Here is a 57,671-nt window from a genome sequence, read left to right on the forward strand (position 1 = left end):
TAAGGTAGCGAGCGTAGCTTTTTCCAGTCAGCTCCTCACTGCTGTAGCCCAGTATGCCTTGGCACGCATCACTTAAATAAGAAAAGCAGCCTTGCCTATCGAGGGTGCAGATGATATCAAGCGAGTACTTGTTGATCTTCTCAAAGATTCTGAGTTTCTGCTCAGGAGCCATTTATAGTAAACAAATTTAAGTCTTGGCAGACGGAGACGAATGTTGTAAATCTTAAACAACGGAGCACTTATATATAGCGTTATTAAGTGTTTACTTAATCACTAAAGATATCGCAAAAACGTACATTTTTTCGGGAAGTAAAAATTGCATTAACCTTGGATATTCACTAAATATAGTTATAAAAGGGCTAAACAAAAACAAATGAGCTATCAGTCTGCTTCTAATTCCTTTAGACTCCAATTATTAAACTTAAAACATTGGCTACAAAATAATTGGCAAGCCACAGCTATAATCGAAGGTCCTTATTAGGGCATTTATGAGGAACGACTAAAGTACTAAAAATATCAAATGCTAAAGTTTTCTTTTTAGGCCTCCATGCCGTGTGAGTATAAAATCAATTTGGTCACAAAACATAATATTTTACCATAATAGTAGAAGAAGCACCTTTTAGCAACAACACCTAAAAGGTCATGCCCAGGTTAAACCCTAAGCTCCTGATTCCTGCAAAAGGCCCTTTGCCCGTTACGTTTAATCCCTGATCAGTCACTGAAGCATCAACGGCTGCAACACCCTTAAAAGAATCATTAATACCCTCAAAAATACCTTCCAAGTCCTTCCTTTCAGTTGTTGATAAAGAACTTAGATCTGCCGCGGCAGACATAGCAATATCCGTTTTTCCGTAGTGCCCCCCTAACATGTACCAATCAAAGGTCATTCTTTTTGAAATCAGCCATTGAGCACCTATCATGACTCCACCGCCTAGCCCTTTAAAAGCTCCCTGTAAGGGCAACAGATATGTATTGTCGTTTGTACCATAATTGTAAGGATAAGCAGCCTTCATGCTTGCGTAACGCCCATACACCGACACATAAAGCCCTCTAGCTCCCGAATGCCTTCCAGCATAAAACCTCGCTTCACCATTAAAGGAGTTGTTCGCTATACTAGCCAAGTTTAACTCGTTTATAAGGAACCCGTAATCTTGCAAATACAGATCTATTGCTCGTTCTACAAGGAATATCGAAGACAAAGTAGTTTCAGGCATAACATTAAAACCTAGTGCACAAGTCATTTTTCGTGTAAGGGAGCGCTCATACCCTAAGCTGTAATTTTCTAAAGCCAATGATGAGAGATTTACCTTTACTATGTTCTTTCTAAAATTTTCTTTTGAAGCAACTACTGGCAAAGCATGGTGCGTTACAGTTGTCTCTGACCAAAGCTTTGCCGCGCCTTTACCTGATACCGTGGAACTTGCTGCTTCTGTTGTCTGTGCTGAAGCAAGCTTATAAGAAACTAAGAAAACAAAGAAAAAAATAATTCGCGCAGATAGCATTATATAAACAGGATAGGGTGTCAAAAAGAAGTTGTACTTCCTAACGACCGTGTTGCTTGGAAAAAATTGTATGAAGGGGAGCAGAGCAGAACCTGCTACAACAACTGCTGAATTGAAATAGTGATATCATGAGGAGCTACTTCGTCGCCTCCAAAATAAGGATACAACCGGTATCCCTGCCCCACTCCATCACATTCCCTGGGTAATGTAACTGACCTGCCATCCATAGTTAGGATGTAGGCCTGGTCCTCCAATCTAATTTCACAAGTGGAAGGTTGACCCAAAGTAGCATACCCTACAAAGGCGTAGTTCCTCGCCCTGTTCTTATACGTATAGGCAAGTACTTCCAATCGGTTTCCATACCAGCGCCAGCCAAACCGAACACTGTTGACTTGGTGAAGGCTGTTACAATCAGCAAGGCCGTATAATTTGTTAATGTCTCCCTGATTAGCTGGATTCTTTGTGGTATAGATAGCTGTACTATCAAAAGTTACAGAAAAGCGAATTTGGTCTGTGCTTAAGGTTTTGAAGGAATTACGTATGGAATAATGCCCCCCCTTTTTAATAGTATAGGCAATCGCATTTGGGCCTATTTCTTGTTCCGGACCCAACGGGAACTCAGGCATTAGCTCGCACGACTGAAAAGTACAACAAACAGCCAAGGATGCAACGAGGCAACCCTTCTTTATTAAAGGCAACAATGGTAATTTAATTAAGTTTGTATTGATATAAAGTACAGTAGATAACAAACAGCTTAATTGACTACAACCCCCTGTTTATAAATCCGGAAGCAATATTACATGTTGAACTTTATAAACAAACAGCTCCTATATACTTTTTTTAAATTTATTTTTTTAATACAATTTCAACAGTGTTAGCAAATATAACAAACACGTTTTTTTTCTATTATACAAAGCCATTTAAGAGAAACAGAATAGACAAAAGCTCATGTTCTGAGGACAGATTGAATAACAGTATTATTACCTCCACTAAAAAGAGGAATGATTAGTGTTCAAAAGCGGCTCATGCTAACGCAGGATGCGGCAAGGCTGGACACTGCTTGAACCGATTAAAAGACTGTTATAAGTAATCTCGCAAGGATCTTTTATAAAGCTTTCAGTTAGTAGAATGAGCCTTTGTCATAGGCTCGCATAGAAGACACCTTACACGTTTATCCTCGAAACACATCCACTAACCTTACGGCTACCTCACTGCTTATCAACATATTTAGATCTGCACACTAAGGAATTGCCTGGACACTTTTACCGCGGCTTTTCTTTTGCACCTGAACCACCAGGTCGTATCCGCCTTTTGCCGGTAGTTTTATGCTGCCGTTCCTGTTCTTTCTCTTCTTCCACCTTTTTCCGTTTAGCAGCACCTCTTTTACGTCATAGTCCCTTGCTTCGAGTAATAGCGGAAAGAAGTCTTCTGTAACAGGAGAGTTGATGTGATAGTACAGTGTGAGCGGCTGTCTGTTGACCCAGTAGTCCAGGTACATCATGTTCAAAAGACCGTTTTCCACGGCGTGGTAGGATGTCTTGTACTTTCCTGCTTTGCTGCTGTCAAGCAAACTTCCGTCTCTCCCTACACTGGTAAATTCACCACCCCTTTCAGCATCCAGAAAATGCTTGTTCCAAAAGGCAGCTCCCTTCTGGTAATTTTCCCAAAAGCACTCCTCCCCTAAATGGGCATACAAATACAGCTGCAACATGTTGCCATATGCCTGCACCCACCAGGGACTGTCCTGGCTGTGCTCTTCCGGGCTGTCTACTTTTAACCGATGGTACCACATGCCGGTCTCAGGGTCGAAAGCATAGCGGATTAAGTTTTCGTTCAAAGCCAGGGCCTTTTCCCTATACCCCTCCTTCCCGGTTAGCGCATAGAGGCGCATCAGCATCCAGGCTACTTCCACGTTATGCCCTGTATTCATCATCCGGTTCTTCTCCACCAGAGGAGCCCAGTTTCTGTCATAAGCTTCCATTACCCAGCCTGTCCTTTTGTCCTCCATGTGCTTTAGCGTTGTGTCCAGAATCCGTTCACTTATCTTTAGGTACTTATCCTGCCCGGTGGCAGCATGCAGGTAAAGCAGGTAGCCCGACACAGGTGCCAGTTGCGGTGAGAACACTTTGTTTGCGTCTTTCACGCTTAGGTCCCGGTGAAGGCCCTGAAAGTAGCCTCCTCCATTGGCCTTGTCCCAGGCATGTTCCTCAAGTACACGAATCGACCGGTCGAGATAACTTTTAACCCTTGCATCCCTTGTTACTATGTAATACATGGCTAAACCAGTAATGGCATAGGCATGCGTAAACATGTCCTTGTCCCTGGACAAGACTTTACCGGCACGATCCAGTTCGTAGTACCAGCCTCCGTACTGCTCATCCCAGGCGTTTTTGACCAGGAACTCAAAAGCATCTCGGGCTAAGTTCAGGTGCTGCGACTCTCCGCTTAGCAGGTAACCTACCGAAAAGCTGAACATGTGCCGGGCAATCATACCCGGGTATTTCTTATCCGGGCCAACCACTTCCCAGTCTTTGTTCAAGTATGTATGGTAAGCCCCATACTCCTGGTCTTTCGCATGTTTTTGCCAGGGAGCTAATACATCGTCCAGTACCTGCTGCTTCCAGTAATCCCCGTGCATCGCCTCCTGTGCAATAGCAGCAGAAAGATGACAACTGACGATAAAAAGCAGTATGACAAACGTTCTAAGAAAACTTACCAGCCTTTCCATCTTATGTTCTTAATTAGGGTTTAACTTCTGTTACAGCAGGCTTACGCTCTGGTGTGCTTCTCCCCCATTAGCTTTCACCTTCTCAAATCCAAAGAGTACAAAAAAGCCTGACGAATGACCGTAAGGGACCTGCGTTCTTATTGCAGTCACCTCAACCGCCTTGAAAGCAGCCGGTAATACACTGATAAAAAGACCACTATACAGGCACAGCAGCTAACCAAGACCACTGTTTTTAGTACTTAATTAAGTTACTACGTGCTTTTTATAAGAAGGGACGTTTCTAACTTTCCCCATAACTACGGATTTTGGCGGAAAAACACTTAGATCCATAACATCTGCTTTTGAAGGCCTCGTAGTTTAAGAGTAGATATAATCCGTGTACAACTAAAATGAATTGTTATGGCAGAAATTAATGTAGAGAAGAAGAACAAAAACCCTATCTGGCCCTGGATTTTGGGCATACTGATTATAGGGGGTGTTGTGTGGTGGGTCCTGGCAGAGGATGAAAAGCCATTAACAGCCTATGATGCACCTGAGGCAGGCCAGTTTGAGGAGGGCGTCGCCTCCGGAGGCTATGCAGCAGCAGAGACGGAGGAAGTGAACACCGCAGCAGTAGTAAGAGACTATGTGGAATTTGTGGAAGAACGGTTTGAAGGAGCAGACTTTAACCTGAACCACTCTTACACCAGCGAAGGCATTCTAAAGCTACAGAATGCACTGGCCGTACTGGCTAGAGAGAAAACAGACCTGGGCACAGAGATCCGTGATGAAATGGAGGCACTGGAAGCCTACGCGCAGGAAATACAGACGAACCCGGACGAACTGCGACACGCCGAACTGATGCAGCTTGCCTTTGTCCGTGCTGTGAATATCATGCAGCGGATTCAGGAGGAAGGCGATGCGGTATATGTGAACAAAGTGATGGAAGAAGCTGACGATATCAACGGAGAGGTTCCTGCTTTGGAGCAGAAACCAGCCATCAAAGAGTTCTTTGTAGCCGCCAGCGAAGCAGTGGAGCGCATGAGCGAAGATGTAGGCTCCTAACTAAAAAAGAGTAGAGACAGAAGCCACAGATAAAGTGCCTGTGGCTTCGCCCCTTCCCGACCGAAAAGGGGCTATACCCCTAAAGCGGGAGCACAGCAAGCAGCTTGGTTTTGTTTCGCCTACGTGCTGCCGGCCTGCTTCACGGATCAGCGCAGCGCAAGAAAACAAAGCCACCAAGCAAACTTGTTTTTAAGAATTAAATAGAAATCCATATGGCAGATAACAGAGACATGCAGCATGACAACAGGCACTTATATCGTTTAAGCGAACTGGACGATTATAAAGTAGCCAGCGATGACCCTGATGTACGTGGTTGGGAAATCGTGGACGTGAACAAGGAGAAGTTCGGTACCGTTCGGGAGCTACTCGTAGACCCCGACATAGAGAAGGTGCGCTACCTGGACGTGGAGCCGACCCGTGACCTGGTAGCGGGTGGCGAAGGCAAGCGGATGCTTGTGCCGATTGGCGTTGCCAAGCTCGACGAGGACCATGACCAGGTAATTGTAGATAAGGTGGACAAGGTATCTGTATCGTCTTTCCCCCTCTATACCGGGGAAGTGGTGGACAGAGACTACGAGGTAGCCGTAACGGAGGTATTCAACCACCCGGCCGGCCCAGCGCCTGAAACACGGGCAAGAGGAGCGTTTTACGACGCGCCTCTTTACGACGAGGAACGCTTCTATACAAACCGAAACCGCCGGTTATAAAAACGTCCTCTCACAGCTTGTCAAGCGAGAGGAGTTAAAGGGCAGGCCGCTTCAACCCTATTGGAGCGGCCTGCCTGTGTAAAAGAGTTCGGACTAACAGGATCAGCAGGTCCTCCTGGCGCTCTTGGTAAGGCCTGCCCTTATATCCTACCTGTGCTTTAAAAGGCCCCGATGCTTTTTTAGGTGGGAGCCTACAGGTTGTGTCGCATTTCAGTGGAACGATTTCACGTGTTCCCGTATATCTACCTACAGCTAACCAGCTGCTCTCTGGCAGCGCCTTGAGAACAAGGGAAGGTACAGCCGGAAACACCACAAAGCGCTAAAGGCAGCAGGTGAAAGAGCAAACAGCAGTATCTAAGGAAGGGTAAAGAGACGTATTGTCAACTAATTTATGTGTCAGCACTGTATACAAAAGCATATCTACAAATTTAAATCGCACCAGGACTTTGAGTCCTTCGGGAATGCACTGCAGGAGAAGTGTATTTCCAACCAGTACACCATCATAGACAGGCAAAATAAAGGGAGTATTTCGCTCTTGGGCTCCTGCCTTTTTTATAAGTGCAATGCCTGCAAAGAACAATGGGTTCTGTCGGTACCTGGCAAGGGCTGGCGTGGCTTTTACCTGCCAGAAAAGGCGGCCGAGGAGTACACCCAACGACTCAGAAGAATCGAAAAAGCACGAAGCGCCGGGTACCTGGTCATGCTGGTTATTGTTACCCTCGTCTTGCTATGGAAACTCTTGCTTTACTTTCTTTAAAAAAGTCCGGGTTGTTCCGGGCAAACCGACTGGACTGAGCTGCTTGCTCCCCAGTAAATCAGATATAGCGATCCTTTATCTGGCTTCTGTCTAAGCTCATGTAGCAGGCACCCGACACGTAACAAGCTAACCTCCTGCACTATAAACCGTTAGCCAAACATACTATTCCCTCACAAACGCTGCTGTACTGTTACCGGATGAAGCATTTAAATTCCTTTTTAAAGAAGACCTGGGAGGTAATACAGCACACCAAAAAAGGCTTTCTGAAAGGGGAGCCTATTGTGCACAGTGCCGCGATTGCCTTCTTCACCATCTTTTCGCTCCCTGCCCTCCTCATCGTTATCAGCTTTATAGGTACCCTGTTTTTTTCTGGGAAAACGGTAAGAACAGAAATCGTGAAAGAGGTGGAAGACCTGATCAACGCGAATGCGGCGGAGCAGGTAAAATCTGTGCTGGAAAACCTCTCTCAGTTACAACTCGGCTTTTGGGAGGTACTGCTGGGTGTCGTCGTTGTGCTTCAGGGAGCCTCTGTCGTGTTCTTTATGATACAAAAAGCGCTTAATACGGTTTGGCAGGTAAAGGTGAAGCCGGACGTAAAGCTCTGGCGGGTTATAAAGCACCGGCTTATTGCCCTGGTATTGGTTGTAGGCTTAGGGTTGCTGCTTACCTTAAGTCTAATGCTCGACACCGTCGTGTCTGTCTTCAGCCAACAACTGCAGGCCCTGTTTGAAGAGCACCTTTCCCCAGCTATCCGAATCATGAACACGGCTTTTTACCTGGTCGTGGTCTTAGGCTTTTTTACCGCCGTCCATAAAGTATTGCCGGACGCCAGGGTAAGCTGGAAAGACGCGCTGGCAGGTGGCCTTATCTCTTCTATTCTTTTTCTGCTGGGCAAGGAGCTCATCAATACCTTTTTAGGCAGTGTTAAAATAGTGGGCATTTACGCTGCGGCAGGCTCCCTGGTGGTGGTCTTGCTGTGGGTCTTTTACTCCTCCCTCGTTTTTGTGCTAGGGGCTGAGATCACCAAGGCGTATGCTAACATGCGCGGGCGCGAAATAGAACCAACATCCATTGCGATGAAATATGAGCGGGAAAAGATTGATCTGTGAGCTAAGCACCTCCTACCGCCCTACACCAGCAACCAGCCCATGCCCAACAAGCCTAACAACAGTGCTGCCAGCAAGGTTGGAACAAGGTTGTTAGCCAGGACGGCTTTGTAGTTCCTGATGTTTGCCACCGAAGCCGCCGCTATGATATTGAACAGGCAAACGGCATTCCCGATCGAGGCCCCCGCCAGTTGCAGCGCCAGCACCGTGTTCACGCTGATGCCCAGTGATGCGGCTGTTTGCTGTTGCGAGGCACCGAATACCAGGTTAGAGATCGTAGTGCTGCCTGTAATAAAAGCGCCCATCACCCCGATAAAAGGGGCAAACACGGGGTAAGTGTCCCCCAGCTTACTCAGTAGTTCGGCAATGTAGCGCACCATGGAGGGCTGCTCCACACCCGAAAAAATCATGAGTTGGGCAATCGCCACAGAAGGGAACAGCACCACAAACACATTCCCCATCTTGCCCAAGGGCTCTTTCAGGTACAGGGATTTGCTCTTCCTGTAGTAAGCGACCCCCAGCCCCACCACAACAAAGGGCAGAAAAGGGGACTGCAGGGGCTTTATGCCTCCCCGGATGCCCGAGCGGAACATGTCCTCAAATACCAGCTCCCAACCAATCCAATGCCGCAGCGGGGCGAAGAGCTTGGGCAAGAGCAGCAGGAGCGCCAGCACAGCATAGGGCAGCCAGGGCCGCAGGTCGATCTGCGTTCCTTTCTGGCGCAGGTATACGACCGAAAGTCCCAACATGAGAAGGGCCGCAAAAACAGTGGCTAGTTCAGGGGCCAGCCAGGCCAGGGCACAGAAAGGGAGCATAAAGAACACATACAGCACCAGTACCTGCTTTTGGTTCTCGAGCGCCCCATGCTGCTGACGAACCAGGCGGAGCACAAACCACAGCACCAGCAGGCCGGCCAGGCTCATCAGCAATGCCGCAGTAATGCCAATCACTTTCAGGGTGTCGTTGCCTAAATTGAGTGGCAGTTGCAGCCCGATCAGTAGCGGTGTGCCCACGGCCCCGAACAAGGCAAACAAACCGTCGAACAGCAGCACCACCGACACCGAAAGCACTGCCTCAAAGCCCAGCGCCATCAGGATCAGGGGTACAATAGCACCCGGCGTACCAAAGCCGGCCACTCCCTCAAAGAAAGCCGTTAAGCCGATGGCCAGCAGGAAAAAGCGCAGCTCTCTGGAGGGGTGCAACTTGTCGAGCGAGTGGGTGATCTGCTCCACCAGCCCCGTATGGTCCATGATCGTATAGAGGAAAACAGCGCCCAGCACAATCAGCAGAATGTTAAGCGTGGTCAGCAGCGACACACCCAGCGCTCCCAGGTAGTGGGGCAGCCCCGCTCCCCAGTAAAAGAACAGCAGCGTGGTGACGGCCCAGCCTATCAACACCGCCGGCTTCACCCCTTTGGTCAAAGAGATAGCCACCAGTAGCAGGATAGGCAGCAGTGCGAGCAGGTAAGGCATCTAAATCTATCTTTTTTGTCTGTATAACCTGTGCTTTGCTAGCATTTTGATCAAATAAACCAGAAACACCGGCAAACCTTTTTCACGCAATATACCCCGTCCGGGTAAGCAGAACCAGGCCTGCTTCATAATTATTCAGGAAATAAATCAACAAAATAAGTTGCGCCTAGTAAACAATAGTACTAGTACTAAGAAAAGCATGCGGATTGCCTTCTAGGAAATAAACATCCATACCCCCTATTGCGCAGGCCACAGAACACCACAAGCCAGCGCCCCTGACTCCACAGCTGTTTATCGGAAGGCAAGGCATACTTGTCTTTACCTCCCCTGCTCCACCTCCTGAACGGTGGAGAGCACAACTGCAGCCGATGCATTTTTAACCTTCAATCTCAGACCCATGAACGAAACAACCACTATCCAGAAACTGTCCCTCTACGAACGCCTGGGGAAGCGGGAGGGAATTACCTCGCTGGTAGATGACATTGTAGAGGCGCACATGAACAACCCGGTCGTAAAGCCTCGTTTCGAGCCCTACCGCAACCAAGCCGATAACCTGAAGCTGATCAAGGCACACACCGTTGACTTCTTCTGCGCTGGCACCGGTGGACTGGAGCAGTACACGGGCCGGGACATGCTGGCGGCGCACAAAGGAATGAACATCAGCGAAGAAGAGTTTATAGCGGTGCTGGACGATATCCTGCAGGTGCTGGACCAGCACGGCATCGACGCGGATTCACGCAAAGATGTGCTGGCAATTGCCTATTCTCTTAAAGATAACATCATACGAGTATAAGGCTCGCACTGTCCCTGGAAACGCGCTAGATGTTTATAGCGGCGATACAGCCGCTATAGCAAAAGATTACCTGTACCGCCAGAAGCTTTTACCACCTACCGGCTTTCACCACCTAAAGGGGTTATTACCTGGATAGCTTTTATCAGCCGGGTGCTTTTCTCAGCACACAGGCAGCGCATTTTGCCAAATGGCCTTATAACTCCTGCTGGTGCTTTTTTTATGATCATCTCGCCCCATGGGAGAGATCATAGGGACTCTGTTTAGCTCTCTCCGAGTTCAAGATGCCAGCTTACAGAGGCTATTACACCCAGATATCTTTCTACCGATCATGGTTTCATGAAATGTCAGCAGGATGTCCACTCCACTCATATCCTCTTGTCGTTTCGACGAAAGGGGCAATCCATATCCGGATAGTCAAGGCCTAAACACTTGCTTAAAACCGCCTTGTTAACACAGCCCAGGGAGCCTCTGCTCGAAGGAACCCTGGGCTGTGTTAGCACGCGTGCTAACAAAACTTTTACCCACTAGCCTCAGGCAACTTCTGCGGGCTTAATGTTTTGATTAAACCGGAAGAGGTTGTGCGGGTCGTACTTTGTCTTCACCTCTACCAACCGATCATAGTTCGGGCCGTAGGCGTTGCGGATGCGGTCTGTCTCCTCCTGTGTGAGAAAGTTAATGTATACTCCACCGGTAGCGTAGGGGGCGGAGGCGTGGAAGAAAGCCCGTGCCCATTGGATGCACTCCTCATCCTCGGAAGAATTCTCCCACCGGGCATGCACATTCATCACAAATTCAGCGTCCCGGTGCGGATAAGCTGTCTCCGTCTCTCCCACTCGCCCCATCTGCCCTCCTACCTGTCCGATAAAGATCTCGGTATGCGGTGAAGGAAGGCGGCCCGCGTAGTCTACCAGAGTGTCCAGTGCCTCGTCGCTCAAAGCTTCGAAGTTATGCGACTTCCAGTAATTACGGGCACCCGGGGTGAGCAGCGGGTCAAAGGCCTGCTGCCATTGCACGTACTGGTGTGGTCCGATCACGTCGGCGATGGGCTTACCCCAACTGCGTAGCGGCTCCAGCAGGCGCTCGCCTTCGGCCATGTCCCCGGCGTGGAAGGCGGCCAGCACCACCACCTCTTTGCCGTGCCATTCCTCCGGAAGGAAAGGTAGTGGAGGTGCTTTTCGAACGACTGCCCACACAGCCGTTTCGTCAGGCAAACCAGCCACAAATTCGCGGTAAAACTGCAACACTTTCTTCGCCTCCGAAAAGGGGTGCACAATCAGTCCGGAAAGCACTTCAGGGCCCACCTTGTGCAGCCTAAACTTAAAGGAAGTAACCACCCCAAAGTTGCCGCCGCCACCGCGTACCGCCCAGAACAGGTCCTGGTGCCTATCCTCGCTCGCCTGCACCAACTCTCCTTCCGCTGTAACGATGTCGACAGCAAGCAGATTATCTACCGTCATACCGTACAGCCGGCTGAGCCAGCCAAAGCCGCCACCAAGGGTAAGCCCGGCAACGCCGGTGGTAGAGTTGATGCCGACAGGTGTCGCCAAGCCAAAGGCTTGCGCTTCGCGGTCAAAGTCGGCCAGGGTGCATCCCGGCTCCACCAGGGCAATCCGCGCTTCGGGGTCTATTTGCACAGAGCGCATCTGCGACAAGTCCAGCATCAGGCCATGGTCGCACACCGCGCTTCCGGCAATGTTGTGCCCGCCGCCGCGGATAGACAGGAGCAGATCGTGGTTCCGTGCAAAGATAACCGCCTGCAGCACGTCTGCAGAGCCGGAGCAGCGCACAATCAGGCCAGGACGGCGGTCCACCATACTGTTCCATATAGCGCGGGCCTCATCATACTGGGGGGATTCAGGCGTAAGAAGTTCACCATGCAGCTTTGCGGAAAGCTCCCTTATCTCCTCTTCGGAGATTTCGGTCATCTCCTGATCAAGCGTACAAACCGCATACGTTTTCATAGGCACCTCCTTGTTTCACTTGTTTTAACTCTTCAGCATCATCAGCATAGGGATAACCCTAGCTCCTTCTGTTAGGAAAGCGCTTTGTTTTGCACCTTTTATTGTACGTAAGCAACTTTAAAATGCACAATTATAACCAACAAATTAACAACTGTCCTCTTCCCCCTCCGGTAAACATCCTAGCCTATGGCAGTACTTCATTAGTTAAATCGTTCCCCTGCTCAAAGTCTGTGATGTTTTGCAGCGTAACGTGGGCGATGCTCTGCAGGGCGTCGGTGGTGAAGAAGGCCTGGTGGCCTGTGATCAGCACGTTGTTGAAGGAGAGCAGGCGCATGAACACATCGTCCTGGATCACCTTGTTCGACAGGTCCTCAAAAAACAGGTCTCCCTCCTCTTCGTACACGTCCAGCCCCAGGTACTTTATCTTCTCACTCTTCAGCCCTTTGATCACGGCCTGTGTGTCGATGATGGCCCCGCGGCTGGTGTTGATCAGCATGACGCCGGCCTTCATTTTACCGATGGCCTCCTCGTTGATCAGGTGATAGGTTTGGGGCGTAAGCGGGCAGTGCAGCGAAATAATATCGGAATGGGCATACACGCTGTCCAGGTCTGTAAACTCAATCCCGATCTGGATCGCCTCCTCGTTGTTGCGTATATCGTAGCCCAGTACCCGGCACCCGAAGCCCTTCAGAATACGGGCCGTCACCAGGCCTATCTTGCCCAGGCCAATGATTCCGACCGTGCGGCCATGCAGGTCAAAGCCCATCAAGCCGTTCAGGGCAAAGTTCCCTTCCCGCACCCGGTTGTAGGCCCGGTGGGTTTTGCGGTTCAAAGCCAGGATAAGGGCCAGGGTATGCTCCGCCACGGCGTATGGCGAGTAAGCCGGCACCCGCACGACTTTCAATCCCAACTCGGCTGCAGCTTTCAGGTCCACGTTGTTGTAGCCGGCACAGCGCAGGGCGATGAGCTTAATCCCTGCCTCTTTTAGCAGGTGCAGCACCGGGGCGTTGGCCAGGTCGTTTACAAAGATGCACACGGCCTCACTGCCTTTGGCCAGCACCGCAGTGTGCTCGTTCAAGGGCACTTCCAGAAACTTCAGCTGGTGCTCATAGTCTCTGTTTGCTTCAGTGAAGAATTGTTGGTCATAGGCTTTGGAGTTGAAAAAGGTGATGTTCATGCGTGGGGTGGGTTTGAGGTGGTAGCCTGTTGTTATTTTTAGTTAATTTATTTGGGCTTATGGGCTTCTTCTTTTGTGCTTGTTTAAGCTGGCTTAATGGCTGACTATAAGATTCTTGTCTAAGCTAACGTAGGGACGGCTGATCCTATAGAATTACTTAAGTCCTTTTTCATTGTTTAAGTCTTTGCGCTCCACGTCTGGGGTAGGGGCCCTTCTGAAGCGAGGGTGCGTTTTCCCGCTCGGCGCTGTGTGTCTGAAGCTGCTCCTCGCTCCGCTGTGGGCTGCCCTTACGGGCACCGCAACATCCACAAACAGAGGGCCCCTACCCCCGGCACCTCCCGGAAAAACTGGGTAAGTTTTTTTCGTCGATCTCCTTTTAGAAATGCTCTGTTCTCCACGCTGACTGTAGTTGTTTAATTTTGAAAACACTATCTGTTAAAGAGGTCAGCGTCATTAGTGACTAAAGAGAAACTTATGAAGCACGTAAAAAGTGTGGCAGCCGGAGGCGTGGGGGCTCCGGCTGCTGGAAATGGTGCTTTTTGTCTTTGGTCTTTAGCTTTTGTTTTTTATTCAATGTTGATGGAGCGCTTTTGCTTTTCAGGCACTTGTGCTTTGGGCACGGTGATGTGCAGGATGCCTTCCTCGTAGCGGGCCTTGATGTCTTCCTGGTTTACGGTTTCCGGCAAACGGAAAGAACGGCTGAAGGAACTGTAGTTATACTCGCGGCGGGTATAGTTCTCCTGCTCGTCGGTGTTGCTGGTCTCTTTCTGACTGCTGATGGTCAGTACGCCTTCGTTCACGTTGATATCGAAGTCCTGCTTGGTCATACCCGGCGCGGCCACCTCAATGGCATAATCCTTCTCGTTATCGCGAATGTTCACAGCGGGCATACTTCCCATCATCTGGCGGCCCCATTGCATGGGCATGCGCATGATGTCGTTTTCAAAAAAGCGGTCAACATCCCGAAAAAAATCAGACATAAAAGATCGGGGTGCTAGGTTTTCGCCGTTGTTTCGTTTTGCTAACTGTACCATAGCTTGTTTTCCTGTTGTTAAGGTTAATGATCACAGGTCCTTCGGCAGGGCAGCGTTTTGCCTGCGTTAGTCCTACTAATTCATCTCTACGTCCTAGTTTACAGACTGTTACTTATATACCGAAGTTTATAGAAGCTACAAAGCAAGCTGCATAAGACCTCGCGATGCCCCCTTGCCCTGTACCTCCCACCGCTCCTTGATGCCGCCAGTTTACCTGCCTTGTCTTCTCTCCATTCTTATCTTTGCCCTGGATATCCAACTAACATGAAGAAGCCCTTTCGGATTACCCTGTACCTTATTGCCTTCCTTGTCCTGTTAACTGCCGTAGCGGGATGCTCCTTGATGAAGCTTTCCCCACAGTTCGGCGCTGAAGCGGAAGGAGCACGGCTGGAAAGGATACAGCAATCGCCCAACTATGCCAACGGAGAATTCCGGAACCTGGTGGAGACCAACATGGACCTGGGCTTTAAGGGCTATATAAAGCTGCTCTCGTCCCGGATCTTCGGCGACAATGAGAACCAGACGCCAGACAGGAAGATACCCGTCCGGAAAATAGAAGCAGACAGACTGCAGCGCGTGCCCGATAGCGCCACGGTGGTGACCTGGCTGGGCCATTCCGCTTTTCTGATTGAAATAGACGGCAAGCGCCTGTTGCTAGACCCCATGCTGGGCAACAGGGCCTCCCCGCTCAGCTTCATGGGGCCCAGGCGTTTTTCAGAATTGCCTGTTACCGCCGGCGAAATGCCTCAGGTGGATGCCGTCCTGATCTCACACGACCACTACGACCACCTGGACCTTGGCTCCATTCAGGAGCTGGCCGAAAAGACGGAGCACTTTTATGTGCCACTAGGCTTGGGAATGTGCCACTAGGCTTGGGAGCCCACCTGGAACGCTGGGGCGTCCCGGCCCGCAAGATTACCGAGCTGGACTGGTGGCAGGAGGCCTCTTTCAAGGGGCTTACCTTTGCGGCGACTCCCTCACGGCATTTCTCGGGCCGTGGCCTCTCAGACCGCATGCAGACCCTGTGGACTTCCTGGGTGATCCAGGGCGAGGAAGACAAGATCTTCTTTAGCGGCGACAGCGGTTATTTCGAGGGCTTCAAGGCGATCGGCGACAAATACGGTCCCTTTGATCTTACCCTGCTGGAGTCCGGGCAGTACAACGAGCTATGGCCCAACATACACATGATGCCCGAGCAAACGGTGCAGGCACACCTCGACCTGCAGGGCAAGCTGCTGATGCCCATCCACTGGAGAACCTTTGCCCTGGCCATGCACGGCTGGAAAGAACCCATCGAACGGGTAACCGCCGAAGCAAAGAAACGGTGTGTGCCGTTCACCACACCCCTTATCGGGGAGCCTGTCATCCTGGATCAAAAAGCGCCGAAGCGGGACTGGTGGCGCTAGCTGCTATTTGTTAGGCAAGCCCTGCATTAATCCTTACCTTTGGCCATGGATTTTGTGACGATAGACTTTGAAACGGCGACGCCGCAGCGGGACAGCCCCTGTGAGGTCGGTGTGACCGTGGTGCGGGGGAAGCAACTGGTAGAGACCCGCTCCTGGCTAATCAAGCCTTTGTATTACCCGCACTTCAGTTCTTTTAATGTGGCCGTGCACGGTATTCGGCCCTCCGACGTAAAAGACCAGCCGGATTTCCGGGAGCTGTGGCCGGTGCTGCTGCCCTACCTGGAAGGACAGTTCCTGATTGCCCATAATGCCAGCTTCGACATGAACGTGCTGCGTAAAACGCTGGCTACGTACAACATCCCCCTACCGGAGGCGCGCTATGCCGGCAGCCTGAAGTTCTCCAAGAGCGTCTGGAAAGGCATGAGCCGCTACGACCTGAAAACGCTCTGCAACCTGCACCGGATCGATTTCCTGCACCACCGCGCCGCCTCGGATGCCCATGCCTGCGCCGCCTTGTCCGTCAAGGCCCTCGACTTAACGGGTACTACCTCCGAAGAAGAGTTCACCTTTAAAATGGGCAGCAAGATTTAAGCTACCGTGCAGCAACAATAAAAAAAGCCGCCATACTTTACGTACAGCGGCTGCTAATTAGTCTCCAAAGGCAAAGGGGTTCAAACCCAGAGAAGAAATTAATAGGTATACCTGTCGATGAAGGACTGTACCCACGGATATAACTCCAGCTTGGTAGCACGTTCTAACGGCATGCCAGACGCATGGTACACGTAGCTGTAGAACTCCTTGCCTGAACCGGGGTCTTTATAACCAGGGTTGTTTACAAACAGCTTGATACCTGGCAGGTAATAGGAGCTGTTTGTTAAAGGCAACGGGTTCTGCTTCTCGTCGAAGCTGCCCCACTTGATAACAGATGGCTGCCCCATGTCTTCCATTCGGTTGCTCGTAGACCAGGTCTGCACCAACTCCACCATGTTGCCGTTGGCATCATACTTATATTCTATGATGCCCAGTTTACCCGCATCGGTAGTGGCATAACTCATCACAGTTTCCTTTACCAGCTTGTCTTCCTGGTATTCAAATTTGTAGCGGTAGTTTACCAGGTTTTCGCCGTAATAGCGTACCGCCTCTACCACTTTGTCTCCTTCGTAAGTATAGAGCATGTAGTTGTTGCCCAGTTTATAATCCAAACGCACGGGTTTGTTGCTCTCATATTGAATAGTATAGCCGTGCGTGGGCTGATCGGAGTAGCTCACTTCAATCAGGCGGTTCTGGGCGTCATACGTAAACACCTGCGTGCCGAACTGCTTCACCAGGCTGTTAGCCGTAACAGGCGGCGTGGCAGGTGGTGTTGGCGTACTTGGGGTAGATGGTGTACTAGGAGGTGTGCTGGGGGTAGAGGGCGTTGTAGGTGTAGTTGGTGTTGTTGGCAGTACGTCTTCCTTGTCGCAAGCGGAGAAGGTAAGGGTGGCCAGGCTAAGCCCGACCAGGAGCAGAAGTTGATTAGGTTTCATGGCAATGCTTTTCATAGGTTTATTTTGACTGTAAGACCAGCCCATTTCCGAAACCGTTGCCTGGGGCAGAATTAATATTAAAAAATATTCTGTGATATGTTATGCCATAAGATAGTAGCGGTGGAGTAGCTACTGCTACTCCACCGCTACTATTATCTGTTTTTGTACCTTGCTTAGTGGTTAAACCTCCTTTTGAGCTGCAGGTTGAGACCCAGGGAGTATGGTTTTAGCCCCAGCGGTTCCCGCTCTTTATAGGTGGATCCCAGGAAGTAGTTTATAGTAGGCATTAGTGTTACTTCATAGTTTTCCAGCACCGATACATTATACCCCATACCAAACTGCAGATTATAATTCGACTGCTCCAGGATGTTCTCCACAGAAGGAAATTCCACCGTTTCCGTCCAAACTCCATTGCTGTACTGCTTCGTTCTGCCCTTGATAAGTAAGTTAGCGCCTCCGGCAACTGTAATATTCAACCTGCTGTTGCCTCTTTCCATAAAGTAATATGTGGCCCCCAGGCGGAGTCCTCCATAAGCATAGGAGCTAACCAGTTGGCGCTCCTCTGTTCTAAGTTTGGACTCTATAACTATCTGCCTGCCGCCTGTCTGTGAAACGTTGAAGGTATCTATCTCACCTGTGGTAAGCGTATAGGTAACGTTCTCCTTCAGCTGCATCCAGCTCAGGCCTCCTTCTGCAAATAGTCCTGGAGACAAAACCCGGCTGTAATTCGCGCCAAACTCAAAGCCCATACGTTCGGGATCCAGCTGATTGGCACTGCTTACTTTTGTTATAAGAATATCATCAGAGGCGTTCGGCACAAATTTTCTGAAAGCATAGCGAGGGGCAAAATATACTCCTGCTGTCCATTCATTCCTGCTATGTTCCTGCTTTTTCTGCGGAGTTGCCTTGGACTGCTGCTTTTCTTCAACAACAGCTTTTTCAGGTATAGCGGCTGCTTTTGTCTTTTTCTCTTTTGCAGGAGCTACCGCAGCTACTTCAGCGCCAGTTTTCTCTACTGCAGGAGTTTCTGTATCTCTTGTTTTAGTAGTCTTGTGTTTGCGCGCTTTCTTCTTATCAGGATACGGAAGAATAGGTGCTTCAGGAAGTAATCTCTTACTGATTTGGCCGCGCGGTATCATGTCTGCGCTATCAGCCACACTAGTGATGCTCACCGATATTACAGGAAGTTCAAGTATGAATTCTGCCTGAGGCCAGCGCCCTCCGTAAGTATGTTCAGGTGTCGATAAATAAGGTGTGGATGCCCCAGCAGTTAGAGCCGGATTTTCCTGGAGATCCTGCTGCATTACCTGTTGCTTCTTATCTACCGAGGTCTGAGCAAGCTGCTCTCCGATGTTGCTCTCAGGTACAGGCGGTACCGGAGCGACAGGCTGTTCTCCATTCACCTTCTCGTTTTTTAGCTTCCTCTTAGCTGACGGAATCTGTGTACTGGCAACCTGGCTTTTGTCAACCTGCCCGATCTCCGGCCCAGTTTTCATTAATTGATATGTACCTACCAGCAGCAAAAGAAGCAGTGGCAGGAACCACCACGAGCGCCATTTCTGCTTAGGCCTCACTTCAGCCTGTATACTCTGCCAGCTTCCCACAGGAGGCTCCTCTTCGAGCTCCAGCATTTTGCGCCTTATCTCTTCAAGTTCTTTTTCTGTTAGCATGCCTCAGAGATTTGTTGTTTCAAAAGGATCTTTTTCAAAAAGCTTTTCGCTTTCGCCAGTTGCGATTTTGAGGTACCCTCCGCAATGTTCAGTGCCTCACCAATCTCACGATGGTTGTAGCCTTCCACGACATAAAGGTTAAAAACCAGCTTATACCCTTCTGGCATAAGATTAATAAGCGCTTGCAGCTCCTGCCCCGAAATCTGGCTGATGATGTCTTCGGTAGAGGGAGTGCTTTCTTCAATGGTGCTGTAATCCAGCTGTTCCTGGTACTTGCGGTTCTTGTGGTAATGGTTGATAGCTGTATTCACAAATATCCGCCTAACCCATCCTTCAAAAGAGCCACCACTATACGAGTCGATGTGCTTAAACACCTTCACAAAAGCCTCGTGAAAAATGTCTTCCGCTTCGAATCTGGAACTAGTATAACGCACGCACACCGCCATCATCCGCCGGGAGTACAGCTGGTACAGCTTCTCCTGCGATGACGCTTTGCCCTCCTTGCATCCAGCTATAATTTCCTCTTCAGATAGCACGTAAATCTGTTTCGATATAATGTGGCACTAGTTAATCCTATCAATACTCCCAGAACGAATCAAATGCGCTTAGCTCTACTTAACTACTATCTTCACCTTTACTTCCTGATAGTAATTGGCATTTTCACCATCCCAGCCATTAGGATAAACCCGATAGGTAAAAGAATCTTCTCCTCTGAAATTTTTATTGGGGTAATAGACATAGAGAATATTCTTTTCACCTTCAAAATAATCCACAGTTTTTATTACACCATTTTCTGGGTGCCAGTACTTAGTGCCAAAATTGTAAGTACCCTTACAGATACTATCATTTAAGAACAGCCTCACTCCTTTAGAAGGCTTATTTACTGTGGTGATGATAGAGTCGGCTCCGAGTTGAAAAGTGCAGTTAGTGAAATCTGGACGATTGTCCACAACAAGCTTTATCTTCGCAGTTTTACAAGTCCCCCCGTTGCATACTTCGTAAGTAAGACTATCTAAGCCTACATAACCTGGTTTAGGTTTATAGCCCATGATCTTTTCACTGTCGTTTGCATAATTAGGGTAAATTTCCCCGTGCACCGGTTGGCTATAGGTTATCTTCTCATATACCTCTACTGTATCGTTCACAGCGCTCCAAACTCTGCTGTCTTGGTCATTATATACATAGAGCAGGTCATCGTTCAGCTTGAAGTTTGTGAAGGAAACCGGCGCTACATCCTCCTCTACCTGCTCACAGCCCCAGAGCGCCAGAGCGGCACTCGCCAGAGCCAGGAAAAACGCTTGGCGAACAGTTATATGTTTTCTCATCAGGTTATCTTTTTGTTTCTGGGGGTAAGACAGGGGGAGGTGTGAAAGCGTTGCCCGGAATACCGGAATAAAGATAGATTTTTTTGTTTCAGGTTGTTTCTGCACCTGTAGTATGCCATCATAATGTTTTTGGAACACTAAGGCGTCTTATTTTATCCTTACCTTTGGCCATGGATTTTGTGACGATAGACTTTGAGACGGCGACGCCGCAGCGGGACAGCCCCTGTGAGGTCGGTGTGACCGTGGTGCGGGGGAAGCAACTGGTAGAGACCCGCTCCTGGCTAATCAAGCCTTTGTATTACCCGCACTTCAGTTCTTTTAATGTGGCGGTGCACGGCATTCGGCCCTCCGACGTAAAAGACCAGCCGGATTTCCGGGAGCTGTGGCCGGTGCTGCTGCCCTACCTGGAAGGACAGTTCCTGATTGCCCATAATGCCAGCTTCGACATGAACGTGCTGCGTAAAACGCTGGCTACGTACAACATCCCCCTACCGGAGGCGCGCTATGCCGGCAGCCTGAAGTTCTCCAAGAGCGTCTGGAAAGGCATGAGCCGCTACGACCTGAAAACGCTCTGCAACCTGCACCGGATCGATTTCCTGCACCACCGCGCCGCCTCGGATGCCCATGCCTGCGCCGCCTTGTCCGTCAAGGCCCTCGACTTAACGGGTACTACCTCCGAAGAAGAGTTCTCCGTTAAAATGGGCAGCAAGATCAGTCGCCTCTGCTAATCCCTTTTGCAGCTATTTGCTGGCAACACCTTATATGCGAACAGCCGCTTTCCCTCGGGAGTGTGGCTGTTTTTTTTTGGCTGGTATAAGTTCGGAAACCATGCAGCGGAACAGATTAACGGCTACAACAAAGGCCCAGGTGTACGCACTTATCTTCCTACGCACAGTACGATTCTTTGTCAAAAGAGCCTCTTTTGCCTCTTGTCCCGCTGCCGTTTTGGCGTGTTCTACGTATAACTTTCTACCTTCTGCTACATCTTCCTCCCTCATTTATCAAGTGATGGTATTGTTTATTCGTTTTTATTAAAGCTGGGGATAAGTCGGTACCCGGAACATCCATGAAAATCCTTGAACTTAAAATAATGCGCGGGCCAAACTACTGGTCCATCAAGCATCCGAAGATCATCGTACTGAAACTGGACCTCCAGGACCTGCAGGATACCCAGACGAACGAAATACCAAACCTGGAGCAGAAGCTATTGAAGCTGCTCCCCGGCCTTTACAGGCACCGCTCCTCCGAGGGCACCGAAGGGGGCTTTATCCGGCTGGTGAACGAAGGGACCACGCTGAGCAAGGTCGTGCAGCACGTTGCCCTGGAACTGCAAACCATCGCAGGCATGGACAGCGGCTACGGCAGGCGCTATGCCTCCAGCCAGCCGGGGGTGGACTTCGTCGTGTTCTCCTACCAGCAGGAACGGGCGGGCGAATACGCTGCCGAGGCGGCCGTACGCATTACCGGGGCCCTGGCCCGTGGGGAGCGGGTGAGCGTGATCCAGGACGTGGCGAAGCTGCACCAGATACGGGAAGACGAGTATTTCGGGCCAACGACCGAGGCCATTGTACAGGAGGCCGTGAACCGCGACATCCCCTATATCCAGAACAGACAGAGCGGGCTCATCCACTTGGGCTATGGCATTTACCAGAAGCGTATACAGGCGGCCATGAGCAGCAATACCTCCTGCTTTGCGGTAGAGAGTGCCGGCGACAAAAACGTCACGAAGCGGATACTGGCGGAAGCAGGCATCCCCGTGCCACAGGGCCGCACAGTGTCTAACACGCGCGAACTGGAAGAGGCGGTGGACGAGTTAGGCTACCCACTCGTCACCAAGCCCCTGAACGGCAACCAGGGCAAGGGGGCCAGCATCAACATCCCGAACTGGAAGGAGGCACAGAAAGGCTTCGCAGAGGCAAAACGCTACGCCGAGGCCGTGATGGTAGAGCAGTTCATAGCCGGCTTCGACTACCGGCTGCTCGTGATCGACGGCAAGTTCACCGCCGCTGCCAAACGTACTCCGGCCATGGTGACCGGCGATGGTACCGCTACGATCCGCCAGCTGGTAAACGCAGTAAACAAAGACCCGCGCCGGGGGGTGGGCCACGAGAAGGCGCTCACGCACATCAAGATCGACAAGATCAGCCGCGGCATCCTGCGCGAAAAAGGCCTTACCTTAGATTCCGTGCTCCCCAAGGGCCAGGTGCTGTACCTGAAAAACACGGCCAACCTGAGCACCGGCGGCACGGCTACCGATGTCACAGATGTCGTGCACCCTTACAACGTGCTGATGGCCGAGCGCATTGCCGGCATCATCGGCCTGGATATTTGCGGGGTCGACGTGATGACCTCCGACATCGCCATCCCCTTACCTGAAACCCGGGGGGCCGTGATAGAGGTGAACGCCGCGCCGGGGCTGCGGATGCACATCTCCCCTACCGAGGGCCTGCCGCGCAACGTGGCCGAGCCAATCATCAACATGCTGTTCCCCTACGGCTGCCCCTCCCGCATTCCCATTGTGGCGGTAACGGGCACCAACGGCAAGACCACCACCACCCGCCTGATTGCCCATATCCTCCAGTTCAAAGGCCACAAGGTGGGCTATACCACCACCGACGGCATTTACATACAGGGCCGCAAGATCATTAAAGGCGACACCACGGGCTCCTACAGCAGCGAGTTTGTGCTGAAAGACCCGACCGTGAACTATGCGGTGCTGGAGTGCGCCCGGGGCGGTTTGCTGCGCTCGGGCCTGGCCTTTACGCAATGCGATATCGGGGTGGTGATGAACGTGACGGAAGACCACCTGGGGCTGGGCGACATCAATACCGTGGAGGACATGGCCAAGGTAAAGGGCGTGATTCCCAAAACAGTGTGCCCGGATGGCTATGCCGTGCTGAACGCCGACGACGACCTGGTGTACGGCATGGCCAGTGGCCTCCGCTGCAAAGTGGCCTTCTTTAGCCTGGACGAGTCGAATCCGCGCATCATCGAGCACACGGCCAAAGGCGGACTGGCGGCGGTGTTCGAAGACGGCTATATCTCTATCTTCAAGAACACCTACAAGATCCGGATCGACCGGGTAGCGGACATACCGCTTACCTTCGGGGGCAAGGCCCGCTTCAACATCTACAATGTGCTGGCGGCTACCCTGGCAGCTTATATCTCGCACATGGAGGTAAACGAGATCAAGACGGCGCTGCGCACCTTTATCCCCTCGCCGGAGACCACCCCAGGCCGCATGAACCTGTTTCACCTGCCGCATGCCGAGGTGCTGGTGGACTATGCCCATAACATTGCCGCCATGCAGGCCATCGGGGAGTTTGTCAGCCAAACCGAAGCGAGCACCAAGATCGGGATCATCGCCGGCATTGGCGACCGCCGCGACGAGGACACGAAAGAGGTAGGCCGTATTGCCGCCGAGGTATTTGATCAGATCATCATCCGGCAGGACAAAGACCTGCGCGGGCGCGCCGGCAAAGAGATCAACAGCCTCTTGAAGGAGGGAATTTTTGCGGTAAAACCAGAGCTGGAACCTCTTGAGATAAATCAGGAAACACGGGCCCTGGCCTATGCCCTGGAGTATGCACCGGACGGCGCTTTCATTGCCCTTTTCTCGGAGGACATCCCGGAAGCAGTAAAGCTGGTGGAGAATTTCCGGGTGATCCAGCACCGGAAGTCGGCGATGGAGTAAGAAGTTGCAAGCATGGGCAAGGGTTTGATTTGAATAAATTGGCGTTGTGGTGGCTTATTCAAGGGCTCATGAATTCACTGTTGTTACTTCTGTTCGTTGTCCGAGCTGATGTTTTACTGCAGAACTCTCGCAGGTTATGAGAGGGCACTGGCAGTTTCTTGTCTAAGTTGGCGTAGGGTCTGCTTATCCACGGCTCTAATGAAGCCCTTTTGCATAGAGGAGGGCTTTGCGCTCCCCGTCTGGGGTAGGGGCCTTTCTGAAGCGAGGGCGGGTTTTCCTGCTCAGCGCTGCCGGGGCTAGGGCCTCACGGTTTCGTTTCCTGCCAGAGCCCCTCTGTTCAGCATTGTCTTTCGTGCACTCCCCTCCTTATTTAAGGAGGGGTGCCGAAGGCGGGGTGGTTCATCTCTTTTCGAGGGCCCCTCCCCTGGCGCCTTCGCCCCTGCTCCACACCACCTCTCCGGAAGGGTCTTGTCCAAATCAACCGGAGAGGTCACCGCACAGGGATTCTTCTCTACTACCCTTTTGACCGCACCTCGATCTGGCCGTCCCGGACGCGGACTTCAAAGGCGGGTTGTGGCTCGGATGCCGGGCCCTGCTCAATCTTGCCATCCTCCAAAGAAAAGACGGAGCCATGCCAGGGGCAGCGCACACGGCCGTCTGCCAGCAGGTCGCCATCAGAAAGCGGGCCGCCCATGTGGGAGCAGCTGTGTGCCAGCGCAAACACCTTCCCCTCCTGCCGGGCTAGCAGCACCGGTACGTCCCCGGCTTTCACGCAGCGCATGCTGTTTTCTGCCAGTTCCTTTTCCGGCAAAACTACCACAAAGTCTTGTAGCTTCCTGGCTCCTGCAGGGGAATGGTCTACCCCGATGCGCTTGCTGTAAACGAGGTGCCCGCCCAGGTAAGCTCCCGCACCCACGATCCCGTAGCCCAGCATAGACAGGCCAATGGCCGCTCCGCGCGTTTTCCTGCGCCGCCGCAGCAACAGGGAGGTAACGTAGAGGGCAGCCGCGCCCGCATTCAGCATGCCGTGCATCAGGCCGAGTTTTCGCTTTTCTTTGGTCGTGCCGGTCCAGTCCGCCAGTCCCGAAAGGGCCGCGCCTACCGCCCCGACTAGTCCCACAGCCACAGCAGCATCCGCGCCGGGCGCATACTTTTTCTGGCCCAGCAGTTCCATGGTGTCCAGCACGGCGGCTGTCGTCCAGGACCCGACCGGCACATCTGTGATCGCCGGATGAAGCGGATGCCCAAGCCAAGTGCCGTGCAGGGCGTTCTTGATTTGCTGGCCGGTTTCGCCGCCTGCTTTAAAAGCATCCACGACCGCAGGCTGAAGAGCATCGCCAGCCGTTTTCAGCCATTCTTGTTGCTCGATGGTATTGATCAACGTATTCTGCTCCATTTGCTTTTATCTCCTTTTCTTTTGGATGGTGTTGCTATGAACGCAGCTTCAGGAAAGGAGGTTTTGCAGGGAAGTCTTACCTGTTCTGGAGCAAGGTTTTTCGTAAGAGAAGCAGCTTTGGGGAAAGAACTCCCCCTGTGGACTAACTATTTTCTTTTGGAGCATCACCTATAGTAACACCACCCCTCCCGCTGTAGCTATATTTATACCTCCGGTACACATATGCAGAAGTATATCATACTAGTGATACTACCTTTGATTTTAGAAATACTATTTAGATCGTTCGAAGCTTCTTCAGAAGCCCTTCCTACAATTCACTAACGACGTTACTGTTTTCATTATGGTCTCTAGTTAGTAGGATATAAATTTTGTGATAAACCGAAAAGAAGCGATTGGAGGGCTCTCTTGAGACAATTGCACCCTATATTAAAAGGTCATATATTGATACTTGTATACATAGAAAGTACGACTGACAGAATAAACGATGGATGCTCAAACCTTTAGTAACATTAGTAAAATAATTGAACGAGATAGTAAATTCACAACCTATAAATTTGCTTTACTAAGGGGTACAATAGACATAGTACAGGAGAATTCTCCATTTATTCTCGTCCGTGGAAATGTTGTAGAAATACCTTTAGGCTTAATGATAGAGAAATGGATCCTTTATTATTATCCAATTCTAGCTTCTCCTCAACTTGTTCCACAAATAAATGGTAAAGACAAAAAGCTTGCGTTTGGTAAACACTTTGATGAAATCATAAAGCATTATAGACATCACGGGGGACTATCTTTACTCTACAACGAGCTACGAAATCAAGGTGTAAGCTTAGAAATAAGAGACAAATTTCTAAATCTTTCCAAGTCTTTAAAAAGAACAATTGTAGAACAACCAATGCGCTATATTGGAGGATCTATTTCAAACAAGCATTATTCAATTTTCAACTATCAAGGCACAAGTAAAAGAATAACGTGTAAGTCTCTGAATACGCAATGGCTCGTTGATTCTTTTGGCTCTTTCACTATCCCTTTCTCTTATTATGAGGCCTTTAAAGTATTAGGTAGCTTTTTGGGTGGAACAGATTCTATACTTTTCAAATGGGCTGAGTTTTCAGTAAGTGCATCAAGAGATGCACTTACAACAGAAAAAGTAATACATGAAATTTTAAAGGGCCCGATTACGAAAAGAGACGCAAAGGATTCAAAAGACTTGTACAAATCTATTTTAGGAGAAAAACAGCAAGTTGAGTGCGTTTGGTCAGGTACAAACATAGTCAAATATGATGTCGACCACCTAATACCTTTTTCTGTATGGAAGAACAACGACTTGTGGAATCTACTACCGGCATCGCCTAAAGTAAATAACCAAAAGCGAGACAAAATTGCATCTTTAACTCTTTTAGACAAGAGAAAGGACACTATTATTTACTATTGGGAGCTCATTCAACAAAAGTTCAATGAAAAGTTTTTTAATGAGTTAAGCATCTCTCTAACGGGGTACATTGACAAACAGAACTGGCAAAACAGAGCTTTTGAACAACTTAAAAAGACAAGTTCAAGCCTAATTAATATTCGAGGTTATGAGGAGTGGAACTATACAAAATAACACCTATAGCCATTTAACAGCTAAAGAGAGAGATACCATTTCCTTTCCTGCAAGAATCATCAAAGAAAGGCAGCTATTGAAGGGAGCTATTTTAGATTTTGGATGCGGATTAGGTAAAGATGTTGAATTATTAAATAGTATAGGCCATAATGTAACAGCTTATGATCCATTCTATTTTCCTGATTATCCTAAAAAGCTTTTCGATACAATTATTTGTTTTTACGTGTTAAATGTCCTTCTTCCTAATGAACAGGAACACGTATTAATGAATGTCTCGTCATTACTAAAGTCAAATGGTAAAGCTTATTTTGCTGTTCGAAGAGACATACAGTATGAAGGTTTTAGGCTTCATAAACTTCATCAAAAGCAAACTTATCAGTGCAATGTTCTACTACCTTTTAAGTCTATATTTAAAAATGAAAGTTGTGAAATTTATGAGTACCAACATTACACAGCTTTGCACCAAGGAAATGAGCAATTAAGTCCTTTTCTGAAGGGTAACGAAGAAAGAGAATTAGTTACTGAAAGCACTGAAGCATTTACAATTTATGATAAATATCCTGTCAACCCCGGGCACTGCTTAATTATACCTAAGAGAATAACAGCAAATTATTTTGATTTAACTGTCGCCGAGCAACAAGCTTGTTGGTCCATGGTAAACAAAGTTCAAAATATTTTACAAGAGCAGTATAATCCTGATGGCTTTAATATAGGTGTTAACGTTGAAGAAGCAGCCGGGCAAACCATACCACACGTTCACCTTCATGTAATTCCCCGTTATAATCATGATATGGAAGACCCAAGAGGAGGAGTACGAAATGTAATACCTTCTCGAGGAAACTATTTAAAATAAGCCCTGAGAACAATGAGTTTGGACTCCACTACGCTTTAAGCCTAATAAACCCAGGCCCTTGCCTCCCCTTCCTTCCCATCTCTCCAACCTGGTGCACTGAACCGCCTTGATAAATAACCAAACAAGAAAGCACAAACAGCTGTTAAAGCCCTAAAGCAAGCCCCGGGTTTGTTTCCATTCTTTTCATGCTTATTTTGGGTAAACCACATAGCGACATAGATCATGCAATACAGAAAACTAGGAAAAACAGGATTTGAGGTATCAGAAGTATCATTGGGTACCTGGCAAGTAGGCGGCCGCTGGGGCGACGCCTTTGATGAGCAGAACGCCGCACAGATTATTAACAAAGCCATCGATGAAGGGGTTAATTTTATTGACACCGCCGATGTGTACAGCGAGGGCCAGAGCGAGGCTGCCGTGGCCAAAGTAGTCAAAAGCCGGAGCGAGCAGGTGTACATCGCCACCAAGTGCGGCCGCCAGATCTCCCCGCATACGTCCGAAGGCTACACGCCCGAACGCCTGAAGGGTTTTGTGGAGCAAAGCCTGCGCAACATGCAGCTCGAAACCCTGGACCTGATCCAGCTGCACTGTCCGCCAACAGAGGTCTACAACCGTCCCGAAATATTTGAAACGTTCGAAAAGCTAAAAGAGCAGGGCAAGATCCGGAACCTGGGCGTGAGCGTGGAACTGGTGGACGAAGCCCTGCTGGCCATGCAGTACCCGAACGTGACCACCGTGCAGATCATTTACAACATGTTCCGCCTGAAGCCGGGCGAGGAGTTCTTCTCAAAAGCGAAGGAAAACAATGTCGGCATCATCTCGCGGGTGCCTTTGGCAAGTGGCTTACTTACCGGTAAGATGAGCCCGGAGACGAAGTTCGGCCCGGAAGACCACCGCACTTTTAACCGGCAGGGAGAAGCCTTTGACAAGGGAGAGACTTTTTCGGGCGTTGACTTTCACCTGGGGCTGGAAGCCGTGGAGGAACTGCGAAAGGTGTTCCCCGGGCAGGAGCCTTTGGCCGCATGGGCCTTGCGCTGGGTGCTGATGTCGCCGGAAGTAAGCACCGTGATCCCTGGCGCTTCGCGTCCGGACCAGGTAGAGGCGAACATCAAAGCCTCTAACTTACCGGCCCTGAGCCAGGAACAAATGCAGGCGGTACAGCAGGTGTATGACCAATACATCCGGCCATCTGTGCACGAGCTCTGGTAAGGGACCAGAACCGCGCCAACACCTCTTTCACCCAAACAAGCACCTTTCAACAAGCTAAGACATGAGTACCTTATCCGTACAGCAGCTTCGCGCTGACTTCCCTGCCTTACAGGAGACAAAAGACAGGAAGCCTTTTATCTATTTCGACGGTCCCGGCGGCACCCAGATGGCGCAGCAAGCCGTGGATGCCATGGTGGGCTATATTACGAGCGGCATGGCCAATTTACATGGCGCTTTTGAAACCAGCGTAAAGACAGACCGCTTACTGGAAGATGGCCGGAAGGCAGTGGCGGACCTTCTGAACTGCACCCCACAGGAGGTAGCCTTCGGGCAGAACATGACCTCCCTTGCCTTTTCCATTGCCCGCAGCCTGGGGCCTTTCATCACGGCCTCGGATGAAGTGGTGGTGACGGAGCTGGACCACCGCGCCAACGTAGACCCCTGGGTCACGCTGGCCAAAGACAAGGGGGCACCCGTGACCTTTATTCCGGTGAACCCCGACACTTACACCCTGGAGCTGGACAAGCTGCACGAGCTTATCACCGAGAACACGAAACTGGTGGCCGTGGGCCTGTCGTCGAACGTAACGGGTACGGTAACGGACATCGCCCGGATCATTGCCCGGGCAAAGGAAGTAAACGCCCTGGTGGTGGTGGATGCCGTGCATGCGGTGCCCCACCTTTCCCTGGACTTTAAAGACCTGGGCTGCGATGTGCTGCTGTGCTCGGCCTATAAGTTCTTCGGTCCGCACGTGGGCATTGCCGTAATCGCCGCTTCCCTTTTCGAGAAGCTGCCCGTGTACAAGCTGCAGCCCGCCCCGCAGGAGATACCCGATAAGCTGGAAACCGGCACCCAGAACCACGAAGCCATCGCCGGTCTGATCGGGGCCATTTCATTCATCGAAAACCTGGGGGAAGGCGCTACCCGGAGAGAACGCCTGCAGTCGGGCATGCAGCGGATAGAGGCACATGAGCAGGAGCTGAGCGACCGGATCGAGGCCTTTTTAAAGCGTGTGCCGGAAGTGCGCCTGTACCGGGCACCGGAAGGCACGCCCAAGACGCCCACCTTCGCCTTTACCCTGGATAACATAAACGCCCGCGAAGCCTCGGCCTGGTTTGCCGAACGCTACAACATGAACATTGCCGACGGCCACTTTTACGCCTCTACCATGGCCGAGAAGCTGGGTGTAAACCCCATGGGCGGCTGGATCAGGATTGGCTTGGCGCCTTATAATACCCTGGAAGAGGTAGAACTTTTTGAGCAGGGCCTGCAAGCGTTCTTAAGCGAGCATAGCAGCCAATAGCTGCGCCCGCTTAAGAACGCTTGTCTGAAGAATGGCAGGGGTACCTTCGCAGAAATGCTAGTGGGCCTCTGCCATTTCTGTTTTACCATGTTCCGCGCTGATGCTCTTCTGCATGTCGGCCGGCACCGGGGCATATGCGGCGAAGTGGCTGCGCACGATGGCCCGGCCCTGGCTCAGGTTGCGGATAGAGGCCAGGAGCTTGTCCAGCTCGGCCAGTGGTGCCCGGGCCCGGATCACCTGGTAGTCCTGCTCCATTTCCATGTTCAGGATAATCCCTCTCCGGATCTGCAGTTCCGTCATCATGTCGCCCAGCAGCGAAAGCGGCACCCTTACTTCCAGCTCCTGTACCGGCTCCAGCAGGAGGGGCTCTGCCTGCATAAAGGCTTCCCGGAAGGCCATCATCCCGGCGATCTTAAAGGAAATGTCGTTGCTGTCGACGGGGTGCATTTTGCCATCAAATACGCTCACCCGCACGTCGCGCACGTAGGAACCGGTGAGCGGCCCCTGCTCCATTTTCTCCATCACCCCTTTGAGGATAGAGGGCAGGAAGCGGCCATCGATCACCCCGCCCACAATGCAGTTGTTGAACACCAGTTTGCCGCCCCAGGGCAGGTCGATCGTTTCTGTTTCCCGTACCGGGTGCTCCTTCAGCGGGGGCATGCCTTCGTAGTAGGGCTCCACCTGCAGCGACACCTCCCCGAACTGCCCGGCTCCTCCCGACTGTTTTTTGTGGCGGTAGGTGGCCGTGGCGGCCCGCTGGATGGTTTCGCGGTACGGCACCTTCACTTTCTGGAACTCGACCTGCATTTTGTACACGTGCTCCAGCCGCCATTTTGTGACCATCAGGTGCAGCTCGCCCTGGGTGGCCAGGATGAGTTGCTTCAGTTCCTGGTCGTAGCTCACCTCCACGGTGGGGTCTTCCATGTGTATCTCGCTCAGCACCTCCCCCAGCTTCTCCTCATCCTGCCGGTTGACGGCGGTAACCGCCACCCGCCATTTCGGATCCGGAAACTGTATCGGCTCGATACTGCCTGTGGCCTCCTTGCCGTTCAGCGTATGGTTGGTGTAGGTGTTCCGCAGCTTTAGCGTGCAGCCAATATCCCCGGCCTTGAGGCACTCCACGGGGTTACGGTTCTTTCCATCGGTTATAAACAACTGCCCGATGCGCTCCACTGTGTTCGTCTTCTCGTTCTGCAGTTCCATGCCGGTCGTTACTTCCCCGGCCAGTACTTTAAAGAAAGACAAACGACCCAGGCGCGGCTCAATCAGGGTTTTAAAGAAAAACAGGCGGGTGGGTGCCTGCGGATCACAGGGTACCTCCTGCCCGTCTTCGGTGCCCTCCGGGGGCATTTCGGTGGCAGAAGGCGCCACATTGTCGATAAAGCCCATCATGCGGCCCGAGCCCATGTCTTTTTTCGCGGACAGGCAGAACACCGGGAACACCTCGTGCTTCATCATCCCTATTTTCAGACCCTGCCGCATTTCGTCTTCGTCCAGCGTGCCCTTCTCAAAGTACTTCTCCATCAGGCCCTCATCGTTCTCCGCCGCCTTTTCCACCAGCTCGTTGTGCAGCGCGTTCGCCCGCTCCTGCTCGCTGTCGGGTATGGGGAGCTTTTCGGGCTTGCCCCCTTCTTCCGGAAACTTATAAAGCACCATCTTCAGCAGGTCCACGATGCTGTCGAAGCCCAGCCCCGTATTGACAGGATATTGCATGATGGTGACCGCCGGCCCAAAAAAGAGCTTCGCTTCCTCGATGGTTTGCTTGAAACTGGCCCTGCCGGAGTCCAGCTGGTTCACAGCCAGGATGGTGGGCTTTTTATAGCGGTCCACATAACTCCAGAGCAATTCGGTGCCTACTTCCACCCCGTTCTGGGCGTTGAGCAACAATACCGCCGTGTCGCACACCCGGATGGAGGAGATCACCTCCCCCACGAAATCGTCGAGGCCGGGGGTATCCATCAGGTTGATCTTGTAGTCCCGCCACTCGGTATGCAGGCTGGTCGCATACACGGAACTGCCGCGCTCGTGCTCCACCTCGTGGTAATCGGAGACGGTGTTGTGCTCCTCTACTGTCCCACGGCGGTTAATGATGCCTGCTTCGAAGAGCATGGTTTCGGCGAGCGTTGTTTTACCGCTTTTCGCAGGGCCTAGCAGCGCTACGTTTTTGATGTGTTTTTCGTCATACGTCTTCATACAGGTAAGATTTACAGGTTGTGTTACAGATAGAAGGTTTAAACGGAGGCGGCACACTAACACACTGCACATCAGGCCGCTACACTTAACTTATGCGAGAAATAAAGGCAAAAGGTTATTTTTTGTATTAGTATAATACAAACGCACTCAAAAAGCGGCAGCACCGGTCTCATTTATCACTCCGGCGCCTCATTCCACAACGAAATGCCACTCTACAGGCCAGGAAAAGCCCGAAGGGAAGGGAGTTAGAAAATGGTTTTATCGGGTAGAGCTGCAGGTGGTACCACACAGCAGGCGCTGGACCAATTACAAAAGCACAGGGGCTAAGGCTGCCGCTCATCTAATACAAGTGCTATACCCTTACGATTACTTGAGACAGTTACAAAGAGCAGACTGTCCTCTTGAGGGGATTAAGGGAGTGTTTCCATTACAATTAATCCTATATTGCAGGGTATTCCTTTTTAAAGCTTAGCGTACCATGAGCATACAACTCCCTTACACCAGCATTGTCCGGGAAGCTTTCAGCCTTTACCTGGACCAGCAGATCGATTTGGATACGTTGATTGAGCGGCTACGTGAAATTGAACTGCAGGTGATGTCGGAGGACCCGGACGAGGAGGAAACCGGAAAGCGCCTGTGGTTCCGTTTTTTTGAAGGTGACCCGCTGCAAACCACGATCGAAGACATCGAAACGGACCTCAGCCAGCCCTCCCACCCCAACAGCATGATCCTGCAACGCGGCATCGCCCTGGGCCTGGAAAGCAACGAACTGGAAGTACACTATTCTTAGCTCGTCTAACAGAGTTTCCCGCACCTTTTAAAGGCAAGCACTTTTGAAAGAGGAGGCGGAGATAAATAAATTTAGCTTAATATTGTAGTTAGTATATCTCACCAAAGAACAAGCTAATAACAACAACAGCCATGAGCCAACTCAAGATCAGCAGCCTGCAGGAATTAGCCGAATATGAAGGCAAGGAAATGGGCGTGTCGGACTACCACACCATCACGCAGGAGCAGATAAGCAAATTCGCAGACGCCACCCTCGATCACCAGTGGATCCACCTGGACGCCGAGCGCGCCAAAACAGAAACTCCCTTTGGTGCCACCATTGCCCATGGCTACCTGACCGTATCGCTGCTCCCCTACCTCTGGCACCAGATCGCCTCTATCGAGAACCTGAAGATGCAGGTAAACTACGAGATCGAAAGCCTGCGCTTTAACCAGGCCGTGACCGTGAACAGCGACGTGCGCCTGCGCGCCAAGCTCCTCTCGGTAAAAGACCTCCGCGGCATCGCCAAAGCCCGATTGGAAGTTACCCTGGAGATAAAAGACAGCAAGAAACCAGCCTTTACCGGCATTATTACTTTTTTGTATCACTTCGAGGGGTAGAGCCTAAGTATAATCTGCTTATGACAGAGAAACTTGCGTTTCGCCTAAGCTTTGATAGAAACTGCTAGTTTGACTATTGCCTAAGCTGGCGTAGGGGCGGCTGATCCTGTAGAATCACAAGCGTCCTTTTTCATTGTTTCTTAAGTGCGCTCCACGTCCGCGAGGGCGCGTTTTCCCGCTCGGCGCTGGGACATTTTCTGCGCTTACCGCGCTACCGCTCACGCGGTACCGAAAATCTCCAAAGGCGCCTCCCAGAAAAACTGGGTAAGATTTCTTTCTTCGATCACGAAGTAGGAACTTCAGATACCTTAATCGTCCTTACTTCTACTACAAGGCAGAGAAGGTAACCAAGTGCACCGATGACGATTTTTTGTTTGAGCGTTCAGCGAGTGGGGGAAGGGGCCCTCGATTCAAAATCGTCTTGATTCTTTTGCTTACGGGGGTAGGGGCCCTCTCTTTTTCTCTAAGAGGGCCCCTACCCCCATCAAGGAGAAATTAAGGCCCAGCCGGCGAGGCGAAAAGCTAGACAGGAGCTATAGCTTCAAAAATATGTTTATAGCCTGCAAAAGAACATAACAAAAGTAATCTACACGAAACCCTTTTGTCACCACCTTAACCTTACAAGCCCCACCAAGTATACCCTACTATGGAAAACCCGCATCTGGAAAACTGGGACGAAGAAAAATACACCCACCTGAACACCTACTTCCGCATCCGGATAGAGCAGCTGCTGCGCCAGGATCCTGAACTACAACAGCTGTTGGAGCAAAACAAAGCCCAACTGCAGGACGTGGTCAACAGTATGAACGAAGACGACCAGGAACGCTGGCAGGAGTTCGTGGAGCTGGACCAGCAAAAGCTGCAAATCGACATGTGGAACCACCTGCACGGCATCGGCACCCCTTATAACCCCCGCACCGGCTTCCGTGGCCCTGACGCTGACGAAGACGAAGAGGCCCCCAGACCCTGGTAATAACACCAGCTGCTGACTGGAGCCTCTGCTTTACTATACCTCCCCTACCCTCACCGGGGCTTTCCGTTTCTCCTACACGGCTACGTCCTTTTGCAGAGCAGTACAAAACCCCTGCCAGTGCTCCCCAAACAAGAAAACACACCTTCCTGCCCTTATAATAACACCATAAAAAACGTATATAACACCAAAACATTTTAATTTGATGATCCGCAAGCAAATCCATGAGCAAGCCTATGAAAACCTTTGTTTACCGCCTGTTAGCTGTAGGGCTGCTGCTTTGCCAGGTATTAACGTCGTGCTACAGCTATAGAAACACGACCAGGAGCGGGGAGCTCTCCCCTCCTGAGCTCGCATCCCAGTTTAAGCCGGGCAAACTCTACAAGGTTACCTCCTCGTCGGGGGATGAGACGAAAATCAGAGTGACGGGCATGGATGACACCTACCTGTATGGTACCATCTACACCCTCGACTACGCTGGTAACACGATGAAAGCACCCGATAGCGCTGTTCCCTTGGATCAGATAGTTAAAGTGAAGGAAAAGAAGCTTAACGTACTGTTAACGATTGGCGTCGTGGTCGTGCCTGTGGCACTTTCATTTTATATTGTTTCTGAGACTTGCTGCGATTTTAACCCTTTCCCTAATGGGCTGTAAAGGCCAGCGCCTTCCTCTGCAAGGTGGCCTTGCGTCCCTTCCAAATTCTTTGTTCTTCTCCCGTTTATGAAAAATAAAAGGTGGTCCTGTACGCACCGTTCCCCTTCTTTCGGGAAGTTCTGGAACGAAGCCCTCCCTGAAAAACAATAAGTTGAAAAAGACGACCAAATGGGCTGTTAAATCGTTAGCTTTAGAAAATATAAACGAAAGGATCATGGCTAAGTCACAGAACGCCCGAAAAGAAGAAAAGAAGAAACCTGCGAAAACGACCAAGGAAAAAAGAGCTGAAAAACAGGAAAAGCAGCAGGAAAAGAAGAAAGACAGATCTGTTTAACAGACAACAACCTAAAACGCCCCGGATCGCAACTTTACCTTGCTACCCGGGGCCTTTGCTTTGGCACCTGTTCGCAATCTCATTTGCAGCTAAAGCTGCTGCTAGTTAATACTCAACATCCCTTACTGAAGGGACAAGAGTCTGTACAAAATTGCCTGAAGCAGGACTGACAGGAATTTAGGATGGAGCAGATCTGCTGATGCATTTTTATGGCCTTGTTCTATAAGCGGCACACGTCCGGACAGCTTGCTGCTTGGCTTTATATGGCAATAAATTAATAATTTATCTAACGTAAATTCGGAATTAACCTTTGAAATTTCCGTTTCTGAGGCCTTCAACATTAACATTTAACTGCTTCTTCATCTATTTAAGGAGATGGAGCCTCAAAACACTGATAAACAGCTAACTGCTTGTGTTTGATTAATACTTATAACTATGCATATTGTATTGATTTACAGTCAACTAAATGCTGTTTAATTCCCGAGTTCACGTTTTATCTACAGTTTAAACGATGAGAGCGAGCTCTCATTTAAACGAAACATACCCGGTAAGCTGTCACTCCTCCCCTAATCTTGTAAGCAAAGTTTTAGACTCACCTTTTAGCCCCAGCGGGGCGATATGTTTGTAGAAAACAGCCCCGTCCCTCTAAAGCTCCGGAGGAGCGGCATGTCCCATATATAATCAAGGGCTGCTCCGACAGGGTTAAAGTAATTGCCGCAAGCGGATGTAAAACCCACCCCTACCCCTCCCAAGAGGGGAATCTTTACCTATGCCTGATGGCATCTGCGCCTAACAGAACTCCTTGCTGCCGAGAACAGGAATCTTTACCTGTGCCTGATGGCATCCCTTGCCCCTCTTAAAACGGGCCCGTTTCATTCTTTTCCACCTGAAAAAGCCAGGAATAAGCTATTCCTTTTGAGGAAGAAACTGCCATTCCTTACAGGAGCCGGTTCAAATATAGGGTCAGGGGCTTATCCTCCATGGAATTAAGTTTAATCTACCAACTCACAAGATCCTTTCAGGATGACAGAACAGCAGGGAACCTTCTGGAAAGTTTAAGAAAAAGACTTCCTGTTTTTAAAGTAAAGCTACACGTACACTGTCATCACCCCTTGCAACGAAAGAATGATGCTTTGCTGCACGAACACCTGATTCCCCTCCTCGGAGGGGCTAGGGGTGGGTAAAAAGCCTTGCGTTCCCGTGTCCGATACCAGGCACAAACCAAAGCCATCCATTTCGCCAATCGTAATTTTAACCTCACAGTTACCCTACGTAAGACTCCTTTTCCAAAAAGTGACCCTCTATTATTTAACATAACATTTATACTAAAGAACAACAGCCTCTGCCCTTATAAAAAGGCAGAGGCTGTTGTGATGATACAGGGTTCTTAGCAATCCCCTACTTCACCTCAAAAGTACTCTCGTTTATCCCCAGCTTGTTTTTGGAATGCAGCTCCACCGGAAATCCCCAGAGGTAGCGGATGTGTTCCAGGGTAGCCTGTGTGCTGTCGGGGTCCAGCTTGCGGTCTTTCTGAATGTAGTGGGTCAGGTATAACTTACTCGTCTGGTGCAGGTCTACCTTCGTGACCTGTATGTTGGGTACATGAAAAGACCGGTCGTACTGGTTGCTCAGGTACTCCCGCACCTTCCGGTAGCCCCGTTCGTTGTGAATCGCGCCGATCTCATACTCTTCCTCATGCTCGTTGTCGAGTATAGTAAACAGCCGCATGTCACGGATAACCTTAGGCGACAAGAACTGCAGGATAAAGCTATCGTCGCGGTAATTCTCCATCACGTAATGTACCTGGTCCAGCCAGTCTTTCCCGATCAGGTTCGGAAACCAGGCTCTGTCTTCGTCAGTCGGCTCCTGACAAATGCGCTTAATGTCCATGAAGATATTAAAGCCCAGCGTGTAGGGGTTCAGGCCCGAATAAAACTTGCTTTTATAATCGGGCTGGTACAACACGCCGCTGTGGCTTTTGATAAACTCCAGCATAAAGCCGTCGTTCACGTAGCCTTCTTCAAAAAGTTTATTGATAATGTGGTAGTGGGTGAACGTGGCGAAGCCCTCGTTCATCACCTTGGTGGCACCCTGTGGGTAGAAATACTGCGACACCTTGCGTACGATGCGAATGATTTCCCGCTTCCACTCAGGCAAAGCCGGGGCATACTTTTCGATAAAATAAAGGATATTCTCTTCCGGCTCTTTCGGAAACTTTTGCTCCTCTCCTAGTGCTCCCTCCGGTAGGCTAGGCATGGAGGGCAGGGTTTTCCAAATCTCGTTGTAGTTCTCCCTTTTAACGGCCGTTAGCTTTTTCAGCCGCTCGGTTTCTTCCCGGGCCGACTTCTTGGAAGGCTTTTTATACTTGTCTACCCCGTGGTTCATGAGCGCATGGGCCGCGTCCAGCACCATCTCTACCTCCTCTTCGCCATGTTCTTCCTCACACTTCATAATAAAGTCGCGGGCAAACACCATGTAGTCCAGGATGGAATCAGCAGAGGTCCAATCGAGAAACATGTAGTTATTCGCAAAAAAGGCATTATGGCCCTGGCAGGCGTGGGCGATCACCAGTAGCATCATACAGGTGGAGTTGTTCTCCATGTTGTAGCTGATGCAGGGGTTGGAGTTGATCACCATCTCGTAGGACAAGCCCATACGCCCCTTGGTATAGTTATTCTGGTTCAGGACGAAGTCTTTGCCGAACTTCCAGTGCGGATAGGAAGTCGGCAAACCGGTTAGGGCATAGGCGTCCAGCATCTGCTCTGAAGTCACGATCTCGATCTGGTTTGGATAGGTCTTCAGTTTCAGGTACTCCCGCCCTATCCGGCTGATCACCTCATCCGCCGCCTCCAGCGTTTCGTAGTCCCAGTTCGGGTTGCAAAACATTGCTCTGTATTTCTCTTTATCCATCATGGCTTTAGATCTTATGAAGTTGGCTCTTGCTTGACGGCACGCAGGCAGTCCTCGGTGCAAGCTTGCAACTCCTTCCGTTTTCAAGGCAGAAACAAACGCTTTCAGTTTAGCAGCAACAATACTGTTTCAGCTAAACTCAGGCTACTATTTAATTACCGGAGACACGGCTACTCCTGTGCCGGCGCAGGCGTCCGCTTGTGCCTTGCCGCTTCATTCAATTTAAAGGACCCAGCACAGTTAATGAAGGGTATTTAAACTCTCCTCTCTTGCACGGCAGCTCAAGTTCTTTGGGACAAGCGGACGCTTGCGCCAGGAAGCGCCAAAGCACAACTACTCTTATAACCAGCACATCCACTCCTCGAGGAAGTCCTGGTTAGGCAATTTACCCCTCTGCTACCGCATTGCGTTTCCGGAACAGGCCCTGGAAAACGGGCCAGATCTCGTAAGGCTCGTACAGGTGCCGGATCGAGAACTCCTCGTCGTTGCTGATGCGCTTATAGGCCTGCCACAGATCGCTTTCCCTGCCCTTGTTATTGATCTCGATGTAGGCCATGTACTGTACAGCGGGCAAAATCGTCTCCCGCAACAGGCTCTTACATTCCAGGGCATCCTGCTTCGACCACACATCCCCATCCGAGGCCTGGCAGCAGTACACGTTCCAGTTGTCATCGTAGCGTTCCCGGATGATCTTGTCCATCAGCTTGAGTGAGGGGGCCACAACGGTACCGCCACTTTCCCTGGAATTGAAGAACTCCTCTTCGTTTACCTCCTTGGCTTCGGTGTGGTGCCGGATAAAAACCAGCTCCACGTTCTTGTACTGGCGGGTCAGGAAGATATAAAGGAGCGTGAAGAAACGCTTGGCAATATCTTTTTCATGATAGCCCATGGAAGCCGACACGTCCATGATGCAGAACATCACAGCAGAGGTCACGGGCAGAGGTATCCGTTCGAAGTTATTGTAGCGCAGGTCGATGTCCTCGAAAAAAGGAATGGTATTGGCCTGCCGCCTGACCTTCTCTATCTCCTGCTCCAGGGCTGCGATCTCGTCGGGGTCGGTTAAGCCCGCCAGCTTCTCTTCCAGGGCCTTTAGCTTTTTATCAAAGACCCCTTTCAGGGCCAGCTGCCGCCCCAGCGACTGCTGGTAACTGGACTTGATGTTTAACCGGGAAGGCACGCTGTCGCGGGTATAGCCGGCTCGTCGCATTTCGTAGTTCTCGGTGCTTTCCATCAGCTTCTTCACCATGTTGGGCAGCGCCAGGTCATCAAAGAAATACTTCAGGAATTCCTCCCGCGACAAGACCACCGTAAACTCATCTTCCGTTATCTCAGGGCTATTCGATCCTTTCCCGGGACCACTGCCAGCGCCCCCTCCCTTTGGTTTGGGGACGCGGTCGCCTTCGCTAAACCGGTCGTTTCCCGGCTTCACGATCTGCTTTTTACCAGTGGCCGGGTCATGGCGGAAGTTCGGCTCATCCAGTCCGCGCACGGGCACCTTTACGCTGCCCCCGGTCTGGGTATCCTTAATGCTCTCCTGGCTGATGATATCCGGGATCGCCTTTTTGATCTGGTTCTCGACCCGCTTCAGGAACTTCTGCCGGTTGCCCGTAGACTTCCCCTTATCGTTCTTTCTTCTATCGATGATATGACTCATGCGCTGCCCTCCTATGCCATTGTTTTCCTTACCCGCATAAACCAGTCTACCAGAATGCGGATCTGCTTGTCGGTATAGCCCCTGTCCTTCATTCTTTTCGTGAAGTCTCGGTGCTTCTTCTCATCCTCCTCGTTCGACTTGGCGGTAAAGGACACCACGGGCAGCAGGTCTTCGGTGTTGGTGAAGATCTTTTTCTCGATCACGTTCTTGATCTTCTCATAAGAGTCCCAGCGCGGGTTTTCGCCGCCGTGGTTGGCTTTATAGCGCAAGGTAAAGTTGGTCACCTCGGCGCGGAAGTCTTTTGGATTAGAAATACCGGCTGGTTTCTCGATCTTTTCAAGCTCGGCATTCAGGATGCTTCTGTCGAAGATCTCGCCGGAGTCCGGATCGCGGTAGTCGTTGTTCTGCATCCAATGATCCGCATAGATCACATACTTTTCAAAGATGTTCTGGCCATAGGAGCTATAAGACTCGATGTATGCCTTCTGAATCTCGTCGGAGATGAACTCGGCGTACTTGCTGGCCAGCACAGACTTGATCAGGTGCAGGTATTTGGTCTCTGTTTCGGGTGGCAGCATCATTTTGATCACCTCCTGCTCCAGCACATATAACAGGTGCACCGGGTTGGCGGCAATTTCTTCGCTGTCGAAGTTGAATACCTTGGAGAGGATCTTGAAGGCAAAGCGGGTAGAGATCCCCTGCATGCCCTCGTTGATGCCCGCATCATCGCGGTACTCCTGCAGTGATTTGGCGTTCGGGTCTGTCTCGCGCAGGGTTTCGCCATTGTACACCCGCATCTTTGAGTAAATGCTGGAGTTCTCAGGTTCTTTCAGGCGTGACATGACGGAGAATTCAGCCAACAGTTCGATGGTTTTAGGGGCACAAGGTGCCTCCCGCAGCGAACTCTCCCGGATCAGCTTTTCGTAGATTTTGATCTCTTCGCTTACCCGCAGGCAGTAAGGCACCTGCACTTTGTAAATACGATCCAGGAAGGCCTCGTTTTTCTTGTCGTTCAGAAACTTGGCCCATTCCGACTCATTGGAGTGCGCCATGATGATGCCGTCGAACGGAATGGCCCCTATCGGCTCGGTGCCCTTGTAGTTCTTTTCCTGGGTGGCTGTTAGCAGCGGGTTAAGCACCTTGATCGGCGCCTTGAACATCTCCACAAACTCCAGCAAGCCCTGGTTGGCCAGGCAGAGGCCGCCCGTATAGGAGTAGGCATCCGGGTCGCTTTGCTGGAACTCAGCCAGTTTGCGGATATCCACCTTCCCTACCAGCGTGGAGATATCCTGGTTGTTTTCGTCGCCGGGCTCTGTTTTGGAGATGGCGATCTGCTCCTGAATAGAAGGAAACAGCTTAATCACCTTAAACCGGTTGATGTCCCCATCAAACTCCCGGAGCCTTTTGGAAGCCCAGGGGCTCATACAGCTCGGCACGTAACGGGACGGAATGTTGTACTCTTCCTCCAGCTCCTCGGTATAGTCGGCAAACAAGCCCAGGGGGCTTTCAAACACCGGGCTCACCTCTTCGCCTGCCTTCAGCACGTAAATGGGGTGCTGTTGCATGAGGTGCTTCAGCTTTTCGGCCAGGGAGCTCTTACCGCCCCCCACTGGCCCCATCAGGTAAAGGATCTGCTTCTTCTCTTCCAGCCCCTGTGCCGAGTGCCTGAAGTAAGAAACAATTTGTTCGATAGTGCTCTCCATGCCATAGAAGTCCTTAAAGGCAGGATATATCTTGATCTTCTTGTTAGAGAAAATTCGGCTTAGTACCGGGTCCTGGCGGGTGTCCAGCATTTCCGGTTCCCCGATCGCATCCAATATCCTTTCTGCAGGTTTTGCATACACCTTCGGATTCTTCTTGCACTCCTCTAAATAGGCAGCTACTGTCATCTCGTTGGTAGAGGCACTGTAATTGGTCTTGATCTTTTCTAAAATGTTCATAGGGTTTTGGGCTTAATACTTTGTCAGAATCATTTTATTTAAAGCGCCATAAGCAGTTTCTCCACTGAATGGATCCGAAGTGTAGGTACTGCTAAGCAACTATTCTGGGCATAGATATAGAAGTATGAAGTGTTATTACTTGCTTGACTTAACAACAGAAAAGGAGGCCTTGTACGGGAAGCGTGTCTACTAACAGCTTAGGCGTCTTATGTTTTTCTGTGCTTTGGTGTCTGGTGCTCACCCTGTTGGTTCTGCTCCAACAGTGCTGGGGGTAAAGGTCTTATAAAGTGTACCTGAAGCGTAGTGCGACAGTCCCTGCTTTACAGCGCCTGCTTTAGGGTTTCCTGTGATAGGGGTCTATCCTAGAGACCACACCATCACACCCTATGTTATGAAATAGGTTTGATATCGCTGTCGCCGTTCTTACCATACAAATAGCAAGTAAACAGGCTCACGTTGCACTTAAAGAGTGCTTACCTGTGTAACAGCAGTTTGATACTATAAATTCAAAATTGGTAATATTTTATACCATAAAGCTTATACGAGCTTTGCAAGAATAATATAGCACTCCCTTTGCGTAAAATCAAGCTTTTAACACAGATCCGTATTTAAAAAGGCCTTTTTCTCGGAGGAAACATGCTTTAAAGACCTTTTTCAGCATGAACAGGCTGTGCTACTTTTTTACCTTTTCTGCACGAAGGCAGAGAGATGGCAGCACAGGCTCGCTACCGCCCCTTGCTTTTCCTGGCTCCCCTAACGGGGCTATCAAAAGAGCTTTTTGGGAAGTCGCTTAGGCTGGGAGCCATTTTAGTGCAGCTGCTTGTAGCTTTCCAGTAAGGCAGGGTGTTTTCAAAAAGCGTTTTACCCACCCCTTTTACGGAGTAGGGCCTTTTCATTCTTCCTTTTTGTCATCCTGCAAAGGATCTTGTTTACAAAGGGTGTCTACCCCCACAGAAGCGAATGCTTTACCTTCCGGAGAGGAGCCAGTCCTCTATCTCCATGTAGCTTTCCAGCTGCTTTAACGCTACATTTTAAATGATACGGACTTACTTCGGAGCGGGGAAGTAGCAAACGTAGAAAGCTCCTCCATGGGACTAATCTAAAAGAGATAAACGCGCACTGCCTTTTTAGTCCCAGCGGGACGATTGTTTGTAGCTTGAGGATAAACAGGGCCTCTAAGCTCCAGCGGAGCGACATGTTCGCATCAGGTTTACATGTCGCTCCGCTGGAGCTTTACCTATAAGATACACTTCTTTCTACAAACAGGCCGTCCCGCTTGGACACTTTCTAATAGTTGAACCTTGCGAAAGGCTTTTTTTCGTTTCCTGCCTGACAGGCTCTTGAGAGGGACTGAGACGTTTGCTTCATCCTTCCTGTTTTTTCACCCTGACGATGGTATCTCTCAGGAACAGCCAGGTGAACAAAACCAAGCCTACTGTTCCGTCAAAGAGGTAATGCCCCAAAAACAGAAGAGCCACCTGCTATAGGTGGCTCTTCTGTTTTATCAGATGATTTTAGGCGCTTCGCTTGCGGAGTTCCAGCACCGTGATCTCGGGCCAGATGCCTACACGGCCGGAAAAGCCAAGGAAGCCAAAGCCCCGGTTTACATACAGCAAGCGCTCTTTCGCCTCAGCCAGGCCTGCCCAGTTTTCGTAGCGGTACTTCGCAGGGCTCCAGCGCACCAGTGGCGTTTCAATGCCGAATTGCATGCCGTGCGTATGGCCCGAGAGGGTCAGGTGCACGGGTGCCGGGTACTCCTTCACAACAGACTCCCAGTGCGAAGGGTCATGCGAGAGCAGTACTTTAAAGGCGTCTTCCTCCACACCCTGTAAGGCCTTGCCCAGGTCCCCTTCCTTTATAAAGCCCTCGCCCCAGTTCTCGACCCCTACTAAGGCCAGCTTCTGCCCTCCTTTCTCGATGATCACGTTCTCGTCCAGTAACAGCCGCCATCCCATCTCTGCCTGATGCTGCTTCAGCATTTCCAGGTTTTCTTCCTGCTCGGCCTCCGTTGCCCAGTCGGCATACAGCCCGTAATCGTGGTTACCCAGGATAGAGTACTGTCCGTACGGGGCCTTGATTTGGCTGAAAACCTCCATGTACGGCACGATCTCTTCTGCATGGTCATTCACGAGGTCACCCGTAAAAACAAAAAGGTCTGATTGCTGCGCTTTAATCAGCTCTATGCCCCGCCGTACCGCTTCCGGATCATCAAAGCTACCGGCATGTACATCTGAGATCTGCGTAATTGTAAAGCCATCAAACGCCTCCGGTAGATCATCAAAGTATAAGGTATGGCGGTGCACGGTATAGTCGTACTTGCCCCTGGTTACTCCATAAAGGAAAGAAGCGAAGGGAATGCTGGCCAGTAAAAGGGCTGCCTGACTCACAAACTTCCGCCGCTCCGGAACAAGGGGCTCCTGCTTCGGCTTCTTCCTGCTTTTACCAGAAAAGCGGATAAGCGCTACGATCGCCCGGTAAATATCCTCCGCAAACAGCACCAGGATAAACACCAGCTGCGTGACGAAGAAGGTCAGGAATGCATTGATGAACCACTGTATAAAAGGTGTTGCCTGGTCGAGGGTAAAGCGAATATAAATAGAGTAGGCAAAACCGGCGATGAGCCCTATAAAGAAAAGCCAGTAGACTAAATGGACAGCCAGCCGTGCCTGTTTGGAGCGCCAGTCCGCCGTTAGCCTTTTGATACCCTGAAAGACGTACCAGTTCATGAACAGGGAAATCACGCCCAGGGTCAAAATAAATTGAGACATTCTATTCTATCGTGTGTTCTTTTTTGATTTAGTGTCCTGCCAGCGCTGTTCGCTGCTACTGCCCTATTCTGTGACGGAAACCATGCAAACCGAGCCCAGGACTCTCTGTTGCATGGTATGCTAAAACTGTGCCTGACACCATTGTTTAAACATGAAACAAGGCTAAAAAATGATTCCTTTCCTTTTGCAACTAGAAAGCTGGCTGAAAAGGGAGAGAGAGCATGAGGGGCAACAGAATTTACTCAAGTTAACGGTGCTGCTCATACACATTCGCTGGCAAGGCTTGCCCTAAAACTGTCAGTTCCTCTTCTCTCAACGCATCTGTTTTTGCCGCCAGCAGTGCATCCTGCAACTGCGCCTCGGTCCGGATACCCACTACAGCTGCGGCAACAGCCGGGGCATGCAGCACGAAACGCAGGGCAACGTCTGCAGGCGTCCTGCGCTTACCCGCTACTGCCTGGATTGCCTGGGCCGCCTTTGCTACCTGGTCTGCCCTGTAGTTCAAGTAAGCTTTGGGAGGTTTGCCTAGCAGGAGTCCCTGCGCAAAACTGCCCCGCGCCAGTACACTGATGTTATGCTCCTGCAACAAGCCCAGGCAGCTCTCCTCGGGCCTGCGGTCCAGCAGGCTGTACTGCATCATCACACTCACGATACCTGAGCGCTGCACATATTCCCGGATTACATTAGGCCTAATAGAGGAAATACCGTAATGCCGGATCTTCCCTTGCTGCTTCAGAGTTTCAAAGGCCTCCATCGTCTCGTCGATTGGATCGTCAATAGTGCCCCCATGCAGCTGGTACAAGTCTATATAATCGGTTTGCAGGCGCTGCAGGCTTTTGTCTACGGCCTGCAGGATATAGGCCTTCGAAGGATTCCAGTCCCAGCCACTGCCATCCGGGCGCCACTGGTTACCGACCTTAGTTGCCAGCACCACCTCTTCGCGCTGCCCCTTAAAGGCCTTCCCTACCGTCACTTCGTTCTCCCCCTGCTGGTACAGGTCGGCGGTGTCAAAAAAATTAATGCCTTTGTCCAGGGCCTGGTGCAGCAGCTTGGCATTTGCCGTATGGTCCTCACCCAGAGACATACAGCCAAAGCTCATCTCGCTTACTTTCAGATCGGACTTACCCAGTTTATTGTAGTTCATTTTTAGTTTCGTCGTTTTATTTCAATCACATCACGTGGATTGCATGATGGAAGGATATGCAGGAGCGACTCCCGGCAGGAAATACAAACTACAAACAAGCAAAAGTGGGAAAACGCCTACTTTTGGTTACTTACGCCTTGGTGATGTCCTGCTGGTACAGTTCCTTATTTTTAAAAGGCACCAGGGCCAGCATGACCGCTTGCTCGTAAAGCTGTTTCCGGTCCAGCACGTTGCCGGTTAAGATACCGATTGCCCCTCCCTTTTGTTTGGAATTCTGGTGATTGAACACCATGTCATCTGCCTTACCCAGCTCTACACCGCGCTCCACCAACGCAGCCACCGCCGGGGGCAGAAAGAATATACCGGAACGGGCTTTTCCGGTGAGCGTCCCCCCCTGCACCACGATCCAGGCAAAAGCGGCCAACTCTCCCTGCATACTGCTTACGCCCCCTTCCAGGCCTATCCAGTAATCTGCGTCCGGGTGCGCTTCCCGGGCGTTTTTCACCCGGTTCAGTGCCCCCTGCAATGTTTCCTCATCGCTCATCGGCTGATCTGCCACCCCACTGGGCACAGAAGCCGGTACGGCCTCAAATGCCTGCTCCGGGAACATGTGTTGCAGACCGCTGAGGGCTGCCTTTACTTTAACGGGGTTTTTAGAGGCCACCACAACACGTAGCAGCCTTGATTCTGATCTTTCGGTATGCATGCTCTTATCTGCTTTCTTACTACCCGCTGCTAAGTTTAGAGAACAGCAGGACCGGTTAATATAGTGCTTTTTGATTTTATTCGCAGGCTTTAGCAGTGCAACTACAGCCCCATTAACTTAAGAGCAGCTGAGGCAGAGGCTTTTAAAAAATTGTTCCTGTATCCTGGCCTGTTCCAGTTAAAAGCCTTGCAGCTAAGCCTGTTACCTGCCTCTGCAGACCTGTACACACCCCTGTTCCAGCACTTTGCCAGCAGCGTAATGGCACGTCTTCTATGTGGGAACCTTTTTAGTGAAGCGTGCGCTTTTTATAGGCAAGGCCTTGTAACTACTTTAAGATTTTACAGTAGCAAGTCCAGAAGAATTGCTTTTATAACTATCTTGTGCCAAACAAATTTTAACCAATATGAGGCGTTATTCACCCTTATTCTTAGCATCTATTTTATTACTAAACTCTTGTGGGGTAAGCCAGCCTGCAGAAACGACCGAAACCACACAAACTCCCGTTGCAAAAGCTACGGACGTAAAAGCCCTGGACCCCGAGATAGAGGCCCTGCTGGCCAAAATGAGCGTGGAGGAGAAGGTAGGCCAGATGACACAGGTAACTGTCGACCTGATCCTGAAAGACAATTCGCTGACAGAGATTGACCCTGCCAAGCTCCGCACCGCCCTGATCGACAAGAAAGTAGGTTCGATCCTGAACGTAAAAGGCAATGCCTATACCATCGACGAGTGGCATAAGCTGCTGACAGGCATACAGGATGTGGCTACGAAAGAGACCAGACTAGGGATCCCGGTTATTTATGGCATCGATGCCATACACGGCGCTAACTACATTGCAGGCTCTACCCTGTTCCCACATAACATTGGCATGTCGGCCACGCGTAACCCGGAGCTGGTACACAAGGCGGCGATGATTACGGCCGCAGAAACAAGGGCTTCCGGTATTCCATGGAACTTCGACCCGGTACTGGACGTGGGACGTCAGCCGCTGTGGCCCCGCTTTGAGGAGACTTTTGGCGAGGACGTGTACCTGGTGAAAACCATGGGTACGGCCGCCATTGAAGGCTACGAGCAGGACAACCTGAACACAGACCATACCGTGGCTTCTACCATGAAGCACTTCCTGGGTTACTCGGTGCCTGCCAGCGGGAAAGACCGCACGCCTTCGTACATTCCGGAGCAAATGCTGCGCGAGATCTTCCTGCCACCCTTTAAGGCGGCGGTAGACGCCGGTGCTTCTTCTGTCATGATCAACTCAGGTGAAGTAAACGGCGTGCCGGTACACGGTAGCAAGTACTACCTGACCGAAATCCTGCGCGATGAGCTGGGCTTTGAAGGCGTGGCAGTATCTGACTGGGAAGATGTAATCCGCCTGCACACCAGGCACCGTATCGCCGATTCTCCGAAAGAAGCGGTAAAAATGGCAGTAGAAGCTGGCCTAGACATGAGCATGGTGCCAACAGACTATTCTTTCTATGACCTGCTGGTAGAACTGGTAAAGGAAGGGGAAATTTCTGAAGAGCGTATCAATACCTCTGTGCGCCGTATCCTGACGCTGAAGAAGAAACTGGGTATTTTAGACCAGCCTTATCCGGTGGCCTCCCTGAAAGATCAGGTACAGAAGCCCGAGTATGACGCGGTTGCCTACCAGGCCGCCCTGGAAAGCCTTACCCTGCTGAAAAACGAAAAGCAGGTATTGCCACTTCGTAAAAACGCAAAAGTGCTGATTGCCGGTCCGGCAGCTAACACCCTTGGAGCGCTGCATGGTAGCTGGTCTTACGTATGGCAGGGAACGGACGAAAGCCAGTACCCGGAAAAGGCCAAAACCGTAGCGGAGGCCCTTGTGGCAGAAATCGGCAAGAACAACGTGATCAACCGCTCTGTAGCCGATTTCGATGCAGCTGTTAACTACGATGCAGCGCAACTGAAGAAGGATGCGAAGCAGGCGGATGCCATCATCCTGTTCCTGGGTGAGAAAGCCTATGCTGAAAGCCCGGGGGTGATCGACGACCTGAACCTGGATCCGAAGCAAGTAGCCCTGGCCAAAGCTGCCAAGGAAACCGGGAAGCCGGTGGTACTGGTACTGCTGGAAGGCAGACCACGTATTGTATCTGCTGTAGAGCCTTTGGTAGACGCCGTGGTGATGGCTTACAGACCATCAACCTTTGGTGCACCGGCCCTGGCAGATGTGCTGTTCGGCGATGCGAACCCAAGTGGTGCCCTCTCGTTCACCTACCCGCGTTATGCAGGCGATGTCGTGCACTACGACTACAAAGGCACTGAGCGTATCCGCGAAGACGTGCCTAATACGTACGGTGATGCCGGTTTTAACCCCCAGTGGACGTTCGGCACAGGCCTGAGCTATACGAATTTTGCTTTCTCTGATTTGAAAGTAAACGCCACAGACTTCGGCCCGAACGACAAATTGCAGGTGTCTGTAAAAGTGAAGAACACGGGCAAGCGTGCCGGCCAGAAGGCGGTAGAGCTTTACAGCCACGACCAGTATGCCAGCATTACCCCTAGCGCCAAGCGCCTGAGAGCCTTCACAAAGGTTTCGTTGGAGCCTGGCGAGGAGAAGGTCGTGAACTTTACTGTTTCCCCTGAAGACATGGCCTTCGTGAACCAGCAAGGCCAGTGGGTAACCGAGCCAGGGGCGTTCGACCTGATGGTAGGCGACCTGAAAACTACCGTAAACTACGTGCAATAACACTGCTAGGCGAAAAGCTTTAGCAGGCAAAAAATAAAGAGGGAAAAGCGGTAGCTTTTCCCTCTTTATTTTTTGCCTAGCCGACGATTATTCTCTAAGCACAGCGACGGTTTCTTGCCAACCTAACAGGTAAAGACCCTAGGGCAAAATGTTTCGCTGCTTTTATAGCCATTTCACTATAAAAATCGTATTCGGGTAAACAATTCTTCCACTTATCACTTCTTACATTACTCCCCTTAAAACAGTACCAGGGGGATATTGCTTTATTACGATATTAAAGAATAACGCCGTTTCATTTTAGAACATTTTTCCATAAATTCGCTTCACAAGAGACACAACAACGGACATAAACCCAAACAGACATGTCAGACTTTGCTGAAATTAATTTAGAAGGTAAACCCTTCCAAATGCCAATCATAGTGGGTACGGAAGATGAAAAAGCTTTAGACATTACATCGCTGCGCGCACAGACTGGCTATATTACCCTTGACCCCGGCTATAAAAATACAGGAGCAACTCAAAGTGCCATCACATTCCTGGATGGTGAAAAAGGTATTCTTCGTTACAGAGGGTATCCGATCGAACAGCTGGCAGAGAAGTCAAACTTCATTGAAGTGGCTTACCTGCTGATCTACGGCTCGCTGCCTACCAGCGAGCAACTGAATGATTTCAGCGACAGAATCAGACGCCATACACTGGTAAACGAAGACATGCGCAAGATTTTGGATGGCTTCCCGTCTACGGCGCACCCAATGGGCATCCTGTCTGCTTTAGTTAGCTCCCTCACGGCTTTCTATCCAGAGTCTTTGAAGTCAAACCAGACAGAGGACGAAATGAACCTGTCTATTGTGCGTTTGATGGCAAAGATGCCTACCATTGCAGCCTGGTCTTATAAAAACTCAATCGGGCACCCGGTAAACTACCCTAAGAACAAGTTAGATTATGCCTCTAACTTCCTGAACATGATGTTCTCTTATCCTACAGAGGATTATGAGATCGATCCGGTGGTAGTGGATGCCCTGAACAAATTGCTTATCCTGCACGCAGATCACGAGCAAAACTGCTCTACTTCTACCGTACGATTGGTAGGCTCCGCCCATGCCAGCCTTTACTCTTCTGTCTCTGCCGGTATCAGCGCCCTATGGGGTCCATTACACGGTGGTGCGAACCAGGCCGTAATCGAAATGCTGGAAGCGATCAAGGCAGACGGGGGCGACTCGAAGAAATTCATCGAGAAGGCGAAAGACAAAAACGATCCGTTCCGTCTGATGGGCTTTGGTCACCGTGTGTACAAGAACTTCGACCCTCGCGCCCGCATCATCAAGAAGTCTGCCGACGACGTGCTGAATGCGCTGGGTATTAAAGACCCTGTGCTGAACATTGCGAAGGAACTGGAAGAGGCTGCCCTGAACGATTCATACTTCGTAGAGCGCAAGTTGTACCCTAACGTGGACTTCTACTCTGGTATCATCTACCGTGCATTGGGTATTCCTACCAACATGTTCACCGTAATGTTTGCCCTGGGCCGTCTGCCAGGCTGGATCGCACAGTGGAAAGAAATGCGTGAGAACAAGGAGCCAATCGGCCGTCCACGCCAGATCTATGTGGGTGAAACAGAGCGTGACTACGTTCCTTTGGAGCAACGTTAATCGTTTACCTGTTAATAAAAGGCTGGTCTTTGGATCAGCCTTTTCTTTTAACCCTTCCTGCTAAGAATCCCCTAGCACTTCGACTACTTTTCCGATAACCTTTATTTCTGCTTACCCCTTCTAATGCCATGACAAAAATCAGGCTAACACGACGCTTTACTTTTGAGGCAGCGCATGCCCTCCTACGTTACGACGGCCCCTGCCGCCACATCCACGGGCACTCTTATAAACTGGAAGTAACCGTTATCGGCACTCCCCTGGTAGATGAAGAACACCCTAAGAACGGCATGGTGATGGACTTTGGTGACCTGAAGCAAATCGTACAAGAGCACATCATAGCGCGCGTGGACCACGCCCTGCTCCTACGCGCCGACAGTAGCAAGGACCTGAAGGAAGCCCTGCGCAAAACAGATCAGAAATTACTGCTGACACCTTATCAGCCCACCTGCGAAAACATGCTGATTGACTTTAAAACAAGACTGCTGGATATCCTACCTGCCCACGTGACCCTGCATAGCCTGAAACTCTGGGAAACGGAGAACGCCTTTGCCGAATGGTACGCCTCGGATAATTAAGTCACCGACTGATAAATGAGAAATAGGGACGAGCGGGAGAGCTCTCCCTATACTTTAAAAGCAGCCACATTTTTAAATAGGGCACTTTTAAAAGGCGAGTGCGAAAAGCAGGAATGGCTGTAAATTTACAAAACCCGCATTTCGATACGACGGTTCTGTTGGCGGTTTTCGTCCGAGGTGTTTGGCTTTACGGGCTTGCTTTCCCCATAGCCTTTGTACCGGAAGCGGTCTTTCGCAACTCCGTTGCTGGCCAAATATTCGACTACGGCCCTGGCGCGCTTTTCAGAAAGCACCTGGTTGGCTTTGTCAGAGCCAACGTCGTCTGTATGACCCGCTATTTCTATCTTTACCTTCGGGTTTTGCTCCAGAAACTTCACAAGTTTGTTTAGCTCCGTCTTCGACTCTTTTTCCAGTTCGTACTTGCCCGTATCGAAGAACAGGTTATTGAGCGTGACGGCGGCACCGGGCACAATCGGCTCCAGGTACACATCCAGTGCAACCGGGGACAGCGACTTGGGCGAGGTATAATCAAAGCTAACGCTGTTCATCAGGTATTGAGGGGCACTTACATATAAGGCATATTGCTTTCCCTCAGTTAATACCACCGTATACTCCCCTGTTACCTTATCAGAATTCACTTGCTGCACCAGTGAATCGGTAGCAACATTATATAGCTGCACCTGGGCCGCCAGTGGCTTTTTGGTGGCCGCATCAAAAACACGCCCTTGCGCATAGGTGCTGTTCACGCTGCTGCGCCAGGCCTGCGGTACATCAAAACGGTACAGCTGAATCGTAACAGCGCCGGCATCCGTGGTGCCCTGCCTGGAGTAATAGCCAACTTCGTTATCGGGTGTAATGAACAGAGAACCTTCATCTGCATGGGTATTTAACGGATAGCCGAGGTTCTGCGGTTCGGACCACTGGTTGTTGTCCCCTCTGGTGGCTTTGAATACATCCAGTCCTCCGAGTCCCACATGGCCGTCACTCACGAAGTAGAGCGTAGAACCACTCACGTGAATAGAGGGCGCCATGTCTTTGCCCGGTGAGTTTACCTTGTCGCCCAGGTTAAGTGGTTGCTGCCAGCTGCCGTCTTCGTTCAGGTACGTTACCCAAATGTCCTCCTTCCCAACGCCACCACTCCGGGTAGAGGTAAAGTAGAGGGTACGGCCATCGGCTGAAAGGCTGGGCTGCGAATCCCAGGCCTTCGCATTTACCGGGCTTCCCATGTTCTTGGGTTTACTCCACTCGTTGCCCGTCCGGAAGGAAATATACAGGTCACAGTCCCCTACTCCGTCTGATCGGTTGCAGGAGGTAAACACCAGGGTTTTGCCATCTCCGGAGATGGTAGCGGCCCCTTCATTGGCCGGTGAATTGATGGTCTCTGAAATAGGAGCAGGTGCCTGCCACTCGCCGTCTTTCCAGGCACTTACAAAGATATTCTCGTCGTGCTCGGGCCTGTTACTAGCGCGGGCCGTGTAAATGAAAAAGCGCTGGTCCGCCGTGGTATAGGGGAAGTACTGTAAGCCGAAGCGGTTAATGGTTTGCGGCAGCTGCTCCGGATTAAAAGGCACCGGCTTTTGCATAGCCGCCAGCGCAAAGTCTGCAGACCTGATTTGGTCTTTGGCCCACTGTACCAGCTTTGGATTCCGGGGTTTGGCTTTTAAAAAAGCTTCAAAGTTCTGTTTTGCCTCCTGGTAAGCGCCTCGCTCAAAGTACAGGTCGGCCAGATCAAAGTAGTAATTGGCGTAAGAGGGGTTATAAGGTGTCTGCCCTAAGCCACGCTGCAGGTACTCAAAAACCGCCTGCTTGTTGCCCATCATCTTGTGCAGGTTGGCCGCCCGAATGTAAGCCTCTACAAACCCTGGATCTTTCTCTATGGCCTGGTTCAGGAACCCCAGGGCACGATTAAAGTCCCGGGCACGGGTGTACTCGTCTGCTTTTTCGTATAAACGCACTGCTTTAGACGAGGTAGTACTCAGCTTCTGGTTTTGAGCTAAACTGACAGAGGCAGCACTTAGGGTCAGGAGAATAGCGGCTAGCAGTGGTTTATACATAAAGTATCAGTTATGGAATATCCATGTACTTGTGCGTCTGCAACGACACACGCCATTTCGGATTTTGTTTAACGTATTCTACAATAAGCGGCATAAGGTCGGCAGCCTTGCTCCACTCCGGTTGCAGGTACAGCTTACAATGCTCTCCCACCTGCGCGGCATGCGCTTCGGCCCACTTAAAGTCGCTCTTGTTAAAGATAACCACTTTTAGCTCATCTGCAAAGGGATATACCGAGGCATCCGGCGCCTTAAACTTCTTAGGCGACAAGCAAACCCAATCCCAGTTGCCGCTGACAGGGTAAGCACCAGAGGTCTCCACCAGGGTTTTAATTCCCTCCTGCTGCAGCTGAGAAGTTAAAGGTGCCAGGTTATACAGCAAAGGCTCGCCGCCCGTAATCACCACCGTTTTTCCCGGATAGCTGTTTGCGGCACTTACAATATCCTCTGTTAAGGTCAGTGGGTGCTGTTCGGCATCCCACGACTCCTTTACATCGCACCAGTGGCAGCCCACGTCGCAGCCACCCAGGCGAATGAAGTAAGCGGCTGTTCCCGTATTGGCCCCCTCGCCCTGTATGGTATAAAAGGCCTCCATCAGCGGTAGTGCGCTGCCATCTTTCGGTACGCTGTGGATAGAGGCTGTTTTGTATGTTTTAATAGATTCCAATCCTAACTTATGATATGGCCACACCTTTTAGGGGGCTATTATATATTATTTGATACTCCCCCGGCGGGCTAATGCCTTTACAAGGGGTAGAACTTACAAAGTTAATAAAAATGCAACACGCAAGGCGTACCCAGGCGTTCCGCACCACCGCAGGCCAGTCATGACTTCAGAAGCATTTTAACAATTTTTAAATAAAATTAGCATTTGTCTTTCAAGCTTCTTACTTTGGTCTATCAATAGCAATGAAACTGGCAAGCAACATATCATTTAGCGTCCTATCTTTTTCGAAAGAAGGAATCGTTGTGTCCTTTGCTATCACGTCTATTATCATTACAGCTACCATTACCCCTTTGGGGTTTAGCTGCATATATCGTCCCCTTTCCAGTATCGCCATAGCCGCGGTCTAAGCCTCCTGTCAGGCTCCTTTTTCTTTTCTTTTCAATTTAAGCAACCCTAGCTCATGTTGGTTTTAAAATTTGGAGGCACCTCTGTGTCTAACGCGCAGGCTATCCGCCAGGTAGCAGCTGTCTTAAAGGGAAACACATATTCCCGAAACAGGATCGTCGTGGTATCGGCCATGTCCGGCGTAACAGACATGCTCGTGTCCTGTTACCAGAAAGCGGCACAGCACGACGCTTCCTATCATCAGGTGATCCAGCAGTTGGAACACCGGCACATGGAGGCGATCGAGCAGTTGGTGCCTTTCAGCCATCAGATAGACATCAAAGGCAAGGTAAAGCTCCTGCTTCGCGAACTGGAGGACATTTGTCAGGGTGTGTTCCTGCTGGATGAACTCAGTGACGGCATCAAGGCCCGCTTCATGTCGTATGGCGAGCTTTTGTCCTCTGCGCTTATCTCGGTGGCTTTCCAGCACCTGGAACTGCCGAACACGCTGATCGACAGCCGGGACTTCATCATCACGGACAGCAATTACCTGAACGCCAAGGTAGAGCAGCAGAAAACTTATGCCCGCATCCAGGCGCATATGCCGGATGCGCCCTTAGTGATAGCACCAGGCTTTATATCCCGTACAGAGGCTGGCAAAACAACAGTGCTGGGCCGCGGAGGCTCTGACTATACCGCCTCAATTTTTGCAGCAGCACTCAAGGCAGAAAGGCTGGAAATCTGGTCGGATGTGGACGGGATGTACACGGCTGACCCGCGCAAAGTAAAAGCAGCACGTCCTATAAAGGAGTTGAGCTACAAGGAGGCGATGGAGTTGGCATATTTCGGGGCCAAGGTCCTCTACCCTCCTACTATCTCTCCGCTCGTAGCAGCAAACATCCCCCTGATGCTGAAGAACACCTTTAACCCATCGCATGCGGGTACTTTGATTACAGCTGCCCCTGCCCCGGGCCCTACCATCAAAGGGGTTTCATGCATCGACAACATTACGCTGATCACGCTGAGTGGCAGTGGCATGGTGGGGGTACCGGGCATCGCCATGCGCATGTTCAAAGCGGTGGCCAAGCAAAACATCAACATTTACTTTATTACGCAGTCGTCTTCTGAGCAAAGCATCACCATTGCCATGGCAGATCCCGAAGGTCAGAAAGCGCTGCACGCCCTGACAGAGGAGTTTGCCCAGGATATTGCCATCAACGACCTGGATCCGGTGAGCCTGGAGTCGCAGATGAGCATTGTGGCCATTGTGGGGAATGGCATGATCCAGCACCCCGGCATTGCCGGCACCATCTTCTCCATTCTGGGAAACCACAGCGTCAACATCCGGGCCATTGCCCAGGGCGCCACAGAGCGAAACATCTCGTTAGTTGTGCGGGGCGAGGATGCCGTACAAGCGGCTAACCTGTTGCACGACAGCTTTTTTTTAGAAAAATCAGAGAAACCAGCCGAAGCGTTGGCTTAACAAACAAAGATGAAAGATTCCGACTTTATAAAAGTATTTGCCCCGGCTACGGTTGCCAATGTCTGCTGTGGCTTCGATGTGTTAGGCTTTGCCCTGGACCAGCCGGGAGATGAAGTGTGGGTACGCCAGAAAGAAAGCCCTGGTGTTACGATTTCTGCCATAGAAGGTATCTGCGGCCTGTCTACCGATCCTGCTGAAAACGTGGTTGGTATAGTCGCGCAAAAGATGTTGAGGGAGCTCGATGTGCCTTTTGGGGTTGAATTACAGCTCCATAAAGGCATGCCCGTAGGGAGCGGCCTGGGTAGCAGCGCTGCCAGTTCTGCTGCCGCAGCTTTTGCCGTAAACGAACTAATGGGCCGCCCCTTTACGACACAGGAACTGGTCCCCTTTGCCATGGAAGGAGAACGCCTGGCCTCCGGCTCAGCACACGCCGACAATGTGGCGCCTTCTTTACTGGGTGGCTTTGTGTTAGTGCGAAGCTATGATCCACTGGACGTTATCCCCCTGGGCGTACCATTGGAGTTGTACTGCACCGTGGTGCACCCACAAGTAGAGCTAAAGACTTCCCTGGCCCGCAGCATTCTGAAAAAGGATATTCCTTTACAGAAGGGCATCCGGCAGTGGGGGAACCTGGCAGGCCTGATGGCTGGGCTTTTGAAGGCGGATTACAGTTTGGTTAGCCGAAGCCTGCATGATGAGATCTTTGAGCCAGAGCGGGCCTTTCTGATCCCCTTGTTCAGGCAAGCGAAGGAAGCCGCTCTGGAAGCAGGTGCTCTGGGTGCCGGCATCTCCGGCTCCGGCCCATCCATATTTGCGCTTTCTGCCACGGCAACACAGGCCCGGCAGGTAGAGCAGGCCATACAGCAGGTATACGCCAACAGTGGCATTGATCTGAACACCTACGTAACACAGGTGCCCGAGCAAGGGGCACGTCTTGTTTCACAACCCACCTTACACGCACAAAAATGAACTTCTATAGCACCAACCATCAAGCTCCTGAGTTGAGTTTTAAGGAGGCCGTGATCAAAGGGCTTCCGCAGGACAAGGGCCTTTTCTTTCCGAAGGAAATCCCATCCCTTCCCGCCTCTTTCTTTGAGGCCCTGCCCGGAATGGACCTACCGGAAATTGCCTTTCAGGTTCTCCAGCCTTTTACAACACCAGACATTTCGGAAGCAGACCTTCGGGCCATCTGTGCGGAAGTTTTCACCTTCCCAATCCCACT

The 57,671-nt window shown here is 50.7% G+C and carries 47 protein-coding genes (1 of these 47 running past the window's edge); 25 read left to right on the forward strand and 22 right to left on the reverse strand.

What is annotated here, in order from left to right:
- From CHB92_RS26445 to CHB92_RS10110, 3 genes are all read right to left on the reverse strand, one after another.
- On the reverse strand, positions 1-172 hold a 172-nt coding region (locus CHB92_RS26445), incomplete at its 3' end, for a PAS domain-containing protein (protein ID WP_144266295.1).
- A 460-nt stretch (positions 173-632) separates the two neighbouring features.
- Complete coding sequence (locus tag CHB92_RS10100) at positions 633-1,502, reverse strand: DUF3575 domain-containing protein (RefSeq protein ID WP_089319088.1); 870 nt, start codon at positions 1,500-1,502, stop codon at positions 633-635.
- A 1,240-nt stretch (positions 1,503-2,742) separates the two neighbouring features.
- Complete coding sequence (locus CHB92_RS10110; RefSeq protein WP_089319089.1) at positions 2,743-4,230, reverse strand: AGE family epimerase/isomerase; 1,488 nt, start codon at positions 4,228-4,230, stop codon at positions 2,743-2,745.
- A gap of 399 nt (positions 4,231-4,629) precedes the next feature.
- Here CHB92_RS10110 and CHB92_RS10115 point away from each other — a divergent pair, with 399 nt between their 5' ends.
- From CHB92_RS10115 to CHB92_RS10130, 4 genes are all read left to right on the forward strand, one after another.
- Positions 4,630-5,274 (forward strand): hypothetical protein, encoded by a 645-nt coding sequence (locus CHB92_RS10115; protein WP_089319090.1) that lies wholly within the window; start codon positions 4,630-4,632, stop codon positions 5,272-5,274.
- Positions 5,275-5,486: 212 nt separating this feature from the next.
- Positions 5,487-5,981 (forward strand): PRC-barrel domain-containing protein, encoded by a 495-nt coding sequence (locus CHB92_RS10120; protein WP_089319091.1) that lies wholly within the window; start codon positions 5,487-5,489, stop codon positions 5,979-5,981.
- Positions 5,982-6,372: 391 nt separating this feature from the next.
- Positions 6,373-6,738 carry a hypothetical protein gene (locus CHB92_RS10125; protein ID WP_089319092.1) on the forward strand — a complete coding sequence of 122 codons (366 nt, stop codon included), beginning with the start codon at positions 6,373-6,375 and terminating at the stop codon, positions 6,736-6,738.
- Between the two features lie 197 nt (positions 6,739-6,935).
- Positions 6,936-7,847 carry a YihY/virulence factor BrkB family protein gene (locus CHB92_RS10130; RefSeq protein WP_089319093.1) on the forward strand — a complete coding sequence of 304 codons (912 nt, stop codon included), beginning with the start codon at positions 6,936-6,938 and terminating at the stop codon, positions 7,845-7,847.
- A 20-nt stretch (positions 7,848-7,867) separates the two neighbouring features.
- Here the strand turns inward: CHB92_RS10130 and CHB92_RS10135 are convergent, their stop codons facing one another.
- Entirely contained in the window at positions 7,868-9,316 is a 1,449-nt protein-coding gene (locus tag CHB92_RS10135) for an L-lactate permease (protein WP_089319094.1), read from the reverse strand.
- A 397-nt stretch (positions 9,317-9,713) separates the two neighbouring features.
- On the opposite strand from CHB92_RS10135, the gene CHB92_RS10140 reads away from it, so the two are divergent.
- Positions 9,714-10,109, forward strand: a complete 396-nt coding sequence (locus tag CHB92_RS10140) for a group I truncated hemoglobin (RefSeq protein WP_089319095.1) — start codon at positions 9,714-9,716, stop codon at positions 10,107-10,109.
- 530 nt (positions 10,110-10,639) lie between these two features.
- On the opposite strand, the gene CHB92_RS10145 is transcribed toward CHB92_RS10140, so the two are convergent.
- The 3 genes from CHB92_RS10145 to CHB92_RS10155 all read right to left on the reverse strand — a co-directional run bounded on the left by CHB92_RS10145 (position 10,640) and on the right by CHB92_RS10155 (position 14,227).
- Positions 10,640-12,070: an FAD-binding oxidoreductase gene (locus tag CHB92_RS10145; protein WP_218824248.1), complete on the reverse strand. Its 1,431-nt coding sequence runs from the start codon at positions 12,068-12,070 to the stop codon at positions 10,640-10,642.
- Between the two features lie 184 nt (positions 12,071-12,254).
- Complete coding sequence (locus CHB92_RS10150) at positions 12,255-13,247, reverse strand: 2-hydroxyacid dehydrogenase (RefSeq protein ID WP_089319096.1); 993 nt, start codon at positions 13,245-13,247, stop codon at positions 12,255-12,257.
- Between the two features lie 566 nt (positions 13,248-13,813).
- Positions 13,814-14,227, reverse strand: coding sequence for an Hsp20/alpha crystallin family protein (locus tag CHB92_RS10155; protein ID WP_245842448.1), 414 nt, complete (start codon positions 14,225-14,227; stop codon positions 13,814-13,816).
- Between the two features lie 318 nt (positions 14,228-14,545).
- Between CHB92_RS10155 and CHB92_RS26295 the strand changes: the two genes are divergently transcribed.
- The 3 genes from CHB92_RS26295 to CHB92_RS10165 are packed head-to-tail and all read left to right on the forward strand — an operon-like array spanning position 14,546 to position 16,278.
- Entirely contained in the window at positions 14,546-15,151 is a 606-nt protein-coding gene (locus CHB92_RS26295) for an MBL fold metallo-hydrolase (protein ID WP_258179025.1), read from the forward strand.
- Entirely contained in the window at positions 15,142-15,687 is a 546-nt protein-coding gene (locus CHB92_RS26300; RefSeq protein WP_258179024.1) for an MBL fold metallo-hydrolase, read from the forward strand. The genes CHB92_RS26295 and CHB92_RS26300 overlap by 10 nt, the downstream gene beginning before the upstream one ends.
- A gap of 45 nt (positions 15,688-15,732) precedes the next feature.
- On the forward strand, positions 15,733-16,278 hold the full coding sequence (locus CHB92_RS10165) for a 3'-5' exonuclease (RefSeq protein ID WP_089319098.1): 546 nt from the start codon (positions 15,733-15,735) through the stop codon (positions 16,276-16,278).
- Positions 16,279-16,376: 98 nt separating this feature from the next.
- On the opposite strand, the gene CHB92_RS10170 is transcribed toward CHB92_RS10165, so the two are convergent.
- From CHB92_RS10170 to CHB92_RS10185, 4 genes are all read right to left on the reverse strand, one after another.
- Positions 16,377-17,228: a hypothetical protein gene (locus CHB92_RS10170; RefSeq protein ID WP_245842450.1), complete on the reverse strand. Its 852-nt coding sequence runs from the start codon at positions 17,226-17,228 to the stop codon at positions 16,377-16,379.
- A gap of 158 nt (positions 17,229-17,386) precedes the next feature.
- On the reverse strand, positions 17,387-18,883 hold the full coding sequence (locus tag CHB92_RS10175; protein WP_089319099.1) for a hypothetical protein: 1,497 nt from the start codon (positions 18,881-18,883) through the stop codon (positions 17,387-17,389).
- Positions 18,877-19,419, reverse strand: a complete 543-nt coding sequence (locus CHB92_RS10180) for an RNA polymerase sigma factor (protein WP_089319100.1) — start codon at positions 19,417-19,419, stop codon at positions 18,877-18,879. Before CHB92_RS10180 ends, CHB92_RS10175 begins: the two co-directional genes overlap by 7 nt.
- A gap of 75 nt (positions 19,420-19,494) precedes the next feature.
- Entirely contained in the window at positions 19,495-20,346 is an 852-nt protein-coding gene (locus CHB92_RS10185) for an Ig-like domain-containing protein (RefSeq protein WP_089319101.1), read from the reverse strand.
- 32 nt (positions 20,347-20,378) lie between these two features.
- On the opposite strand from CHB92_RS10185, the gene CHB92_RS10190 reads away from it, so the two are divergent.
- The gene (locus CHB92_RS10190) at positions 20,379-20,936 is read left to right on the forward strand and encodes a 3'-5' exonuclease (RefSeq protein ID WP_089319102.1); all 558 of its coding nucleotides are present in this window, start codon (positions 20,379-20,381) and stop codon (positions 20,934-20,936) included.
- Positions 20,937-21,274: 338 nt separating this feature from the next.
- Positions 21,275-23,902 carry a cyanophycin synthetase gene (gene cphA / locus CHB92_RS10200; protein WP_089319104.1) on the forward strand — a complete coding sequence of 876 codons (2,628 nt, stop codon included), beginning with the start codon at positions 21,275-21,277 and terminating at the stop codon, positions 23,900-23,902.
- Between the two features lie 514 nt (positions 23,903-24,416).
- Here the strand turns inward: cphA and CHB92_RS10205 are convergent.
- Complete coding sequence (locus CHB92_RS10205; protein WP_089319105.1) at positions 24,417-25,298, reverse strand: Rieske 2Fe-2S domain-containing protein; 882 nt, start codon at positions 25,296-25,298, stop codon at positions 24,417-24,419.
- Positions 25,299-25,782: 484 nt separating this feature from the next.
- On the opposite strand from CHB92_RS10205, the gene CHB92_RS10210 reads away from it, so the two are divergent.
- The 4 genes from CHB92_RS10210 (at position 25,783) to CHB92_RS10225 (ending at position 30,269) form a co-directional block, all read left to right on the forward strand.
- Positions 25,783-26,904 (forward strand): HNH endonuclease domain-containing protein, encoded by a 1,122-nt coding sequence (locus CHB92_RS10210; RefSeq protein WP_089319106.1) that lies wholly within the window; start codon positions 25,783-25,785, stop codon positions 26,902-26,904.
- Positions 26,879-27,757 carry an HIT family protein gene (locus CHB92_RS10215; RefSeq protein ID WP_089319107.1) on the forward strand — a complete coding sequence of 293 codons (879 nt, stop codon included), beginning with the start codon at positions 26,879-26,881 and terminating at the stop codon, positions 27,755-27,757. Before CHB92_RS10210 ends, CHB92_RS10215 begins: the two co-directional genes overlap by 26 nt.
- A 222-nt stretch (positions 27,758-27,979) precedes the next feature.
- Positions 27,980-28,966, forward strand: coding sequence for an aldo/keto reductase (locus tag CHB92_RS10220; protein WP_089319108.1), 987 nt, complete (start codon positions 27,980-27,982; stop codon positions 28,964-28,966).
- Positions 28,967-29,027: 61 nt separating this feature from the next.
- Positions 29,028-30,269 (forward strand): cysteine desulfurase-like protein, encoded by a 1,242-nt coding sequence (locus CHB92_RS10225; protein WP_089319109.1) that lies wholly within the window; start codon positions 29,028-29,030, stop codon positions 30,267-30,269.
- A gap of 57 nt (positions 30,270-30,326) precedes the next feature.
- Here the strand turns inward: CHB92_RS10225 and CHB92_RS10230 are convergent, their stop codons facing one another.
- Entirely contained in the window at positions 30,327-32,462 is a 2,136-nt protein-coding gene (locus tag CHB92_RS10230; protein WP_089319110.1) for an elongation factor G, read from the reverse strand.
- A gap of 478 nt (positions 32,463-32,940) precedes the next feature.
- Between CHB92_RS10230 and CHB92_RS10235 the strand changes: the two genes are divergently transcribed.
- The 5 genes from CHB92_RS10235 (at position 32,941) to CHB92_RS10255 (ending at position 35,811) form a co-directional block, all read left to right on the forward strand.
- Positions 32,941-33,252 (forward strand): hypothetical protein, encoded by a 312-nt coding sequence (locus CHB92_RS10235; protein ID WP_089319111.1) that lies wholly within the window; start codon positions 32,941-32,943, stop codon positions 33,250-33,252.
- Positions 33,253-33,383: 131 nt separating this feature from the next.
- On the forward strand, positions 33,384-33,851 hold the full coding sequence (locus CHB92_RS10240; RefSeq protein WP_089319112.1) for a MaoC family dehydratase: 468 nt from the start codon (positions 33,384-33,386) through the stop codon (positions 33,849-33,851).
- A 646-nt stretch (positions 33,852-34,497) separates the two neighbouring features.
- A complete protein-coding gene (locus CHB92_RS10245; protein ID WP_089319113.1) occupies positions 34,498-34,824 on the forward strand; it encodes a hypothetical protein in 327 nt (108 codons plus the stop codon).
- Positions 34,825-35,057: 233 nt separating this feature from the next.
- Positions 35,058-35,477: a hypothetical protein gene (locus CHB92_RS10250; protein WP_144266297.1), complete on the forward strand. Its 420-nt coding sequence runs from the start codon at positions 35,058-35,060 to the stop codon at positions 35,475-35,477.
- A 151-nt stretch (positions 35,478-35,628) separates the two neighbouring features.
- Entirely contained in the window at positions 35,629-35,811 is a 183-nt protein-coding gene (locus tag CHB92_RS10255; RefSeq protein ID WP_089319115.1) for a hypothetical protein, read from the forward strand.
- Positions 35,812-36,899: 1,088 nt separating this feature from the next.
- Here CHB92_RS10255 and CHB92_RS25790 read toward each other — a convergent pair.
- From CHB92_RS25790 to yjjX, 7 genes are all read right to left on the reverse strand, one after another.
- Entirely contained in the window at positions 36,900-37,046 is a 147-nt protein-coding gene (locus CHB92_RS25790; RefSeq protein WP_179223008.1) for a hypothetical protein, read from the reverse strand.
- A 163-nt stretch (positions 37,047-37,209) separates the two neighbouring features.
- Positions 37,210-38,724, reverse strand: a complete 1,515-nt coding sequence (locus CHB92_RS10265; RefSeq protein ID WP_089319117.1) for a SpoVR family protein — start codon at positions 38,722-38,724, stop codon at positions 37,210-37,212.
- Positions 38,725-39,106: 382 nt separating this feature from the next.
- Positions 39,107-40,375 (reverse strand): YeaH/YhbH family protein, encoded by a 1,269-nt coding sequence (locus CHB92_RS10270; protein WP_089319118.1) that lies wholly within the window; start codon positions 40,373-40,375, stop codon positions 39,107-39,109.
- Between the two features lie 11 nt (positions 40,376-40,386).
- A complete protein-coding gene (locus CHB92_RS10275; RefSeq protein WP_089319119.1) occupies positions 40,387-42,315 on the reverse strand; it encodes a PrkA family serine protein kinase in 1,929 nt (642 codons plus the stop codon).
- Positions 42,316-43,829: 1,514 nt separating this feature from the next.
- A complete protein-coding gene (locus tag CHB92_RS10280; RefSeq protein ID WP_089319120.1) occupies positions 43,830-45,083 on the reverse strand; it encodes a metallophosphoesterase in 1,254 nt (417 codons plus the stop codon).
- A 247-nt stretch (positions 45,084-45,330) separates the two neighbouring features.
- Complete coding sequence (locus CHB92_RS10285; RefSeq protein ID WP_089319121.1) at positions 45,331-46,227, reverse strand: aldo/keto reductase; 897 nt, start codon at positions 46,225-46,227, stop codon at positions 45,331-45,333.
- Between the two features lie 130 nt (positions 46,228-46,357).
- On the reverse strand, positions 46,358-46,933 hold the full coding sequence (gene yjjX / locus CHB92_RS10290) for an inosine/xanthosine triphosphatase (protein WP_179223009.1): 576 nt from the start codon (positions 46,931-46,933) through the stop codon (positions 46,358-46,360).
- Between the two features lie 403 nt (positions 46,934-47,336).
- Between yjjX and CHB92_RS10295 the strand changes: the two genes are divergently transcribed.
- The 3 genes from CHB92_RS10295 (at position 47,337) to CHB92_RS10305 (ending at position 51,864) form a co-directional block, all read left to right on the forward strand.
- Positions 47,337-49,640 (forward strand): glycoside hydrolase family 3 N-terminal domain-containing protein, encoded by a 2,304-nt coding sequence (locus CHB92_RS10295; RefSeq protein ID WP_089319122.1) that lies wholly within the window; start codon positions 47,337-47,339, stop codon positions 49,638-49,640.
- A gap of 362 nt (positions 49,641-50,002) precedes the next feature.
- Positions 50,003-51,289, forward strand: coding sequence for a citrate synthase (locus CHB92_RS10300; protein WP_089319123.1), 1,287 nt, complete (start codon positions 50,003-50,005; stop codon positions 51,287-51,289).
- Positions 51,290-51,417: 128 nt separating this feature from the next.
- Positions 51,418-51,864, forward strand: coding sequence for a 6-pyruvoyl trahydropterin synthase family protein (locus tag CHB92_RS10305; protein WP_089319124.1), 447 nt, complete (start codon positions 51,418-51,420; stop codon positions 51,862-51,864).
- A gap of 125 nt (positions 51,865-51,989) precedes the next feature.
- Here CHB92_RS10305 and CHB92_RS10310 read toward each other — a convergent pair whose 3' ends face one another.
- Both CHB92_RS10310 and CHB92_RS10315 read right to left on the reverse strand, forming a co-directional pair.
- The gene (locus CHB92_RS10310; RefSeq protein ID WP_089319125.1) at positions 51,990-53,918 is read right to left on the reverse strand and encodes an OmpA family protein; all 1,929 of its coding nucleotides are present in this window, start codon (positions 53,916-53,918) and stop codon (positions 51,990-51,992) included.
- 10 nt (positions 53,919-53,928) lie between these two features.
- The gene (locus tag CHB92_RS10315) at positions 53,929-54,582 is read right to left on the reverse strand and encodes a 7-carboxy-7-deazaguanine synthase QueE (RefSeq protein WP_089319126.1); all 654 of its coding nucleotides are present in this window, start codon (positions 54,580-54,582) and stop codon (positions 53,929-53,931) included.
- A 460-nt stretch (positions 54,583-55,042) separates the two neighbouring features.
- Here CHB92_RS10315 and CHB92_RS10320 point away from each other — a divergent pair, with 460 nt between their 5' ends.
- The 3 genes in view from CHB92_RS10320 to thrC are tightly spaced (at most 9 nt apart) and all read left to right on the forward strand, a layout consistent with a single transcriptional unit that may run on beyond the window.
- Positions 55,043-56,449 carry an aspartate kinase gene (locus CHB92_RS10320; protein WP_089319127.1) on the forward strand — a complete coding sequence of 469 codons (1,407 nt, stop codon included), beginning with the start codon at positions 55,043-55,045 and terminating at the stop codon, positions 56,447-56,449.
- 9 nt (positions 56,450-56,458) lie between these two features.
- The gene (locus tag CHB92_RS10325; protein ID WP_089319128.1) at positions 56,459-57,418 is read left to right on the forward strand and encodes a homoserine kinase; all 960 of its coding nucleotides are present in this window, start codon (positions 56,459-56,461) and stop codon (positions 57,416-57,418) included.
- Positions 57,415-57,671, forward strand: partial view of a threonine synthase gene (gene thrC / locus CHB92_RS10330; RefSeq protein ID WP_089319129.1) — the beginning only. The gene runs 1,072 nt beyond the window's last position; the window shows 257 of its 1,329 coding nt (coding positions 1-257); the start codon lies at positions 57,415-57,417; the stop codon falls past the right edge of the window. The genes CHB92_RS10325 and thrC overlap by 4 nt, the downstream gene beginning before the upstream one ends.

Origin of the sequence: Pontibacter ummariensis (assembly GCF_900188175.1) — a bacterium.
In the GTDB taxonomy this organism is placed as follows: domain Bacteria; phylum Bacteroidota; class Bacteroidia; order Cytophagales; family Hymenobacteraceae; genus Pontibacter; species Pontibacter ummariensis.

What these genes read in the sequence shown, in the direction of transcription:
- CHB92_RS10265 (WP_089319117.1), bottom strand. Translation starts at nt 38,724, where the DNA reads ATGATGGATAAAGAGAAATACAGAGCAATGTTTTGCAACCCGAACTGG.
- CHB92_RS10215 (WP_089319107.1), top strand. Translation starts at nt 26,879, where the DNA reads ATGAGGAGTGGAACTATACAAAATAACACCTATAGCCATTTAACAGCT.
- CHB92_RS10115 (WP_089319090.1), top strand. Translation starts at nt 4,630, where the DNA reads ATGGCAGAAATTAATGTAGAGAAGAAGAACAAAAACCCTATCTGGCCC.
- CHB92_RS10240 (WP_089319112.1), top strand. Translation starts at nt 33,384, where the DNA reads ATGAGCCAACTCAAGATCAGCAGCCTGCAGGAATTAGCCGAATATGAA.
- CHB92_RS10110 (WP_089319089.1), bottom strand. Translation starts at nt 4,230, where the DNA reads ATGGAAAGGCTGGTAAGTTTTCTTAGAACGTTTGTCATACTGCTTTTT.
- CHB92_RS10305 (WP_089319124.1), top strand. Translation starts at nt 51,418, where the DNA reads ATGACAAAAATCAGGCTAACACGACGCTTTACTTTTGAGGCAGCGCAT.
- CHB92_RS10320 (WP_089319127.1), top strand. Translation starts at nt 55,043, where the DNA reads ATGTTGGTTTTAAAATTTGGAGGCACCTCTGTGTCTAACGCGCAGGCT.
- CHB92_RS10145 (WP_218824248.1), bottom strand. Translation starts at nt 12,070, where the DNA reads ATGAAAACGTATGCGGTTTGTACGCTTGATCAGGAGATGACCGAAATC.
- CHB92_RS10170 (WP_245842450.1), bottom strand. Translation starts at nt 17,228, where the DNA reads ATGAAAAGCATTGCCATGAAACCTAATCAACTTCTGCTCCTGGTCGGG.
- CHB92_RS10235 (WP_089319111.1), top strand. Translation starts at nt 32,941, where the DNA reads ATGAGCATACAACTCCCTTACACCAGCATTGTCCGGGAAGCTTTCAGC.
- CHB92_RS10165 (WP_089319098.1), top strand. Translation starts at nt 15,733, where the DNA reads ATGGATTTTGTGACGATAGACTTTGAAACGGCGACGCCGCAGCGGGAC.
- yjjX (WP_179223009.1), bottom strand. Translation starts at nt 46,933, where the DNA reads ATGCATACCGAAAGATCAGAATCAAGGCTGCTACGTGTTGTGGTGGCC.
- CHB92_RS10280 (WP_089319120.1), bottom strand. Translation starts at nt 45,083, where the DNA reads ATGTCTCAATTTATTTTGACCCTGGGCGTGATTTCCCTGTTCATGAAC.
- CHB92_RS10275 (WP_089319119.1), bottom strand. Translation starts at nt 42,315, where the DNA reads ATGAACATTTTAGAAAAGATCAAGACCAATTACAGTGCCTCTACCAAC.
- CHB92_RS10155 (WP_245842448.1), bottom strand. Translation starts at nt 14,227, where the DNA reads ATGTCTGATTTTTTTCGGGATGTTGACCGCTTTTTTGAAAACGACATC.
- CHB92_RS10300 (WP_089319123.1), top strand. Translation starts at nt 50,003, where the DNA reads ATGTCAGACTTTGCTGAAATTAATTTAGAAGGTAAACCCTTCCAAATG.
- CHB92_RS10270 (WP_089319118.1), bottom strand. Translation starts at nt 40,375, where the DNA reads ATGAGTCATATCATCGATAGAAGAAAGAACGATAAGGGGAAGTCTACG.
- CHB92_RS10210 (WP_089319106.1), top strand. Translation starts at nt 25,783, where the DNA reads ATGGATGCTCAAACCTTTAGTAACATTAGTAAAATAATTGAACGAGAT.
- CHB92_RS10250 (WP_144266297.1), top strand. Translation starts at nt 35,058, where the DNA reads ATGAAAACCTTTGTTTACCGCCTGTTAGCTGTAGGGCTGCTGCTTTGC.
- cphA (WP_089319104.1), top strand. Translation starts at nt 21,275, where the DNA reads ATGAAAATCCTTGAACTTAAAATAATGCGCGGGCCAAACTACTGGTCC.
- CHB92_RS10205 (WP_089319105.1), bottom strand. Translation starts at nt 25,298, where the DNA reads ATGGAGCAGAATACGTTGATCAATACCATCGAGCAACAAGAATGGCTG.
- CHB92_RS10150 (WP_089319096.1), bottom strand. Translation starts at nt 13,247, where the DNA reads ATGAACATCACCTTTTTCAACTCCAAAGCCTATGACCAACAATTCTTC.
- CHB92_RS10225 (WP_089319109.1), top strand. Translation starts at nt 29,028, where the DNA reads ATGAGTACCTTATCCGTACAGCAGCTTCGCGCTGACTTCCCTGCCTTA.
- CHB92_RS10325 (WP_089319128.1), top strand. Translation starts at nt 56,459, where the DNA reads ATGAAAGATTCCGACTTTATAAAAGTATTTGCCCCGGCTACGGTTGCC.
- CHB92_RS10140 (WP_089319095.1), top strand. Translation starts at nt 9,714, where the DNA reads ATGAACGAAACAACCACTATCCAGAAACTGTCCCTCTACGAACGCCTG.
- CHB92_RS10125 (WP_089319092.1), top strand. Translation starts at nt 6,373, where the DNA reads ATGTGTCAGCACTGTATACAAAAGCATATCTACAAATTTAAATCGCAC.
- CHB92_RS10295 (WP_089319122.1), top strand. Translation starts at nt 47,337, where the DNA reads ATGAGGCGTTATTCACCCTTATTCTTAGCATCTATTTTATTACTAAAC.
- CHB92_RS10120 (WP_089319091.1), top strand. Translation starts at nt 5,487, where the DNA reads ATGGCAGATAACAGAGACATGCAGCATGACAACAGGCACTTATATCGT.
- CHB92_RS10230 (WP_089319110.1), bottom strand. Translation starts at nt 32,462, where the DNA reads ATGAAGACGTATGACGAAAAACACATCAAAAACGTAGCGCTGCTAGGC.
- CHB92_RS10245 (WP_089319113.1), top strand. Translation starts at nt 34,498, where the DNA reads ATGGAAAACCCGCATCTGGAAAACTGGGACGAAGAAAAATACACCCAC.
- CHB92_RS10135 (WP_089319094.1), bottom strand. Translation starts at nt 9,316, where the DNA reads ATGCCTTACCTGCTCGCACTGCTGCCTATCCTGCTACTGGTGGCTATC.
- CHB92_RS10220 (WP_089319108.1), top strand. Translation starts at nt 27,980, where the DNA reads ATGCAATACAGAAAACTAGGAAAAACAGGATTTGAGGTATCAGAAGTA.
- CHB92_RS10130 (WP_089319093.1), top strand. Translation starts at nt 6,936, where the DNA reads ATGAAGCATTTAAATTCCTTTTTAAAGAAGACCTGGGAGGTAATACAG.
- CHB92_RS10285 (WP_089319121.1), bottom strand. Translation starts at nt 46,227, where the DNA reads ATGAACTACAATAAACTGGGTAAGTCCGATCTGAAAGTAAGCGAGATG.
- CHB92_RS25790 (WP_179223008.1), bottom strand. Translation starts at nt 37,046, where the DNA reads ATGGATGGCTTTGGTTTGTGCCTGGTATCGGACACGGGAACGCAAGGC.
- CHB92_RS10190 (WP_089319102.1), top strand. Translation starts at nt 20,379, where the DNA reads ATGGATTTTGTGACGATAGACTTTGAGACGGCGACGCCGCAGCGGGAC.
- CHB92_RS26295 (WP_258179025.1), top strand. Translation starts at nt 14,546, where the DNA reads ATGAAGAAGCCCTTTCGGATTACCCTGTACCTTATTGCCTTCCTTGTC.
- CHB92_RS10175 (WP_089319099.1), bottom strand. Translation starts at nt 18,883, where the DNA reads ATGCTAACAGAAAAAGAACTTGAAGAGATAAGGCGCAAAATGCTGGAG.
- CHB92_RS10310 (WP_089319125.1), bottom strand. Translation starts at nt 53,918, where the DNA reads ATGTATAAACCACTGCTAGCCGCTATTCTCCTGACCCTAAGTGCTGCC.
- CHB92_RS10100 (WP_089319088.1), bottom strand. Translation starts at nt 1,502, where the DNA reads ATGCTATCTGCGCGAATTATTTTTTTCTTTGTTTTCTTAGTTTCTTAT.